The sequence below is a fragment of the Actinophytocola sp. genome (assembly GCF_036378875.1).
Classification (GTDB): Bacteria; Actinomycetota; Actinomycetes; order Mycobacteriales; family Pseudonocardiaceae; genus Actinophytocola.
This window is the reverse complement of sequence record NZ_DASUVO010000046.1, coordinates 1-56,716: the sequence shown is the minus strand read 5'-3', so window position 1 is coordinate 56,716 and position 56,716 is coordinate 1. Positions and strand designations below refer to the sequence as shown.

At 69.8% G+C, this 56,716-nt stretch carries 56 protein-coding genes and 1 pseudogene (1 of these 57 cut by a window edge); 20 read left to right on the top strand and 37 right to left on the bottom strand.

The window, feature by feature from the left end; all coding sequences use genetic code 11:
- The 5 genes from alaS to VF106_RS12735 form a co-directional block, all read right to left on the bottom strand.
- Positions 1–1,396, bottom strand: the 5' portion of a protein-coding gene (gene alaS / locus VF106_RS12755; RefSeq protein WP_330839872.1) for an alanine--tRNA ligase. Its footprint begins 1,274 nt before the window's first position; the window shows 1,396 of its 2,670 coding nt (coding positions 1–1,396); its start codon is at positions 1,394–1,396; its stop codon lies beyond the left edge, outside the window.
- A 71-nt stretch (positions 1,397–1,467) separates the two neighbouring features.
- On the bottom strand, positions 1,468–1,791 hold the full coding sequence (locus VF106_RS12750) for a hypothetical protein (protein WP_330839871.1): 324 nt from the start codon (positions 1,789–1,791) through the stop codon (positions 1,468–1,470).
- 79 nt (positions 1,792–1,870) lie between these two features.
- Positions 1,871–2,278 carry a DUF948 domain-containing protein gene (locus tag VF106_RS12745; RefSeq protein ID WP_330839870.1) on the bottom strand — a complete coding sequence of 136 codons (408 nt, stop codon included), beginning with the start codon at positions 2,276–2,278 and terminating at the stop codon, positions 1,871–1,873.
- Between the two features lie 79 nt (positions 2,279–2,357).
- On the bottom strand, positions 2,358–3,179 hold the full coding sequence (locus VF106_RS12740; protein ID WP_330839869.1) for a TIGR03619 family F420-dependent LLM class oxidoreductase: 822 nt from the start codon (positions 3,177–3,179) through the stop codon (positions 2,358–2,360).
- Positions 3,176–4,516, bottom strand: coding sequence for a replication-associated recombination protein A (locus VF106_RS12735; RefSeq protein WP_414638949.1), 1,341 nt, complete (start codon positions 4,514–4,516; stop codon positions 3,176–3,178). The genes VF106_RS12740 and VF106_RS12735 overlap by 4 nt, the downstream gene beginning before the upstream one ends.
- Before the next feature lie 239 nt (positions 4,517–4,755).
- On the opposite strand from VF106_RS12735, the gene VF106_RS12730 reads away from it, so the two are divergent.
- Complete coding sequence (locus VF106_RS12730; RefSeq protein ID WP_330839868.1) at positions 4,756–6,066, top strand: ankyrin repeat domain-containing protein; 1,311 nt, start codon at positions 4,756–4,758, stop codon at positions 6,064–6,066.
- 507 nt (positions 6,067–6,573) lie between these two features.
- Here the strand turns inward: VF106_RS12730 and VF106_RS12725 are convergent.
- Entirely contained in the window at positions 6,574–7,362 is a 789-nt protein-coding gene (locus VF106_RS12725) for an SGNH/GDSL hydrolase family protein (protein ID WP_330839867.1), read from the bottom strand.
- Between the two features lie 55 nt (positions 7,363–7,417).
- Between VF106_RS12725 and VF106_RS12720 the strand changes: the two genes are divergently transcribed.
- Positions 7,418–7,990, top strand: coding sequence for a hypothetical protein (locus VF106_RS12720; RefSeq protein ID WP_330839866.1), 573 nt, complete (start codon positions 7,418–7,420; stop codon positions 7,988–7,990).
- Between the two features lie 7 nt (positions 7,991–7,997).
- Here VF106_RS12720 and VF106_RS12715 read toward each other — a convergent pair whose 3' ends face one another.
- Positions 7,998–9,026, bottom strand: a complete 1,029-nt coding sequence (locus tag VF106_RS12715; RefSeq protein WP_330839865.1) for a methyltransferase — start codon at positions 9,024–9,026, stop codon at positions 7,998–8,000.
- Positions 9,027–9,091: 65 nt separating this feature from the next.
- Between VF106_RS12715 and VF106_RS12710 the strand changes: the two genes are divergently transcribed.
- Complete coding sequence (locus VF106_RS12710) at positions 9,092–9,904, top strand: metallophosphoesterase family protein (RefSeq protein WP_330839864.1); 813 nt, start codon at positions 9,092–9,094, stop codon at positions 9,902–9,904.
- Here VF106_RS12710 and VF106_RS12705 read toward each other — a convergent pair.
- The 4 genes from VF106_RS12705 to aspS all read right to left on the bottom strand — a co-directional run bounded on the left by VF106_RS12705 (position 9,875) and on the right by aspS (position 14,456).
- The gene (locus VF106_RS12705; RefSeq protein ID WP_330839863.1) at positions 9,875–10,336 is read right to left on the bottom strand and encodes a hypothetical protein; all 462 of its coding nucleotides are present in this window, start codon (positions 10,334–10,336) and stop codon (positions 9,875–9,877) included. The genes VF106_RS12710 and VF106_RS12705 overlap by 30 nt on opposite strands.
- Before the next feature lie 47 nt (positions 10,337–10,383).
- Complete coding sequence (locus VF106_RS12700; protein WP_330839862.1) at positions 10,384–11,589, bottom strand: hypothetical protein; 1,206 nt, start codon at positions 11,587–11,589, stop codon at positions 10,384–10,386.
- 140 nt (positions 11,590–11,729) lie between these two features.
- Entirely contained in the window at positions 11,730–12,674 is a 945-nt protein-coding gene (locus VF106_RS12695) for a DUF389 domain-containing protein (protein WP_330839861.1), read from the bottom strand.
- A 3-nt stretch (positions 12,675–12,677) separates the two neighbouring features.
- Entirely contained in the window at positions 12,678–14,456 is a 1,779-nt protein-coding gene (gene aspS / locus VF106_RS12690) for an aspartate--tRNA ligase (protein WP_330839860.1), read from the bottom strand.
- A 375-nt stretch (positions 14,457–14,831) separates the two neighbouring features.
- Here aspS and VF106_RS12685 point away from each other — a divergent pair, with 375 nt between their 5' ends.
- Entirely contained in the window at positions 14,832–15,773 is a 942-nt protein-coding gene (locus tag VF106_RS12685) for a hypothetical protein (protein ID WP_330839859.1), read from the top strand.
- Between the two features lie 34 nt (positions 15,774–15,807).
- Here VF106_RS12685 and VF106_RS12680 read toward each other — a convergent pair whose 3' ends face one another.
- The 3 genes and pseudogenes from VF106_RS12680 to VF106_RS12670 form a co-directional block, all read right to left on the bottom strand.
- The gene (locus VF106_RS12680) at positions 15,808–17,718 is read right to left on the bottom strand and encodes an intein-containing Rv2578c family radical SAM protein (protein ID WP_330839858.1); all 1,911 of its coding nucleotides are present in this window, start codon (positions 17,716–17,718) and stop codon (positions 15,808–15,810) included.
- A 250-nt stretch (positions 17,719–17,968) separates the two neighbouring features.
- A pseudogene (locus VF106_RS12675) lies at positions 17,969–18,598 on the bottom strand (MFS transporter); the annotation flags it as partial.
- Between the two features lie 73 nt (positions 18,599–18,671).
- Positions 18,672–19,397: a phosphotransferase enzyme family protein gene (locus tag VF106_RS12670; RefSeq protein WP_330839857.1), complete on the bottom strand. Its 726-nt coding sequence runs from the start codon at positions 19,395–19,397 to the stop codon at positions 18,672–18,674.
- Positions 19,398–19,434: 37 nt separating this feature from the next.
- Between VF106_RS12670 and VF106_RS12665 the strand changes: the two genes are divergently transcribed.
- The 4 genes from VF106_RS12665 (at position 19,435) to VF106_RS12650 (ending at position 21,428) form a co-directional block, all read left to right on the top strand.
- Entirely contained in the window at positions 19,435–19,803 is a 369-nt protein-coding gene (locus VF106_RS12665) for an MmcQ/YjbR family DNA-binding protein (protein WP_330839856.1), read from the top strand.
- A 172-nt stretch (positions 19,804–19,975) separates the two neighbouring features.
- A complete protein-coding gene (locus VF106_RS12660; RefSeq protein WP_330839855.1) occupies positions 19,976–20,524 on the top strand; it encodes an RNA polymerase sigma factor in 549 nt (182 codons plus the stop codon).
- Positions 20,517–20,789 carry a hypothetical protein gene (locus VF106_RS12655; protein ID WP_330839854.1) on the top strand — a complete coding sequence of 91 codons (273 nt, stop codon included), beginning with the start codon at positions 20,517–20,519 and terminating at the stop codon, positions 20,787–20,789. Before VF106_RS12660 ends, VF106_RS12655 begins: the two co-directional genes overlap by 8 nt.
- Before the next feature lie 96 nt (positions 20,790–20,885).
- On the top strand, positions 20,886–21,428 hold the full coding sequence (locus VF106_RS12650) for a hypothetical protein (protein WP_330839853.1): 543 nt from the start codon (positions 20,886–20,888) through the stop codon (positions 21,426–21,428).
- A gap of 3 nt (positions 21,429–21,431) precedes the next feature.
- On the opposite strand, the gene idi is transcribed toward VF106_RS12650, so the two are convergent.
- From idi to pqqA, 6 genes are all read right to left on the bottom strand, one after another.
- On the bottom strand, positions 21,432–22,016 hold the full coding sequence (gene idi / locus VF106_RS12645) for an isopentenyl-diphosphate Delta-isomerase (RefSeq protein WP_330839852.1): 585 nt from the start codon (positions 22,014–22,016) through the stop codon (positions 21,432–21,434).
- A 24-nt stretch (positions 22,017–22,040) separates the two neighbouring features.
- Positions 22,041–22,922, bottom strand: coding sequence for a pyrroloquinoline quinone biosynthesis protein PqqB (pqqB, locus tag VF106_RS12640; RefSeq protein WP_330839851.1), 882 nt, complete (start codon positions 22,920–22,922; stop codon positions 22,041–22,043).
- Complete coding sequence (gene pqqE, locus VF106_RS12635; protein ID WP_330839850.1) at positions 22,919–23,998, bottom strand: pyrroloquinoline quinone biosynthesis protein PqqE; 1,080 nt, start codon at positions 23,996–23,998, stop codon at positions 22,919–22,921. Before pqqE ends, pqqB begins: the two co-directional genes overlap by 4 nt.
- Complete coding sequence (gene pqqD, locus VF106_RS12630; protein ID WP_330839849.1) at positions 23,989–24,246, bottom strand: pyrroloquinoline quinone biosynthesis peptide chaperone PqqD; 258 nt, start codon at positions 24,244–24,246, stop codon at positions 23,989–23,991. The genes pqqE and pqqD overlap by 10 nt, the downstream gene beginning before the upstream one ends.
- Positions 24,230–24,916 (bottom strand): pyrroloquinoline-quinone synthase PqqC, encoded by a 687-nt coding sequence (gene pqqC, locus VF106_RS12625; RefSeq protein ID WP_330839848.1) that lies wholly within the window; start codon positions 24,914–24,916, stop codon positions 24,230–24,232. Before pqqC ends, pqqD begins: the two co-directional genes overlap by 17 nt.
- 64 nt (positions 24,917–24,980) lie before the next feature.
- Positions 24,981–25,079, bottom strand: coding sequence for a pyrroloquinoline quinone precursor peptide PqqA (gene pqqA, locus VF106_RS12620; RefSeq protein ID WP_324913914.1), 99 nt, complete (start codon positions 25,077–25,079; stop codon positions 24,981–24,983).
- Between the two features lie 269 nt (positions 25,080–25,348).
- On the opposite strand from pqqA, the gene VF106_RS12615 reads away from it, so the two are divergent.
- Positions 25,349–26,971, top strand: coding sequence for a YibE/F family protein (locus tag VF106_RS12615; protein ID WP_414638946.1), 1,623 nt, complete (start codon positions 25,349–25,351; stop codon positions 26,969–26,971).
- A gap of 30 nt (positions 26,972–27,001) precedes the next feature.
- On the opposite strand, the gene VF106_RS12610 is transcribed toward VF106_RS12615, so the two are convergent.
- The 4 genes from VF106_RS12610 to VF106_RS12595 form a co-directional block, all read right to left on the bottom strand.
- Positions 27,002–27,637, bottom strand: a complete 636-nt coding sequence (locus VF106_RS12610; RefSeq protein ID WP_330839847.1) for a hypothetical protein — start codon at positions 27,635–27,637, stop codon at positions 27,002–27,004.
- Position 27,638: 1 nt separating this feature from the next.
- Positions 27,639–28,334, bottom strand: a complete 696-nt coding sequence (locus tag VF106_RS12605) for an MBL fold metallo-hydrolase (RefSeq protein WP_330839846.1) — start codon at positions 28,332–28,334, stop codon at positions 27,639–27,641.
- 224 nt (positions 28,335–28,558) lie between these two features.
- Positions 28,559–29,320, bottom strand: coding sequence for a GGDEF domain-containing protein (locus VF106_RS12600; RefSeq protein ID WP_330839845.1), 762 nt, complete (start codon positions 29,318–29,320; stop codon positions 28,559–28,561).
- A 200-nt stretch (positions 29,321–29,520) separates the two neighbouring features.
- A complete protein-coding gene (locus VF106_RS12595) occupies positions 29,521–30,081 on the bottom strand; it encodes an LOG family protein (protein WP_330839844.1) in 561 nt (186 codons plus the stop codon).
- Between the two features lie 77 nt (positions 30,082–30,158).
- Here VF106_RS12595 and VF106_RS12590 point away from each other — a divergent pair, with 77 nt between their 5' ends.
- Positions 30,159–31,112: a nucleoside hydrolase gene (locus VF106_RS12590; RefSeq protein WP_330839843.1), complete on the top strand. Its 954-nt coding sequence runs from the start codon at positions 30,159–30,161 to the stop codon at positions 31,110–31,112.
- Here VF106_RS12590 and VF106_RS12585 read toward each other — a convergent pair.
- Entirely contained in the window at positions 31,105–33,336 is a 2,232-nt protein-coding gene (locus VF106_RS12585) for a tetratricopeptide repeat protein (protein ID WP_330839842.1), read from the bottom strand. The two genes, VF106_RS12590 and VF106_RS12585, sit on opposite strands and share 8 nt — an antisense overlap.
- A 226-nt stretch (positions 33,337–33,562) precedes the next feature.
- Between VF106_RS12585 and VF106_RS12580 the strand changes: the two genes are divergently transcribed.
- The 3 genes from VF106_RS12580 (at position 33,563) to VF106_RS12570 (ending at position 35,983) form a co-directional block, all read left to right on the top strand.
- Positions 33,563–34,411 carry a peptidylprolyl isomerase gene (locus VF106_RS12580; protein ID WP_330839841.1) on the top strand — a complete coding sequence of 283 codons (849 nt, stop codon included), beginning with the start codon at positions 33,563–33,565 and terminating at the stop codon, positions 34,409–34,411.
- A gap of 8 nt (positions 34,412–34,419) precedes the next feature.
- Complete coding sequence (locus tag VF106_RS12575) at positions 34,420–35,190, top strand: peptidylprolyl isomerase (RefSeq protein WP_330839840.1); 771 nt, start codon at positions 34,420–34,422, stop codon at positions 35,188–35,190.
- 97 nt (positions 35,191–35,287) lie between these two features.
- Positions 35,288–35,983 carry a helix-turn-helix domain-containing protein gene (locus VF106_RS12570; RefSeq protein WP_330839839.1) on the top strand — a complete coding sequence of 232 codons (696 nt, stop codon included), beginning with the start codon at positions 35,288–35,290 and terminating at the stop codon, positions 35,981–35,983.
- Here the strand turns inward: VF106_RS12570 and VF106_RS12565 are convergent, their stop codons facing one another.
- Entirely contained in the window at positions 35,984–36,442 is a 459-nt protein-coding gene (locus VF106_RS12565; protein WP_330839838.1) for a DUF4190 domain-containing protein, read from the bottom strand. It lies immediately after the preceding gene.
- An 83-nt stretch (positions 36,443–36,525) separates the two neighbouring features.
- Positions 36,526–38,841 carry a RelA/SpoT family protein gene (locus tag VF106_RS12560; RefSeq protein WP_414638948.1) on the bottom strand — a complete coding sequence of 772 codons (2,316 nt, stop codon included), beginning with the start codon at positions 38,839–38,841 and terminating at the stop codon, positions 36,526–36,528.
- Positions 38,842–38,938: 97 nt separating this feature from the next.
- Here VF106_RS12560 and VF106_RS12555 point away from each other — a divergent pair, with 97 nt between their 5' ends.
- Positions 38,939–39,703, top strand: a complete 765-nt coding sequence (locus VF106_RS12555) for a dioxygenase family protein (protein ID WP_330839837.1) — start codon at positions 38,939–38,941, stop codon at positions 39,701–39,703.
- Between the two features lie 32 nt (positions 39,704–39,735).
- On the top strand, positions 39,736–40,197 hold the full coding sequence (locus VF106_RS12550) for a hypothetical protein (protein WP_330839836.1): 462 nt from the start codon (positions 39,736–39,738) through the stop codon (positions 40,195–40,197).
- Here the strand turns inward: VF106_RS12550 and VF106_RS12545 are convergent.
- The 9 genes from VF106_RS12545 to VF106_RS12505 form a co-directional block, all read right to left on the bottom strand.
- Positions 40,194–40,715 (bottom strand): adenine phosphoribosyltransferase, encoded by a 522-nt coding sequence (locus VF106_RS12545; RefSeq protein WP_330839835.1) that lies wholly within the window; start codon positions 40,713–40,715, stop codon positions 40,194–40,196. The genes VF106_RS12550 and VF106_RS12545 overlap by 4 nt on opposite strands.
- Positions 40,712–41,959, bottom strand: coding sequence for a protein translocase subunit SecF (gene secF / locus VF106_RS12540; protein ID WP_330839834.1), 1,248 nt, complete (start codon positions 41,957–41,959; stop codon positions 40,712–40,714). Before secF ends, VF106_RS12545 begins: the two co-directional genes overlap by 4 nt.
- Positions 41,960–41,961: 2 nt before the next feature.
- Positions 41,962–43,824, bottom strand: a complete 1,863-nt coding sequence (secD, locus tag VF106_RS12535) for a protein translocase subunit SecD (protein ID WP_330839833.1) — start codon at positions 43,822–43,824, stop codon at positions 41,962–41,964.
- A 158-nt stretch (positions 43,825–43,982) separates the two neighbouring features.
- Positions 43,983–44,363, bottom strand: a complete 381-nt coding sequence (gene yajC / locus VF106_RS12530; protein ID WP_330839832.1) for a preprotein translocase subunit YajC — start codon at positions 44,361–44,363, stop codon at positions 43,983–43,985.
- Between the two features lie 21 nt (positions 44,364–44,384).
- Positions 44,385–45,455, bottom strand: coding sequence for a Holliday junction branch migration DNA helicase RuvB (gene ruvB / locus VF106_RS12525; protein WP_330839831.1), 1,071 nt, complete (start codon positions 45,453–45,455; stop codon positions 44,385–44,387).
- Positions 45,456–45,476: 21 nt separating this feature from the next.
- A complete protein-coding gene (gene ruvA / locus VF106_RS12520) occupies positions 45,477–46,073 on the bottom strand; it encodes a Holliday junction branch migration protein RuvA (RefSeq protein WP_330839830.1) in 597 nt (198 codons plus the stop codon).
- A 154-nt stretch (positions 46,074–46,227) separates the two neighbouring features.
- Positions 46,228–46,800, bottom strand: a complete 573-nt coding sequence (ruvC, locus tag VF106_RS12515; RefSeq protein ID WP_330839907.1) for a crossover junction endodeoxyribonuclease RuvC — start codon at positions 46,798–46,800, stop codon at positions 46,228–46,230.
- A 32-nt stretch (positions 46,801–46,832) separates the two neighbouring features.
- A complete protein-coding gene (locus VF106_RS12510) occupies positions 46,833–47,984 on the bottom strand; it encodes a Cmx/CmrA family chloramphenicol efflux MFS transporter (protein WP_330839829.1) in 1,152 nt (383 codons plus the stop codon).
- Between the two features lie 391 nt (positions 47,985–48,375).
- Positions 48,376–48,948 (bottom strand): TetR/AcrR family transcriptional regulator, encoded by a 573-nt coding sequence (locus VF106_RS12505; protein ID WP_330839828.1) that lies wholly within the window; start codon positions 48,946–48,948, stop codon positions 48,376–48,378.
- Positions 48,949–49,073: 125 nt separating this feature from the next.
- On the opposite strand from VF106_RS12505, the gene VF106_RS12500 reads away from it, so the two are divergent.
- Genes VF106_RS12500 through VF106_RS12480 form a run of 5 tightly spaced genes read left to right on the top strand, consistent with a single transcriptional unit; the run spans position 49,074 to position 54,698 of the window.
- Positions 49,074–50,081: a LacI family DNA-binding transcriptional regulator gene (locus VF106_RS12500; RefSeq protein ID WP_330839827.1), complete on the top strand. Its 1,008-nt coding sequence runs from the start codon at positions 49,074–49,076 to the stop codon at positions 50,079–50,081.
- Position 50,082: 1 nt separating this feature from the next.
- Positions 50,083–51,339, top strand: coding sequence for a sugar ABC transporter substrate-binding protein (locus tag VF106_RS12495; RefSeq protein WP_330839826.1), 1,257 nt, complete (start codon positions 50,083–50,085; stop codon positions 51,337–51,339).
- Between the two features lie 2 nt (positions 51,340–51,341).
- A complete protein-coding gene (locus VF106_RS12490) occupies positions 51,342–52,295 on the top strand; it encodes a carbohydrate ABC transporter permease (RefSeq protein ID WP_330839825.1) in 954 nt (317 codons plus the stop codon).
- Positions 52,288–53,127: a carbohydrate ABC transporter permease gene (locus tag VF106_RS12485; protein WP_330839824.1), complete on the top strand. Its 840-nt coding sequence runs from the start codon at positions 52,288–52,290 to the stop codon at positions 53,125–53,127. The genes VF106_RS12490 and VF106_RS12485 overlap by 8 nt, the downstream gene beginning before the upstream one ends.
- Positions 53,128–53,168: 41 nt before the next feature.
- Positions 53,169–54,698: a glucoamylase family protein gene (locus VF106_RS12480; RefSeq protein ID WP_330839823.1), complete on the top strand. Its 1,530-nt coding sequence runs from the start codon at positions 53,169–53,171 to the stop codon at positions 54,696–54,698.
- A 61-nt stretch (positions 54,699–54,759) separates the two neighbouring features.
- Here the strand turns inward: VF106_RS12480 and VF106_RS12475 are convergent, their stop codons facing one another.
- Positions 54,760–56,457 carry a metallophosphoesterase gene (locus VF106_RS12475; protein WP_330839822.1) on the bottom strand — a complete coding sequence of 566 codons (1,698 nt, stop codon included), beginning with the start codon at positions 56,455–56,457 and terminating at the stop codon, positions 54,760–54,762.
- Between the last annotated feature and the right edge of the window lie 259 nt (positions 56,458–56,716).

Here is a 56,716-nt window from a genome sequence, read left to right as displayed (position 1 = left end):
GGAAGTCGGTGGTGCCGTGGTCGTCGAGGATCGAGCGGTACGCGCCGCCGTCCGCGTGGCCGACCTTGCGGGACGCCGCATCCTGCTTCGAGCGCTCACGCTGCTCGGTCATGAGTCGGCGGAAGCCGTCCTCGTCGACCTTCAGGCCCTGCTCGGCCGCCATCTCCAGCGTCAGGTCGATCGGGAACCCGTACGTGTCGTGCAGCTGGAACGCCTTGTCACCGGACAGGACCGTGCCGCCGGTCTGCTTGGTCTCGGACGCCGCGACGTCGAAGATCTTCGAGCCGCTGGACAGCGTCTGGAGGAACGTGTCCTCCTCCTGGCGCACCACACCGTCAATACGGTCGAACTGCTCGACCAGTTCAGGGTAGGCGGGACCCATGGTGTCGCGGACGACCGCCGCGAACTCACCCAGTACCGGCTCGTTCACGCCCAGCAGGCGGACCGAGCGGACGATGCGGCGCAGCAGGCGGCGCAGCACGTAGCCGCGCGCCTCGTTGCCCGGGGTGACGCCGTCGCCGATCAACATCACACCCGACCGCGCGTGGTCCGCGATGACGCGGAACCGGACGTCGTCGACGGGGTTGGCGCCGTAACGCCGTCCCGACATCTCCTCCGCCCTGGTGATCACCGGGCGGACGAGGTCGGTCTCGTAGACGTTGTCCACGTTCTGGAGCAGGTACGCGACGCGCTCGATGCCCATACCGGTGTCGATGTTCTTGGCCGGCAGCTCACCGATCGGCGCGTGTCCCAGCTTCGGGGACAGTTCCCCGCGCTCGTCCTGCATGAAGACGAGGTTCCAGATCTCCAGGTAGCGGTCCTCGTCCACGACGGGACCGCCGTCCTTGCCGTGCTCGGGGCCGCGGTCGAAGTAGATCTCCGAGCAGGGGCCGCCGGGACCGGGCACACCCATGTCCCAGTAGTTGTCCTTGCCGTCGCGGCGCTGGATGCGCTCGTCGGGCAGGCCGGCGACCTTGCGCCACAGCGCGATCGCCTCGTCGTCGGTCTCGTAGACCGTCACCCAGATGCGGTCGGGGTCGAAACCGTAGCCGCCGTCGGACTGGCTGCCGGTGACCAGCTTCCAGGCGTGCTCGATCGCACCTTCCTTGAAGTAGTCGCCGAAGGAGAAGTTGCCCGCCATCTGGAAGAACGTGTTGTGGCGGGTCGTCTTGCCGACCTCGTCGATGTCGCCGGTCCGCACACACTTCTGCACGCTGGTCGCGCGCGGGTACGGCGGCGGCTCCTCGCCGAGGAAGAACGGTTTGAACTGCACCATCCCCGCGTTCACGAACAGCAGGTTCGGGTCGTCGAGGATCAGCGAGGCACTGGGCACCAGCGTGTGCCCCTTGCTCGTGAAGTGGTCGGTGAATCGCTTGGAGATCTCGTGTGTCTGCACGATGGGTCCTTGGAGGTGTCGAACGAGTTGGGGTCCGGCACGGCGGACAGCGCGGCGCTACCGGGCGCGGCTCAGCTGCCCGCCCTGCGAGCTCGCGCGTCGGCGGGCCGGCTCGGCCGCCCGCGTCCCTCGTCCCGGACGCCGAGGGCGCGCCGCGCTACCGGGCTGACCCCGGACCGCTGCTCGACCACCTCGGACAACTCCTCTTCTCGTTCCTCCATGCCCGCACGGACGTCGGCCCCGAAGGAGCCGATCGCGCCGGCGAGCTCACTGATCGCCTCACCCAGGTTACCGGCGATTCCGGCCGGGGTCGCCTGCTTTGCCGTCTCGCGGGCCTTCTTCGACAACGCCACACCGGCCGCGACACCCACCCCCAGCCAGAAGAGCCTCTTCACTGTGCCGCCTCCCCGGAACCAAAGGTGTTGGTCACGTTGGGTCGACCTGATACCGATACCGAGGTTGACACAGGGCTGCTCACGACTTCGCCTTTCGCCTCTCCCGACGGGCGTGCTTGCCCTCGGCCGCCTCCTTGGCCTTGCGGCGAGCCTTGAGCGCCTTGCTCACGCCGTAGGAGAACGCGGCGGCCTTCACGAGCGGGCCGCCCAGCGTCGCGGTGAACACCGAGGTCAGCGCGGAGACGTTGCCGGTGACCGCCTGGGTGTTCGCGGTGATGCCGTCCACGCGCTCCAGCTGCGTGTTCACCCGCGTGAGCGTGGTGTTGGCCTCGTTGAAGATCGGGTCGGTGTTGGTGTGCGCCTTGCGGATCGCGATGGTCGCCTCGTCGAGCGTGCGCCCGAGCTTGATCAACGGGATCGCCAACAGCAGAACGAGCAGCACGAACGCGCCGGCCGCGATCAGCGCGGCGATCTGCCCTGCTGACACGAGCCCTCCCTGGGGGTTTCATGGGGGTCTGGAATTGGCCGAAAGATTACCGTGAGCACTTGGTAGCGGCCCGTTCGGCTCAGGTCAACAAGCCGACGTGTTGATCAAGAGCCGCGAGCGTGGTGTCCCGGTCGGCCCGCTTCAGCTCGAGAAGTGCTCGTTCGACACCCGCCTCGGCCAGCTTGGCCAGCACGTCCGCGTCCGGTGGCGCGTTCATCACGGTCACCGGGAGGGTGCGGCCGAGTTCCGCCGCACGGGCCCGCAGCTCGCCGATGTCCTGGACGAGCACGTCCGGGTCGCCGGTGTGGATCGGGAACCAGCCGTCCCCGTACTCGACGATCTTGCGCCAGGCGGGGTTCTTGCCGCCACCGACCAGGACCTGTGGGCCGCTGGGCGGCTTCGGCCACGAGTACAGCGGGTCGAAGTGGACGTGCTTGCCGTGGAACTCGGCCTCGTCCTTGGTCCAGATCTCGCGCATGGCCAGCATGTGCTCGCGCAGCACGGCGACCTTCTCCTTGGGGTCGACGCCGTGCTGCCGGAGCTCGCCGTCGTGCCAGCCCGCGCCGACACCGACGACCACCCGCCCGCCCGAGATGGCGTCGAGGCTCGCGATGGCCTTGGCCGTGACGATCGGCTCACGCTGCGCGGCGAGCAGGATCGAGGTGCCGAGCGTCAGCCGTTCGGTGGCGCCCGCGATCACCGACAGGGTGACGAGCGGGTCGGTGATCCTCGGATGCGTGCGTGCCTGTTCCTCGCTGGGCGCCGACGCGAGATCCTGGACCGGCAGGTTCGTGTGCTCGCCGAGGAACAAACCCTCGAAGCCGCGCTCCTCCAACGCCCTGCCCAGGTCGACGGGGCTGACGCCGTCGTCGATGAACCCGTACCAGAAACCGATCTTCACCTGTTTCCCCTGATCGCCTTGCGTAGTTTCGGCACCCGGTCGGCGAGCGCGCGTTCCATGCCTCGCTGGGTCGGGTGGTAGTAGTCCTTGCCCACCAGCTCGTCCGGTGGGTACTGCTGTTCCAGCACGCCCTCCGGCACGTTGTGCGGGTATCGGTAGCCGGTGGCGTTGCCGAGCTTCTTCGCTCCCGCGTAGTGGCCGTCCCGCAGGTGCGCCGGCACGGGGCCGATCGCACCCTTGCGGACGTCCGCCATGGCCTCGCTGATCGCGGTGGTGACCGCGTTGGACTTGGGCGCGGTCGCGAGGTGGACGGTGGCGTGCGCGAGGTTGAGCGCGCACTCGGGTAAGCCGATCAGCTGGACGGCCTGGGCGGCGGCGGTGGCGGTCTGCAGCGCGGTCGGGTCGGCCATGCCGACGTCCTCGCTGGCGTGGATCACCAACCGGCGCGCGATGAACCTCGGGTCCTCCCCCGCCTCGATCATGCGGGCGAGGTAGTGGAGGGCGGCGTCCACGTCCGAGCCGCGGATCGACTTGATGAACGCGCTGGTCACGTCGTAGTGCTGGTCGCCCTGGCGGTCGTAGCGGACCGCGGCCTTGTCGACCGTCGACTCGACCGTTGGCAGGTCGATCCGGCCGTCGTCGGTGGCCAGTGCCGAGTCGGCGGCGGCTTCCAGAGCGGTGAGGGCTCGGCGGGCGTCCCCACCCGCGAGCCGGACGATGTGGTCCTCGGCGTCCTTCTCGAGGGTGACCGTGCCGCCCAGGCCGCGCTCGTCGGCGACCGCTCTGTTGACCAGCTCGCGGACGTCGTCGTCGGTGAGTGAACGCAGTTGCAGTACGAGTGACCGGGACAGCAGTGGGGAGACGACCGAGAAGAACGGGTTCTCGGTGGTGGCCGCGACCAGCAGCACGATCCGGTCCTCGACGGCGCCGAGCAGCGCGTCCTGCTGCGTGCGGGAGAACCGGTGCACCTCGTCGATGAACAGGACCGTGGACTCCCCGGAGTGGGTGAGGCGGCGGCGGGCCTCCTCGATGACGCCGCGGACCTCCTTCACGCCGGCGGACAGCGCGGACAGCGCGACGAAGCGCCGGCCTATCGCGCTGGAGACCAGCATCGCGAGGGTCGTCTTGCCGGTGCCGGGCGGTCCGTACAGCATCAGAGACGCCGGGGCAGCGCCTTCGACCAGCCGCCGCAGCGGGGCACCGGGACCGAGCAGATGGTCCTGGCCGACCACCTCGTCGAGCGTCGCCGGGCGCATGCGGACGGCGAGCGGCGCGTTCGCGCTCACCCGCTCCCGCGCGCCGGGGTGGTGCTGCTCCTGCGGCGGGCTGTCGAACAGTTCGAGGTCAAGCCCTTCTTCCACGAAGAGGACGCTACCCGCCGCCACCGACAGTGCTCATTGGCCTCGCTCCGCTCGGCTCTGAGCGGGCCGCTCAGGACTACGATGACCTGGCGCGGTGTGGGGCCGCGTCCGGTCCGCGGGAAGGGCTGAGCCCACCCCTCTGGTGTTGTGTCGACCGTGCCTTCTCCCCTGCCCGGTGTTCGCGGACCGCGGGCGAACGGGGTGAGGAGGTTGTCGTGAACGTTTCTCTGCCGGCCGCTGTCAGTCTCGAGCAGCTGCGCAAGCAGGCTAAGGAGCTGGCCAGGGCCGACTCGGTCCCGCTGTCCCGGGCACAGCTCGCGCTCGCGCGGCGGTACGGGTTCCCCAGCTGGCCGAAGCTGCGGGCGTACGTGGCGCGGGTCGAGGCCGGGGCGCAGCACGCGTTCGAACCGGATCCCGACTACTACGCCGAGCGTGCCGAGGGACTGCTGGCGTCGGCCCTGGACGACACGCCGTCGTCGGTCGCGGAGTTCACCCGCTGGTCGGCGCCGTTGACCGCGGCCGGCGCGCGTCTGGTCGTCGCTCGCAACCACGGCTTCGCGGACTGGGTCGCGCTGCGGCGGCACGTGGTCGGGTTGCGGACGTCCGGGGAGCCGTTCGCACGGGCGTTTCACCTGCTGCGGGCACAGGACGTGGCGGGGCTCGGCGCACTGCTCGACCAGTTTCCGTCGCTGGTCGGCGCTCGCGGCACCAACGGCAACGACCTGTTGGCGCTCGCGTCGGCCACGTGTGACGAGCGGTTGGTCGCGCTGCTGGTGGCACGTGGGGCGGACGTGCGACGCGGGAACGTGCACGGCTGGACGGCTCTGCACCAGGCCGGGTACGCGAACCTGCCGTGGATGGCGCGGGTACTGCTGGCGGCCGGTGCGCCGGTGGACGTGTCCGCGCGGGGCGACGGTGGCACCCCGCTCGTGGTGGCGCTGTTCTGGGGCAATGTGGAGGTTGCCGAGGTGCTGGCCGCCGGCGGTGTTGTACCCCGGAACCTGCGGACGGCGGCCGGCCTGGACGACGTCGCGTCACTCGAGGCGTTGTGGGGCACGCCGGACGCGGGGGCGCATCGCGGGTTCTACCGACCGCATGGCGGGTTCCCGTCCTGGCGGCCCGGCGACGACGCGACGGAGGTCCGCGACGAGGCGTTGAGCTGGGCGGCCCGGGCGGACGCGGTGGCGGCGATCTCCTGGCTGTGCGCGCGGGGTGCCGCCCTCGACGCGGACGTCTACCGGGGGACGGCGCTGACGTGGGCCGCGGCACGCGGACGGGTTCGCGCGGTACGGCGGCTGCTGGAGTTGGGGGCGGGCGTGAACGTACGCGGCACGTTCGGTGGGCCGGGGCACGGACGTGGGACCACCGCTCTGCACCACGCCGCTGAAGGAGGTCACCTGGAGGTCATCGAGGCGCTGCTGGCCGCTGGCGCGGATCCCACTGTGGAGGACGAGTTGTACGGCGGCACACCGGCGGGGTGGGCTGAGCACAATGGACAGTCCGCCGCGCACGAGACGCTGCGGTAGTCCCGATGTCGTCGAGGCGCGGCTGGTGAGCGGCGGCCGCCGAGGAAGCTCGCGAGGATGACGGCGCCGAGCACGAGAAGTGCGGCGGCGACGCCGATACCGAGCAGGAAGCCTTCCATCGCGACGCGCAGCGGTGTGCCGCCGCTGGCTGGTGTCTTGAACGGCGCGTTGGGGACGTTCAACGACATGGGCGCGTCTTTCGGGACACCGCTGCGTGGCATGAACACGCCATTCGTGGCATCAGGGGGCAGAAGGGCTTGGCGGTTTCCGGGAACAGTCCATCCGGTTGACGTGGGTCGCCCACTCGCCCCCTGCCGCCGCCGGCCCCCGGATTCAACGCTACCAGCGAGCAACGACATTTTCCGGGCGTCCGAAGTGTCCTGTGGACAGTTGACCGCATGAGTGGGCCGTTGGCTCGGGCAAGGCGGCTCGGAGGGTTGGGTCGGGTCTGCCAGCGGCCTCGACAGTGGACCGTCGACGGTGCCGATCGTCGTCGGTGTTGGTGGGTCAGGTTGGGGTGTCCATGAGGAATCGGGTCAGTTCTGGGCGTTTGGCGGTGCGGCTGGTGCCCGACGAGATGCCTCGGAGCCGTCTTCCGAGCCACGGGCCCAGGAAGCCGGTCAGCCAGCGTAGTTCTGTGCGGATCACCGTCAGGCGCGGTGGTTGTGGCAGTGCGGGGAGCGGGTGGGTCCACGAGTCGTCGGCGCCGGGGAGGGTCAGTGCGTGTGCCAACGAGTCGGCGATGCGTTGGTGGCCCATCGGGCTGGCGTGGAGACGATCTTCTGACCAGATGCGGGCGTCGGTGGTCACGTCGATCTCGAACGTCTCCACCACGCGTACTCCGTGGCGGGCGGCAGCCGCGCGGATACGGGCGTTCAGTGCCAGTACTCGTGGGAGGAGCGGGCGGGCCAGCGGGGCGATCTTCGCGACGTTCGGGAACGTGACCGTGCCCACCGTGGCGCCGGCCTTCGTCAGGGACGCGAACATCGCTTCCAGGTGGCCCGCTACCGCGTCCAGGTCGCATCTCGGGCGGAGGACGTCGTTGAGGCCGGCGACCACCGTCGCCAGGTCGGGCTTCAACTCCAGCGCGGGGGCCAGTTGTTCGGCGTGCACTTCGCCGGCCAGTTTGCCCCGGACGGCGAGGTTGGCGTAGCGCAGCTCCGGGTTCAGTTCGGCCAGCCGAGCCGCCAGGCGGTCGGCGAAACCGCGGTGCCCGGACGTGTCGTCGCCGTCGCCGACGCCCTCCGTCTGGCTGTCACCGATCGCGACGTAACGGTGGTACAGCTGCTCCGGCATCGGTCCTCCTGGCGTCTCCTCCGGCCATCGTATCGGCGGCCATTACCCTCCCCACGTGCAACGAACCACCCGTCTCCCGGCTGACGCGCAGCTGGTTCTGCCGGCGCGGACCCGAGAGGCCGTCCGGGAGCACACGTCGCCAGTCGCGATCTTCGTGGTCACCGTGGTGATCGCCGGGTTCGGGGTCGGCGCGACCGGGTCACCGGTGTGGACGGTGATCGGCGTCCTCTGCCTCGCCGGAGTGGTGCTCGAACTGTTGTTGGTGCGCGCGCAGATCGGATTCGGGCCGGTACTCGCCGCCGACCGCGAGCACGTGTGGGTGCGTGCCGGCGGGTTCCTGTCCCCCAGGTCCGTCCAGCTCGACTGGTCGGAGATCACCACCGTGACGCTGCACGTCTGGCGTGGGCGGCGCGACGCCACGGCCCGCTACCTCTCGTTCGACCTCGCCGACGACGCCGCGGCCCAGCTCGCCGCCGACCCGAAGCTGGCCAGGCGGGTACGCCGGCTGACCCGCGTGTTCGGCTCGCCGCTCGCGATCTCAGAGCAGCGCGCACACGTCCTCGACGGCACCCTCCGCAACCTGCGTGACCTCGCGCCGGACGGGGTGGGCTTCGTCAACAAGGCCTGACCTCAGCTCACTGCGCCGCCAGCTCCACGATCGCGACCGTGCCCGCGGTGTGGACGGCCACCACGGTGAGGCCGGCGGTCTCCGCGAGCAGCGTCAGCTCGTTGACGTCACGCTCCCGCCCGCCGCCGAACAGGACGAGCCCACGCAGGTCCTGCTCGGTGTCCACCGGGTCCGCGATGTTCTCGATCACGAACACCGCGCCGTCCTCGCCGGCGGCCGCCGCACAGCTGCGCAGGATCGCGCGCGCGTCCTGGTCGCCCCAGTGATGGAGCACCGAGCACAGCAGGTATCCCTCCGCCCCGGTGGGCAGCTCACCGAAGAAGTCACCGGCCACGGCATTCCCTCGCCCGGCCAACCCGGCCGCGGCCAGCATCTTCCGCGCGGACTCGGCCGGGCCCGGCAGGTCGACGACCGTGCCACGCAGCGCCGGGTACTCGGTGAGCATCGCGACCAGCAGGGTCCCGTTGCCGCCGCCGACGTCGACCACGTGCCCGAGCGCGCCCCAGTCGTAGGCCGACACGATCAGCTGCGCGACGGTCCCGACAGCGGCACCCATCTGCTCGTCGAACGACGCCGCCCGGTCCGGGTCCGCCGACACCGAGGCCCAGAATGGCACGCCGTACAGCTCCGGGTACGCGGCCGTCCCGGTCCGCACGCTGTGCAGCAGCCGCACGAACGCCAGGTCCGCGTGCCCCAGCGCGCCCTCGATGTCCCACCGCGCCCGCAGGCCGGCAGGATCGTCTGAGCACAACCCGGCACCCAACTCGGTCACGGTGTACCGGTCCGAGTCCAACGCCCGGGCCAGCACGCCGGCGGAGACGAGGTGGCGCAGCACCCGGTCGAGCGCGTCCGCGTCGGCGCCGATCGTGGCCGCCAGCTCCTTCGCGGTGGCCGGCAGGCGGTCGGCGACCCGCAGCGTCGCCGCGACCCGTATGGCCATGGGTGTCGCCAGGTCCGCCATGGCCGCCAGCGCGGCTCTCGACGGCACCGTTGCTGAAGTTGTGGGTTGGGCCTGCGGCAACTCCTCGTCTGCCATCGCGTCTCCCTTCACCACCCTCAACCTAGGACCGGTCGGGGCGGCCCGCAGATCGCGCTGTGCCCGTGGCGAACGCGCTGGCGGTGAGCAAGGCGCGTGGCGATGCTGAAGCGGTGGTCGATCGCGTCGCTGTCCTGTCCGATGTTCACGGTGTGCTGCCCGCGTTGGCGGCCGTGCTGGCCGAGCCGGACGTCCAGACCGCCGAGCTCATCGTGCTCACCGGGGACATCGCGGCCGGGCCACAGCCCGTGCGGACCCTTGATCTCCTCCTTTCGATGGGCGACCGGGTGGTGTGGGTCGGTGGCAACTGCGAGCGCGAACTCGTCGCTGCCGCCCGCGGCGGCGGAACGCCCGGGACGATCTCCGCCTGGGCGGGCCCACGGCTGCGCGCCGACCAGGTCGAGCTGCTCGACGGTCTGCCGAGGACGGTCACACTCGACGTACGTGGGCTCGGCGAGGTCCTGTTCTGTCACGCGACCCCACGCGACGACGAGGAGTTCGTCCTCGTCGACAGCTCGCTCGACCGGTGGGCCGAGGTGCTCGACGGCGCACCGGACACCATCGTGTGCGGCCACACCCACATGCCGTACGTCCGGCTCGCGGACCGGCGCACGATCGTGAACCCCGGCAGCGTCGGCATGCCGTACGGCACGACGGGCGCGCACTGGGCCCTGCTCGGCGGCGCTGACGGCCCCGCCATCCAGCTACGCCGCACCCACTACGACCGCGCGTCGGCCGCCGACGCGATCGAAGCGGAGTGCGACTACCCGGACATCGCGGAATGGACCAGGGGTTACCTGCTCGAACCCGTCTCGGACACCGAGGCGCTCGCGGTGTTCAGCCCACTCTCACGGCGCGCCGACGGGCCCCTCGGGTAAGAAGTCCGCGAGGTACGCCTCGACGGCCGGCTCGGGCGGCTGTAAACCGTGCCGCACCCAGGCGGACCGCTCATGTACCAGGGCCGGCAGTTCCCACACGCAACCGATCAACGGCTCCCGCAGCGGCGTGAACACCGTCGGCGCGTCGAAGGCCGCGCTGGCCGCGCGGCAGTGCAGGATCTCGCCGTACACCCACGCGTACAGGTTGAGCCAGATCGCGTCCATTCCCTTGTGCAGCACGGAGAACGCCACCCTGGGTGTGTCGTCCGTGCCGGCGGAGGACGGCAGCAGCTTCGGCAGGAACGACGCGGCCGCCTCGACGACGGCGTCGTCGAGGGGCGTGTCCGTGACGGTCACGAGGTAGCGCTTGATCTGCCAGTCCCCCACTGGCAGCACACCACCCGAGGCGAGGTAACGCGCGGAGAATCCCATGGCCCGTACCGTAGCTCCGCGCACCGACAGTTTTGGGTTCTCGCAGGTCAGCGGCGGAATGCCGGGTACAGGGCGAGCACCGGGTCGTCGTCGAACCAGCGCACGCGGAGCCGGTCGCAGACGGCGGCGGCGTGTTCGGCAACCGCCTCGGAACCGGCCAGCAACGCGTCGTTGGCGAGGCGGCGCCACCGGTCGGTCAGCACGTGTGTCTCCGGCGGAGTGTCCGACAGCAGCGACGAGTGCGTCTGCGCCGCCTCCGGTCTGCTGAAGAACTGCCACGTCGTCAGCCACACCCAGAACAGCTGGGCGTCCAGCAACGCCGGCAGGAGCACCCCGTCGTCGTCCAGATCTGGCCAGACCACCCGGACCTCGGCCCGCCAGCCGGCGAGCATCGCGTCCGTCATGCCGTTGGGCAGCCCGAACGGGCACCAGCACGAGGGGAACGGCACCCGAAGGAACGCGGCGTCGAAGATCGCGTTGCGGACGCAGCCGCCCTCGAGGTCGAGGAAGCGCACGCCCCGGTTGGTGATCAGGTTGTTGTCCGGGCACGAGTCCGACGGGCTGAACGCGCGGTGGTGCCCGGTTTCGAGCAGGTTCCTGCTCCGCTCCGCGCACTCCAGCACCGCCGCCGAGGTGCAGACCCCCAGCTCAGCCTCCAGCACGGCCGGCAGGTCGTTCATGGCCTTCGCGCCGTCGATCGCCAGCGGGTCCTTGAAGTCCGGGACCGTCAGCCGCCGCTGCAGCGCGTCGAAGTCGGCCTCCCGGCTCGCGGTCGTCGCGTGCAACCGGCCGAGGGACCTCGCGTAGGACAGCAGCGCACGCTCGGCGGCTCGGGCGTCGTCACCGAGCAGCTTGTCGGCGAGGGTCGGCGCGCGGCCGAGGTCCTCCAGCACGACGAGCCGGCTGCCCGGGTCGTGTGCGAACAGCTCGGGGCACATCCGATCCTCGGACGCGAGCGCGGTGAACAGCTGGTAGCTCGCCGCCTCCCGCACGAAGCTGTCGCAGTGCTCGTGGAGTGGCTGCACGTACCGCTTGAGAACGAGCGTGCGTGGCAGGGAGAACGGACTCGCCGCGACCCGAACCCGCGCGACGCTCGACCGCTCGGAGCCGCCCAGATCCTCCGCCTCCGTGAGCGTGATCCGAGCGCCGAACCTACGGCTCAGCACCGCCTCTGCCGCGACCACGGTCGCCAGTATTTCCGGATCCGCTTCACCACCGAGCGTCGGTGGGTCGGCGGCGGTTTCCACACTCATCTCCTCAGACCCTACTCCCGTCCCTGGTACCGACCGTAGTCATGTCCATCGATCAAGTAGCGACTGTTTCGGGATAAATAACGAAAACAGGTTCGTGTCGGGATCATTGCGACTGAGCGGGCCGAGGCCACGTCACCTGCTCAGCCACTGGAGAGTGGACGGCCGGCGTCGACGGTCGTCCACGTGGCACGACGCACCAGCAGCACCGCGGCGGCTGCGAGCACGATGCCGACGAGGTTGATGACGAGCTGACCGACCGAGGGAAGAACCCGGTTCCATTCCCCGAGAATCGCGGCGACACTCGCGTAACCCGCGGCCGGCACGGTGGTGACCGAGATGAACACACCGACCAAAGCTGCGGATTTCGCGGAGGTCATCGACAGCATCCCCGCCGCCCCCGCCAGCAACGCCACGATCAACGACCACGGCCCGATGTCGTAGACGAAGTCGACCTGATGTCCGTCGCCGGCGATCGCCCGCGCGTCGAACAGTCCGACCGCGCTGCCCAACGCGGTGCCACCAGCGGTGATCGCCATCGCCAGCGGGAAGCCGATCGCCAGCACCAGCGACGCCCTGCGCACCAGGTCCCAACGGCGGCGGACCAGACCGACGGCGATCGCCGCCAACGGCCCGAACTCCGGCCCGACGACCATGGCGCCCACGATCGTCACCGGCGAGTCGGTGATCACGCCGACGGCGGCGAGCAGGCACGCGATCGCGAGGAACGCCATGAACGTGGCGTTCAGCCGGGACTCGTCACCGGTGCGGGCGAGCAGTTCCTCCCACACCAAAGCGTCCGTGCCGTCGCCGGGCGCTTCCTTCTCCGCTTCGTCGGCGGCGTCGGACAGTGCGGTGTCGATCTGCTCCAGTGTGATCCCGCCGGAGTGGTCGACGCCGAGCTCACACAGCGAAGCGATGACCTCGTCGGTCGCCTCGCGGGCGATGTCGGCCTCGACCACGTCGCCCTTCGGGGCGACGGCGGCGCCGGGCAGGAGCACCACGTGCGCGACGCCCGGGTGCTCCTGAAGCCTGCTGACCACAGCCTCCGTGTGTTCCGTCGGGCAGATCGCCCTCAGGTGCAGCATGTCCTATGCCTTCTGCACCGGCTTCGAGTCGACGCCCGCCTCCTTGCGCTGCTCCGGCGTGATCGGCGCCGGCGCGCTGGTCAGCGGGTCGAACCCGCCACCGGTCTTCGGGAACGCGATGACATCCCGCAGCGACGATTCACCGGCCAGGAGCATGACGATGCGGTCCCAGCCGAACGCGATGCCGCCGTGCGGGGGCGGGCCGTACTTGAACGCCTCCAGCAGGAAGCCGAACTTCTTCTCGGCGTCCTGCCCGGAGATGCCCATGATCTCGAAGACCCGCTTCTGCACGTCCGCGCTGTGGATACGGATCGAGCCGCCGCCGATCTCGTTGCCGTTGCAGACGATGTCGTAGGCGTAGGCCAGCGCGTTGCCCGGGTCGGTGTCGAACCGGTCGATCCAGTCCGGGTTCGGCGAGGTGAACGCGTGGTGCACGGCCGTCCAACGGCCCCCGCCGACCGCGACGTCACCGGCGCTGCGGGCGGCCTCGGCCTCCTCGAACAGCGGCGCGTCCACGACCCACACGAACGACCAGGCCGACTCGTCGATCAGGCCGAGGCGGCGGCCGATCTCCACGCGGGCCGCGCCGAGCAGCGCGCGGGCCTCGACGGGGTTGTTGGCCGCGAAGAAGATGCAGTCACCGGGGTCGGCACCCGTCGCCTTCGCGAGGCCCTCCCGCTCGGCCTCGGACAGGTTCTTGGCGACCGGACCGCCGAGGGTGCCGTTTGCGTTCACGAGGACGTACGCGAGGCCCTTCGCGCCACGTTGTTTGGCCCATTCCTGCCACGCGTCCAACTGGCGACGCGGCTGGTCCGCGCCGCCAGGCATGACGACCGCGCCGACGTACGGAGCCTTGAACACGCGGAACGGCGTGTCCTTGAAGTACTCCGTCAGCTCGGTCAGCTCGAGACCGAACCGCAGGTCGGGCTTGTCGGTGCCGTAGCGGGCCATCGCGTCGGCGTAGGTCATCCGCTGGATCGGCAGCGGGATCTCGTAGCCGGCCAGGTCCCGCCACAGCGCCGCGACGATCTTCTCGCCGAGCGCGATCACGTCGTCCTGCTCGACGAAGCTCATCTCGATGTCGAGCTGGGTGAACTCGGGCTGACGGTCGGCGCGGAAGTCCTCGTCCCGGTAGCAGCGCGCGATCTGGTAGTACCGCTCCAGGCCGCCGACCATCAGGAGCTGCTTGAACAGCTGCGGCGACTGCGGCAGCGCGTACCAGGAACCGGGCTGCAGACGGGCGGGCACGAGGAAGTCGCGAGCGCCCTCGGGTGTGGACCGGGTGAGCGTGGGGGTCTCGACCTCGACGAACTGGTCGGCGTGGAGGACCTCGCGGGCGATGCGGTTGGCCTCGCTGCGCATCCGGATGGCGCGGGCCGGGCCGCTCCGGCGCAGGTCAAGGTAGCGGTGCCGCAGCCGGATGTCCTCGCCGACAGTGAGGTGCTCGTCGAGCTGGAACGGCAGCGCGGCGGCCTCGCTCAGCACCTCGAGCTCCGTGACCAGCACCTCGACGTCGCCGGTCGCGATCTCGGGGTTCTCGTTGCCATCGGGCCGCTTGGCGACCTCGCCGACGACCTTGATGCAGTACTCGGCGCGCAGCCCGTGGGCGCGCTCGGCCATCTCACCCTCGCGGAACACGACCTGCACGACGCCCGACGCGTCACGGAGATCGACGAAGATGACCCCACCGTGATCGCGCCGGCGGGCCACCCAGCCGCTCAGCGTGACAGTCTCTCCTGCGTGTGCGGCGCGAAGCGTCCCGGCCTCGTGCGTGCGGATCACGGTGTGCTCTTCCTGTAGAGGGATGCTGTGTTGTAAGAGGCTAGCCAACGGCCGTGCTGTTCCGTCCAGCAGGTTTCCGGCGTTACGATCACCCTGCGCACAAGTTCGGTCACGAGAACCGGTGGTTGCGCTACGCAAGTTGCCGCGCGCGGTGTCAGGTGTTCGCTACGCAAAACCGCACGCGGTGAAAAACTTCGCTACGCAAGCTGCGCTCAGTCGGATTTAACGCGATGGCTACCTAGCATGGACGTTCCGTCGTAGGGTGTTGGTTACCTGATGGTAGGTAATGAAGAAGACTGGGGAGAACGCGAGGAGACCACGATGGGTGGCGGCGCGACGCGCGAACCAGTTCGAGAGCTGCATCGAGCTGGGGACGTGAGACGGACGCTGCCACACCCTGTCGACAACCTCGCCGCGGACGCCTTCCCGACCGCGCTGCGCACAGCCATCCAGGCCAGCGGCTTAAGCCTCGACCGGATCCAGTACCGGCTGCGCGCACGCGGCGTGTCGGTCAGCGTGACGGCACTGAGCTACTGGCAGTCCGGCCGGCGCAGGCCCGAGCGTGCCGAGTCACTGGCCGCGCTGGGCCACCTCGAGTCGGTCCTCGGGGTCGCGCCGGGGTCGCTGATCGCGCTGTTAGGCCCGCCACGACCGCGTGGGCGGGTGCAGCGGGAGTCGTCGCGGGTGCCGATCCCGTCGCTGTTCCCGGCGAGCGAGCCGGTGTCCAAGCTGCTCAAGCAGATCGACTTCACGACGGAGACGGCGCTCACCAGGCTGTCGCAGCACGACCGGTTGGAGATCGCGGCCGACCGCGGCGAGCTGCGCATCGCCGTGCGACAGGTGCTGCGCGCCGAACGCGACGGCATGGACCGGACGGTGATGGTCTACGACCTCGAACGGCCGGGCCGCCCGTTTCCCGAGGTCGTGTCACTGCAGTCGTGCAAGATCGGCCGAGTCGCCAAGGACGAGGACGCCGGCATCATCGTCGCCGAGATCGTCCTGGACACACCACTCGTCCGCGGTGAGACCGCGATCATCGACTACGCGCTGGACTTCCCGGGACCGCCGTACTCGCGCGGCGACGACACCTACTGCCGCCGCTTCACCACCCCGGTGCGGGAGTTCGTGCTGGAACTGCAGTTCGACCCCGACGCCCTGCCCGCGTACTGCGAGCTGTACACGGTGAACCCGGAGGAACAGACCACGACGCGGCGCAAGGTCGAGGTCACGCCCAACGGCCAGGCCCACGCGGTGGGGCTCGACTTCGGGCCCGGCACGTTCTGCGTGCGTTGGGACTGGCCGCGCGACAACGTCTGACCGCTCGAGGCTCCACTGGTCTCCTGTGCTGCCGTCACAGCAGTGTCAGCTGTTCCTGCCTCACCGGCTCGTCGGTTTTGCTGCCGTCGGCCAGGCTTCCGTTCGGCCACCGTGGTTCCGCGGGATCCGCGGCGGCCTCCGGGTCCTTGTCCAGGCCGTGCCGGCGTAACAGGGGGCCCACTCGGGTGCCCAACCAACGTCGGTACCCGATGTCCGCGTCGCTGCCCTTCGCGTAGAGGCGGCGGTACTTGGGCACCAGCGTCGGATGTTCTCTGGCCAGCCATGCCGCGAACCACTCCCGCGCACCCTTACGCAGGTGCAGCGGCAGCACGGTCACACCGCTCGCGCCGGTTTCCGCGATCGCGGCCAGCAGCGCGTCCAGCTGCTCCACCGAGTCGGTGAGGTGTGGCAGGACCGGTGCGATGAACACGCCACACGGCAAGCCAGCCTCGACGATCTTGCGGACCAGTTCCAGCCGGGCCTGTGGACTCGCCGTACCCGGCTCGAGATCGCGCTGCAGTTCCCGGTCCACCAGGGCGATCGACACACCGATGCCGACCGGCACGTCGCGACTGGCCGCGGACAGCAGCGGCAGATCCCGCGACAGCAGCGTGCCCTTCGTGAGGATGTTGAACGGGGTGCCGCTGCCGGCCAGCGCTTGGATGATGCCCGGCATGAGCTGGTACCGGCCCTCCGCCCGCTGGTACGGGTCGGTGTTGGTGCCCATCGCGACGGGTTCCTGGGTCCAGCGTGGTGCGCGGAGCTGTTTGGCCAGCACCTCCGGCGCGTTGACCTTGACCACGATCTGCGTGTCGAAGTCGTGGCCGGCGTCCAGTTCCAGGTAGGTGTGGGACTGGCGGGCGAAGCAGTTGTGGCTCACCAGGCCGTTCGCGATGAAGTCCCCGGTGCCCGTGGTGATGTCGTACAGCGTGAGGTCGAGATCGAGGGGCTCGATCGTCGCCACCGCCAGCCGGGCGCCGGACCGCAGCGCGACACCGTTGAGCTCGCCCGTGCCGGCGTGCGCCGGGTCGGTCGTGTGGAGGAAGCGCAGGTGCTCCCCCAGCCCGCCGGCCAAGCGCATCCCGTACAGGCCGGTGCGGTTTCCCTGGTCTTCCAACACGTACTCGAAACCCAGGCGGCGCAACGCCACCGCGACAACCGCCAGCGCGGTCCGGTCGGTGCGGCCGACCCGCAGGCGCCCGTGCGAGAAGTCCCCGTCGACGTCGAACACGCCGGCCAGGAACCCCTTGTGCCACTCCTCGCTCGGCACGTCCGGGTACGCGATCGGCAGGCTGATCGACTCCTCGTCGGTCAGGTACTCCCTCGCCCGCGCGAGCACCCGCGGGTCGACCGGCTCGCCGTGCCCCGCGGCGACGCCGGCCAGGTAGCCGCACCGGTATTCCGCCCCGCCTTTCGGCCCGTTCGCGAACCGGCCGGTGCCCACCAGCCGGTCACCCGGCACGAGGTTCTGCCGCTGGTCCTGGCAGGCGCCGCCCGCGACGTGCCGCCAGCCCCGGTCGGTGAGGAAGCGGTGGTCGCCGCTGGCGATGACCTGCGTGCCGTCATGCAGTGTCAGCCGGTAGGCGGGCTTGGTCGTGGTCCAGTGCGCCAGCACGCGCGTGGTCACGTACCGGCGCCGGTTGTCGACGAGTTCCGTGCCGTAGATCCGGTCCCCCACCCGCAAGTCGGCCAGGGGTTTCGTGCGGCCGTCGGCCATCAGCACGGGAGTGTCACCCGCCAGGCAGTACCGGCAGCCGTGGCTGCAGCCGCGGTACGGGTTGACGGTCCACTGGAACGGCAGGCGCGACGGCCCGGGCACCTTGTTCAGCACGGACTTGGCCCGCACCTCGTGGAACACCATGTTGGCGAACTCCGGGGTGCGGACACTGCGCAGCAGCCCAGGAAGCCCGGGAAGCGCCTGCTGGCCGCCCGTTTCCTGCCCCACTCGTTGGCTGTCCCATCGCACGGGACATAGTCGAACACACGTTCGTATCTGCTGTCAATTCGATCGCATGAGCACTGTGGACAGGGCCGCTACCAGGAACAACACGACCGACACGAGACCGGCGAGATGGATACCGGAGACGAACACGCGAGCGTTGGCGGCGGTCCCCGCGAGGGCACCAGCGCGGGCAGGAGGGTCCAATACGACGAGTGGACCGCTCGACGGCGATGAACACCGCCAGCAGGATGGCCGCGACGACCAACAACCACACGCCGGCCTCGATCACGGCGAACGTCACGGCGGTGAGGACGGCGGTGCCCAGCGCGGCCCCCAACCAGTCGACCCGCCGGTCGCCGTCGTGCGGGGTGGTCCGCACGAGCCGTGCCGTGATTACGACGGTGACCAGCACGATCGGCACGTTGAGAAAGAACACGGCACGCCAGCCAAGCCACTCGACCAACAGTCCCCCAAGCAGTGGCCCGGCTGGCAGGGCGGCGCTGCCGACGCCTGCCCAGACACCGATCGCCCGGGCCTGGTCGGGGAACGTGTCGCTGATGATCGCGAGAGTGCCGGGCAGGAGCAGCGCGGCGCCCACACCCTGGGCGAACCGTGCGCCGACCAGCGAGCCGACGTCGGGCGCGAGACCACATGCCAGCGAGGCGAGCCCGAATACAGCCAAACCGGTGATGACCACCCGTTTGTGGCCGTGAACATCACCGACCGTGCCGCCCACGAGCAGCAGTCCGGCGAGCGCGAGGGCGTAGCCGTCCACCACCCACCGCAGGCCGTCGGGGCCGATGTCGAGCGTTCTCCCGATGTCCGGCAACGCCACGTTGACCACGGTGACGTCGAGAAGCACCAGGAAGTAGCCGGCACACATCACGATGAGCAGGGGCGAACGGATCATGTACCCCATCGTCGGCCCGGGCGCGTGGGACCGCTCGACGTCGTCATCATCCGAGCGAGGTGCGCCACACGTCCAGGTGTCGCTCGACGTAGTCAGCGGCGGGACCCCAGTGGTCGGCGTGCCCTTCCGCGTAGAGGCGGGTCCACGGTTCCTCGGTGGCGGTGCGCAGGAGGTCGTACATGCCGCGGGTGTGGCCGACGATCAGCTCGGGCAGTTCGGCGCGCTGGCGATCGTCGAGACCGTAACCGTCGGCAAGGGCACGCAACCTGGGGCCGTCGGTGTCCGGGTCGCCATCCTTGGACATCGGCACGAAGCCGTGCGCGGCATAGGCGAGATCCCAGAGCCGTGAGCCCGGCCCCGCGCCGTCCCAGTCGATGAAGACCCAGCGGTCCTCGGCACGGACGAGGTTCCATGGCGCCAGGTCGTGATGGCAGACGAGGTCCTCGCGATCAGGTGGGATCACGACGTCCCACCGCGCGTCCGGCGGCGGGACGAAGTCGGCGAGCGCGTCGTGCAGTTCGCGGACGAGGCGGCCGACGCGGCGCAGCTCACGGTTGTCGGCGGGGAGGTCGTCGATGGTGCCGGGGACGTATTCGAGGACCTGCCGTCCCTGGTCGTCCCGACCGAGGTGGCGAGGTGCGCCGGGGAAGCCATCGAGGTGCGCGAGGAGCGCCTCGACCGCGGGCGTGGCCGGGGTGACGGGCTTGCGCACGGTGTCGCCGATCCGCACGACCGCGGCCGCGACGTTCCCACCTGTGAGTACATGTTCCACGACTGAGATTGTCGGTGGGTCGCGCTACCGTTTTTCCATGTCCAGCACCCGGCTCCGCGAGCGGGTCGCCGCGATCGTCGCCGAGTTGCCCGAGGCGACGTCCACCGGCGACCAGCACCTCACCCTTGCCGTGCGCAAGAAGACGTTCGGCTACTTCCTCGACGACCACCACGGGGACGGGATCGTCGGGATCGCCTTCAAGGCCGGGCCCGGGGAGCAGGACGCGCTGGTGCGGTCGGACGACACGCGGTTCTACGTGCCGGCCTACCTTGGCGCGCGGGGCTGGGCGGCCATGCGGTTGGACGTCGGCCGGGTCAACTGGGCCGAGGTACGGGAACTGCTCACGGAGGCATACCGGCTGCAGGCACCGAAGCGGCTCGTCGCGCAGCTCGACGGCGCCATGTGAACCAGACGCACCGATGGTGAATCCTTTCCCGACGACCGCATCTCTTGTCCTTGTCCCGGCAACAGGGCCGGCGACGGACCGGAGGTTGTCATGATCGTTGTCGGCATCATCATCGCGGCCGTGCTCATCAGCGCGTGCACCATCACCGTGCTGCGCAGGCGGGGTCGGTCGCGTGGCTGAGCCAACCTGGCCGAGCAGTCAGCTGGTCATCGCGGCGCAGGGCGGTGACGTCGAGTCGATCGCCGCGCTGGTGTCCGGTTCGCACCCGCACGTGCGGCGATTCGCACGCACGCTGTGCGCCTCGCCCGAGGACGCCGAGGACGCCGCGCAGGAAGCGTTGATCATCCTGTTTCGTAGGATCGGCACACTGCGGGCCGCCGGCGCGCTCGCGTCGTGGCTGTTTCGCATCATCCGCAACGAGTGCGTGCGACGGGCACGCCTGAGGTGGCAGCACCACGAGCCGATCCCGGACATCATCACGACGTCGGTGGAGGACGAGGTCTTCCAACGTCTGGAGGCGGGCAGAGTCGCGAGTGCGATCGCCGCCCTGCCCGCCGACCAGCGCAGCGTGTTGATCATGCGCGACGTCCACGGGTACAGCGGGCGAATGGTCGCCGACGCGCTCGGTCTCAGCGTCGCCGCGATGAAGTCGCGGCTGCACCGTGCCCGCACGGCGGTTCGCCACACGCTGACGAGCGACGCCGGGGGCGACCGTGGCTGATGATCGACGGTTCACCAGCGCGTCGCTGCCCCGTCATCTGGCACGCGGCGCGGTGGGGTTCGCCGCGTTGGTCGGTTCGGTCGCCCTCATCCCGGCGTTCGGGCTGATCAGTGTGTTACTCGCACCGGTAGGGCTGCTCGCGCTCCGAGGGTGTCCGACCTGCTGGGCGATCGGGCTGGCGCAGACGATCTCGCTGGGCCAGTTGCGGCGTTCCTGTGTGGACGGCCGGTGCGAGCTGACCGTTCGGCGACGGTCGGAAAGTTAGTACCCGACAAAAAACCGATCTTGTTCGGGAACCAGTGGCGGCGACGCGGCGTCGGTGTGGTGCAGGACTACGAGAGCGCATCACAAACGGAGAAAAATGAAGAAGCTGATTGTTCCGCTGTTTGCTGCCCTGCTGGTCTTCCTGGTCGGCTGCGGTGCCACCGATGGCGGCGGGACCGACACGGCGGGCGGCGGCACCGGCGCGACGGACGACGCCGCGCCGCCGCAACAGGAAGCAGAACCGACCTCGCGAGACGTCAAGTTCGGGGAAACGGCCAAGGCGTCCCGCAACGACAGCGAATGGGCGATCACCGTCAGCGCGCCGGAGGACCACCCCGATTTCGTCGAGCCGCCGTACGAAGGCAAGTACGTCTCGATCCAGGTCGAAGTGACGCTCCTCGACGGCGTCGGCGGCGCCGTCGCCGCCCCGGACTTCACCCTGACCGACGCGGCGGGCAACGACTACACGTTCGCCGCACCGAACGGCATCGACACGAACGACCAGCTTTTCGCCACGCTCCTTGTCGCCGGTGACTCGGAAAAGGGATTCGTCGTGTTCGACGTTCCGGTCGACCCGGGGAACATCGTGGTGAAGCTCATTCCGGTCACGGAAACGAAGGACTTCGCGACCTGGAGTTGACGGCTACACCATCACGCCCCGGGCCGCTGCGGGAAGTCCGGCCTCGTCCGCCACCGGCCATGCCAGCGGGTCCGAGCCCAGCGCCACGAGCTGAGCCAGCTGCTCACGGCACCACGGCGACACGGCGAGCTCACCACCCGACACCAGGCTCACGAACAGTGGCCACGACATCCAGCCGTACTCGTCGACCTCGAGCGGCGCCGGCACCGGCACCGCGTCGGTCACCGCGCGGAAGACCGGGCACAGCTCGTTCTCGACGATGCCGTTGCCCATCACGGCCCGGTAGCGGAATTTCGGCAGCAGCAGGTCGACCTGTACGGCCGGCAGGCCGAGTTCGTCACGGAGCCTGCGCACCACCGCGTCCACGAAGGGCTCGGCCGGCGCGGGGTGGCCGCAGCAGCTGTTGGTCACCACGCCCGGCCACGTCTTCTTGGCCCGCGCTCGCCTCGTCACCAGCAGTTCGCCGCGCGCGTTGAACACGTAGCACGAGAACGCGAGATGCAGTGGTGTGTCGGCGTGGTGCACGGTCGCCTTGTCGGATACGCCTATGCCCCGGCCCTGCTCGTCGAGCAAGACGACCTGTTCCATCACACAACCGATCGTACGCCGTGGTCAGACCATGAACTCGGTTCCGTCGGGTGGTACCTCGACACCTTCGTCACGCACCGTCGCGAACTCGGGCGACGAGGAGTCCAGGACCGGGTTGGTGTTGTTGAGATGCGTGTAGCACCACCGGATCCCGCTGTGCCGCCGGATCCGCGCCAGGCTGCCGTCCGGACCGTCGATCGGCACGTGCCCCATCGCCCGCTGCGCCGACGTGCTCGTGCCGGTGCCGGTCATCTCGGCCCGGGAGAAGAACGTGCCGTCGAGCAGCACCACGTCCGCGCCCGCCACGAACTCGTCGAACCCCGCAGGCCACTCCCGTAGGCACGGCGCGTACACCAGCGCTCCCCCGGTCGCCGGGTCGGTGATCCGGTGCGCGACGACCCACGGCCCCGGGACCGCGGAGTCGGCCGCGTACTTGGGTTTCTTGTCGCTCACCGCGAACGAGGTGACCGAAAGACCTGGGATGTCCACTTCGGACTCCCAGGTCCACGCGCCGTAGCGGGCGACCGTGCCACGGACCGGGAACTGGTCGGCCAGCGCGGACAGCACCGCGGCCGGCGCGAAGACCCGCAACCCGCCGCCCTCGCGGAGCAGCATCAACCCGAGCGTGTGGTCCAGTTCGGCGTCGGTCAGCAACGCGCCCTTCAGCGGTGTGTCCCTCGGGCCGGGGCCGGCGTCGAGAGCAGGTGTGGCGAGCACCTGCGCGCGGATGTCGGGGGACGCGTTGACGAGGTACCAGTCGGCGCCGTCCGCGCTGACCGCGAGGCAGTCCTGCGTACGGGCCGGCACGGCGGGATCCCCGGCGCGACAGGCGGAACACAGCCGGCACGCGCAGTTCCACTGCGGGAACCCACCACCGGCCGCAGTACCCAGCAGCAGGACCCTCATCGGGCCACCGCGGGGCCACGCATCACGAACTCCGGTCTCGCCGCGGGCGCCTCGAGCAGCAGGTCGACCACGCCGCGGTCCGGCGATCGTGAGCACACGGGATCCGTGGCGGCCGCGTCGCCGAGGAGCTGGAACGCCTGGCACCGGCAGCCGCCGAAGTCCACCGCCTTCCGGTCGCAGGTACGGCACGGCTCGCGCATCCAGTCCTCGCCGCGATAGGAGTTGAACGACTCCGAGTCGTACCAGATCTCCTTCAACGGCCGGGAAAGCACGTTCTCGATCGGCAGTGTGGTGATCACCGAAGCTGCCGGGCACGGCAGCACGTCGCCGTTCGGCGCCACAGTCAGCTGCCGCGCGCCCCAGCCGTACATGCACGGCTTCGGGTACGGCTCGTAGTAGTCCGCCACCACGTACACGATCTCCATGACGCCACGCAGGCGCTCGGTCTCGGCACGCACGACCGGTTCCGCCGCCGCCAGCTGCGCCGGCGTGGGCATCAGCGCCTCGCGGTTGCGCAGCGCCCAGCCGTAGTACTGGGTGTTCGCGAGCTCGAGCCGGTCGGCACCCATCTGTTCGGCCAGTGCGATCAACGCGCCGACGTCGTGGTTCGCCTTGTGCAGCACCACGTTCACGGTCAGGGGCAGGTCGCGTTCCTTGACGAGCGCCGCGGCGGTGAGCTTGTGGGCGTGTGCCCGTGTGCCGGCGATCCTGTCCGCACGGGCGGCGTCGGCGCCCTGGACGGACAGCTGAACGTGGGCGAGCCCTCGGTCGACGAGGTCGTCGAGCCGTGCCGCGGTGAGGCCGAGCCCGCTGGTGACGAGGTTGACGTAGCAGCCGAGGTCCGCGGCGCGGGACACCAGCACCGGCAGGTCCGGCCGGGCGAGCGGCTCGCCGCCGGACATGTGCACCTGCAGCACCCCGATGTCGCGGGCCGCGTCGAGCACTCCGAGCCACTGGTCGGTCGTCAGCTCCGCGGCCCTGGCGACCAGTTCGACCGGGTTCGAGCAGTACGGGCAGTGCAGCGGGCAGCGGTGGGTCAGCTCGGCCAGCATGCCGAGCGGTGGCGCTACTTCCATTCGACGACCCTCCTGCTTTCCAGGCGTGCCAACACGTCCGTCACATCCTGTGCCCGCACGCCCTGGTATCGCCGTGCCAGTACCGCGGCGATCTCCTCCACTGTGGACTCGCCGTCACACAGCGAAAGCACGGCGGCGGCGGTCGAGTTGGGCACCAGCACGCCCTCCGGGAACAGGAGCACGTGGGTGTCCCGTGTCTTGTCGAAGGTGAGCCGGACACCCTTGCGGAGCTTAGGTTTGCCGGGCATCGATCGCGTCCAGCATGGACCAGAGGACGTCGCACTTGAACGACAGCGCGGCGATCGCGGCGTCCTGCTGCTCGCGCGTGACGCTGTAGCGGACCACGATGTCCAACGTGGACTTGCCCTCGCCGGACACGGCCTCGATCCGGTTGGTGAAGTACGCGAGGTCGTCGCGGGAGATCCAGTCGTACTTCGCCAGCATGTCGGCGACCCGGCGCTGCATGAGGTGCCCGGAGAACATCTCGGTGAGCCCGGACGCGATGGCCTCCAGCCACGGCCTGGTGCGGGCGAAGTTCACGTACGCGTCCACGGCGAACCGCACGCCGGGCACGACGTGCCGCTCGTCCAGCACCTCCTCGCGGGTGAGACCGACCGCCTCGCACAGCCGCAGCCACCGTTCGCGGCCGCTCTCGGTGTCGTCGTCGGCGCGTCCGTCGTGGTAGACGACGCGGTCGAGCCACGCCCGCCGGATCTCGGGCACCGGGCAGTTGCTGATGATCGCCGCGTCCTTCCTCGGCAGCACGCACTGGTAGTACCAGCGGTTGGCGGCCCACCGCCGCAGCTCGTCCCGGGTGAGCTCCCCGGCGTGCATGCGCTGGTGGAACGGGTGGGTGCCCCAGTAGCGGTGGGACAGACCACGAAGCTCGGCGACGAGCTCGTCGGCGGTGCGGGTCACGGGATGAAACCCTCCTCGATGGTGCCGCCGGCGCGGGACCACCCACGCCGGCGGAGTTGCGTGGTCAGTCCTCCATACGCATGGCGTAGGCGGTGACCTCCATCGGAGTCTCGTACTCGACGAAGTCCGGAGTGGTCCAGACCTCCAGCTCCACGGCGTCCATGTGACCTCCCTGAGTGTGCGGTCAATCCGACGCCTCCCAGCGTAACTGGAATGTGACGTCTGCCAATACCGCAAGGTAAGCGTTTTCCGGAATTTTCGGGCCGGGTTCGACCATGCGGGACGATGCCGGCGGACGCGGTTCGCCGCCTTGTTCGCGAGGTGTGGGTGAGGGTCACCGGGCGGCGGCGTAGGTCGATCGCGACCTGTGATGACCTGCTCACACGGCACTTCGGGTTCGGCAATCGGCTCGTCGCCTGACAGACTGCGCGGGTGTACGAAGGCGAGACCGAGCCGATTCCCCGGGTCACCGACGGGGGCCGGCACGCCAAACACCAGGACGAACCGGATGAACGGAACGACCTGGGTGATCGAGCTGCCCAGGAGAGCGGCCGGGATCACATGGACCACCACGTCGGGCACGGCCACGGGCACACGCCCGCCACACCGGCCTCCCGGCGGGTACGGACCATCATCGCGGTTCTGCTGATCCCGTTCGCGCTCGCGGCGGTCGTCGGGGCCGTGCTCCTGTACCCGTACGGCGGCACCCCGGAGACCCGGGCGGGTGCGGGCACCCCCGTCAAGGGGGTCGTCACGGCCGCGGAGACGGGACCGTGCAACGGCCAGGTCCAGGTCGGCGACCAGGGCGGCAGCCAGTGTCTGCTCGTCACGGTCCGCATGACGGACGGCGCCGCGCCGAACCAGGAGATCCGGACGGCCATCCCGCTGGAGCCCTCCACCCCGAGGTTCGCGGTGGCCGACGAGGTCGTGCTCGCCTACGGCGGCGGCAACCCGACGGACGGGCAGTCCTACCAGCTCGTGGACTTCCAGCGGGACATGCCGCTCGCGCTGCTGGCCGCGTTGTTCGCGGTCGCCGTCCTCATCCTCGGCCGCTGGCAGGGGCTCAAGGCGATCGCCGCGCTCGTGATCAGTTTCGGCGTGCTGGCGCTGTTCGTCCTGCCCGCGATCCTCGCCGGGGAGAGCCCGCTGCTGGTGGCCGTTGTCGGCGCCGGCGTGATCATGTTCGTGGTCCTGTACCTCACGCACGGGCTGTCCGCCCGCACGTCCACCGCCGTGCTCGGCACGATGGTGAGCCTCACGCTGATCGGTTTGCTCGGCGCGCTGTGGGCGGCGTTCGCGCAGCTCACCGGCCTCGACGAGGACACCGCGACGCTGGTCGGGCTGCTGAACCGCTCGATCGACACCCGAGGGCTGCTGCTTGCCGGCGTCGTGATCGGCGCGCTCGGCGTGCTGGACGACGTGACGGTGACGCAGACCAGCGCGGTGTGGGAGCTGCGGGCGGCCAACCCGTCGCTGACCCGCCGGCAGCTGTACGCGGCCGGCTTGCGGATCGGGCGCGACCACGTGGCGTCGGCGGTGAACACGCTGGTCATGGCGTACGCGGGCGCGGCTCTGCCGTTGTTGCTGTACTCGTCGATCTCCGGGGTGGGGATCGGGAACATCCTGACGTCACAGTCGATCGCGCAGGAGATCGTGCGGACACTGGTGGGAAGCATCGGGATCGTGGCCGCCGTGCCGGTGACGACAGCGCTCGCGGCCGCGGTGGCGTCTCAGGAGACGCCGCTGGTCGAGGTGCAGTCCGGGAAACGGCCGCCTCGTTCCGAGGACCGCACGACGGGCCGGCGACCGGCGCGGAAGCCCGCGAGCGAACGGGAGCCGACGGGCGGCCGGGGCCAGGCGGCCAACCGGGACCGGACCGAGACACGAGAACGGACCCGGACCGCCGACCGGATCGAGAGACGGGAACCGGCCTGGCCCGCCGACCGCGACCCGGTCGAGACGCGAGAACGAGCCCGCCCGACCGCCGACCGTGGCCGGGCCGAACGAGAGCGGCCGGCCCCAGCTCGCCGAAGCAGCCGACCCGAGCCGGACTAGCGCGGACCGATGTGCTGAGGGTCGGGTCCGTCAGTCGAGGCTCGCCACGAAGCGGGTCACCGCTTCCGGCTTCAGGCGTTGCGCCAGTTTGCCCGTCGGGGCGAGGGAAGCGAGGCGGTACAGCGGGCGGTCGCCTGCCACGTCGCCCTTCGCCTCGGCACGGAGCTGGGCCACCAGGAGCTGGGAGAAGATAACCCCTGCCGTGTTCTCGCTGCCCGCGAGGACGTCGGCCAGCCTGCGCAGTACGAGGATGCCCAGTTCCCGGCCGCCGGCGCCCGAGTAGACCGCCAGCGCCATGTTGATCGACTTGCGGCCGGTGGTCAGCAGCAGTCCCACGGTTCTGGCACCGCGGATGTCGGTGACCATCAGCTCGATCCGGTCCACCGAGCGCAGGTCGATCTCCTTGCGGCCCAGCGCCTTCGCGACGACCCGGCTGCCCTCCAGCCACAGTCTGCGACGACTGGACACCCACGACAGCGTCGTCAGCAGCACGATCACCACGCCCGCGGTGACCAGCGCCGGGGTCTGCCCCGCGAACAACGCCACGATGCCGCCGAGCGCGGCGCCCAGCACGACCGCGCCCGTCAACGCCACACAGCCCCGCCGCCGGGCGCTGGCCAGCTCCATGAGATCGAGCGGGATGCGCTCCGCGTTGCTCTCCGCCACGTCACATGCCCCTGGCCGGACCGGGCGCGGCCGGGTCCAGTTCCAGCAGGTACGGGTTGGTCGCCCGCTCGCGGCCGATGGTGGTGCTGTTGCCGTGGCCGGGAAGCACGACCGTCTCGTCGGGGAGCGGGAGGACCTTGGTACGCAGCGTCTCGGTCATCGTGCGCATGTCCCCGCCGGGCAGGTCGGTGCGGCCGATGGAGCCGGCGAACAACGTGTCGCCGGCGAACATCACCCGGCCGCCCTCCTCCAGCGCGGTGTGGAAGACGACCGAACCGCGGGTGTGCCCCGGTGTGTGGTCGACCGTCATCGTCATACCGGCCAGGTCCAGCGACGTGCCGTCCGCCAGCTCGCGGACCTCCTTCGGCTCACGCATCTCCAGCCGCCCGCCGAAGAAGGACAGGCCCTGCTGGCTGATCCCCTTCATGGGATCGGACAGCATGCCCCGGTCCTCCGGGTGGATCCACGCGGGGATGTCGTTGCCGTCGCAGACCGGGGTCACCGAGAAGACGTGGTCGAAGTGGCCGTGCGTGAGCAACGCGGCGACCGGCGACAGCCGGTACTTGCGCAGCGCCTCGGTGATCGGCTCGACCGCGTCCTGCCCAGGATCGACGATCACGCACGGCTCACCCTCACCGGCCGCGATCAAGTAACAGTTGGCCGCGAAGGCCCCGCTGGGAAACCCGACAACGAGCACCCAAGGAACCTACCGTGTTGGATTGCCTCGCTGCCGCTCGGCGTTCACGGGCCTGTACCCGGCGTCTTCCCTCCTGCGCGCGCAGATCCCCTGGGCTCGCTTCGCTCGCACAGGGAATCTCCGTGCTCGTCAGTCCAGACCCCGGCGGCCCGCTCAGAGTTGGATTGCCTCGCTGCCGCTCGGCGTTCACGGGCCTGTACCCGGCGCTTCCCCTCAGCGCTTGATCAGACTGACCGCAGGCGGCGGAACGGGGACCACGTGGCCGTGCGGCGACCTGGCCTGGCGCCTGCCGCCTGGTTGCTCGTCACGTCCATGTTCGCCACGCAGATGCGGTCCCGGCCGTGCCGCTTGGCCGCGCGCAGTGACACGTCCGCGTCCAGCATCAGGTCCTCGAGGTCCAGCTCGACCAGGTCGCCCAGGCTGTACGTGGCGACGCCGATGGAGGCCGTCTGGCCCTCGATGGTCGCCGACAGCTCACGGGTCACCTTGGCCGTCACGGACATGCTCACGATGCCGGCGCGGATGCGCTCCGCCACCGCGACCGCGTCGTCCAACCCGGACGACGGCAGCAGCACGAGGAACTCGTCGCCTGCCGAGCCGCCGTAGCGGCAGGCCAGGTCGCCGTCGCGGCTGCAGTCACGGATGACGTCGGCGACCGCACGCAGCACCGCGTCCCCGGCGAGGTGCCCGTAGCTGTCGTTGACGTCCTTGAAGCGGTCCAGGTCGATCATGATCAGTGCGATCGAGTCGCCTCGGCCTCGGGCCTTCGCGACGATGTCGGCGGCGGCCTCGTCCCAGTGCCAGCGCTCGATCAGCCCCGTCGGCGAGTCGGCCACGAGCTGGCCGCACGAGTCGCAACGGTTGGCCGGCGCAACGGCCCGCAGCGGTGCATCCCCCGATGCCCTCGGCGCCACGATGTCCAGATCGTGCTCATGCTGGTCGGCGTCCACCGGTCGCGCCCCCGGCCCCGCCTTTGCGGTGTGCATGCCTTCTCCCCTGTCGGTTCACCCGTGGATGAGGTGTCCGGCCGGTCATCCCCTGATCAAGATCAACACTCCTCACCGGCCGTATACGACCCACTATGGGGAGTCACACCGTGAGTTAACAGTGTTGAGGTGTTGACGGTTTCAGGAAACACCGAATGGGCGAGTCGGGATCAGCGGTCGGTGATCACGAACCGGGCGGCCTACGCCCACTTCGTCCTGGGCGGCCGGTAGTCGGTGAACCGATCGAGTGCCTCCGCGACATCGGCGGTCACGATCAGCATCTCCCGAAAGTCGTCCGCGAGGAAACCCTCGGCCGCGATGTTCTCGAGAAATCGCAGCATCGGCTGGTAGAAACCGCCGACATCGAGAAGTGCGATCGGCTTGGCGTGCAGGCCGAGCTGGGCCCAGGTCCACACCTCGAACAGCTCCTCGAGCGTGCCGGCTCCCCCGGGCAGCACCAGGTACGCGTCGGCGAGCGCCGACATCCCGGCCTTGCGTTCGTGCAGGTCCGCGACCACTGTCAGCGACGTGAGACCGTCGTGGGCGACCTCGCGGTCGACGAGTTTCTGTGGGATCACGCCGTGCGCCGCGCCTCCTCCGGCGAGCACCGCGTCGGCCAGCACACCCATCGTGCCGACACTCGCGCCCCCGTAGACGAGCTCGACGCCACGCTCGGCGAACAACGTGCCGACTTCATGAGCCGCGTCCCGGTAGAAGGTTCCCTTACCTGGCGATGATCCGCAGAAAACACACACGCGCATACCGTGACCTTACGGCGACCCGATCTTGGCCCCCCGGTCTGGCTTTCCGGTCGGGTTGTCTGGTTGAGTGCCACAGCGTGCGCATCATTCTCGACACCGATCCGGGGGTTGACGACGCCTTCGCGATCATGTACCTCGCGGCCCAGGAGGACGCGGAGATCGTCGCTGTGGGTAGTGTTCACGGCAACGTTCCTGCCCCGTTGGCGGCACAGAACGCGTTGCGTCTCCTCGAACTCGTGGACATCTCGGCGCCGGTGGCGATCGGCGCCGCCCTTCCTCTCGCCCAGCCGTTGCAGACCGCCGAGTTCGTGCACGGGGCCGACGGCCTCGGCGGCATGGCCGGGCCCGCGCCGCGAGGGAAGCCGGTGGCCGAGTCCGCCGCGGAGCAACTGGTGCGGCTCGCCCGCGCCGAACCGGGCCAGCTCACGCTGCTCGCGCTCGGACCACTGACGAACATCGCCCTGGCGGTACTGCTCGAACCCGACTTACCGAAGCTGCTCCGCTCGGTCGTGGTCATGGGCGGTGCCGTGACCGTGCCGGGGAACATCACCCCGTACGCGGAAGCGAATTTCTTCCACGACCCGGAGGCCGCCGACCTGGTGCTCGGCGCAGGCTTCCCGGACCTCACGCTGGTCGGGCTGGACGTGACGGAACAGACGCAGGTCGGCGAGGAATGGCTGTCGGCGGTCGGCGAACTGCGCGGACGGCGGGCCGAGTTCGCCAACGGGTTGCTCGACCACTACGCGGGCTTCTACTCGAGGATGTTCGGCCGGCGGTCGTGCACCCTGCATGACCCCCTCGCCGCGGCGGTCATGCTCGACCCGAAACTGGCCGGCTGCCGGGAGATGCCGCTCGTGATCGAGCGAACCGGCACACACACGCGGGGCCAGGTCCTCGCGGACCGGCGCGTGCTGGCCAACGACACACACATCGTCGCCGCCGGCGCGGACCGGACCCCGGTGAAGGTGGCGGAAACCGTTGACGTGCCACGGTTTCTCGAGCAGATGCTCGACGCGGTGAAGGTCAGGTAGCCGGCAGCAACTCCTCCAGGTCAGCCGCGCGGGGGTCGCCCAGCTCGTCGAAGATGGCCACCGCCGCGCGGATGCACTCCGTCGCCTCCTCGTGTCGACCGATGTCCTTCAGCAGCAAGCCTTTCTTGTGGAGGGTCTCGCCCTCGCCCCAGCGGTCGCCGACCTCGCGGCGGACCTCGAGGGCCCGCTGGAAGATGTCGAGCGCCTCGGCCGGCCGCTTGAGCTCGGAGTAGGTGTCGCCGAGCTTCACCAGCGTGTAGCCCTCGCCGTAGCGGTCCTCGATGTCCTGGAACAGGTCGAGGGCCTCCTCCAGCGTCGGCACCGCGCGGTCGAACTCGTGCAACGCGCTCTGTGCGGCGCCCAGGTTGGCCAGCGCGATGCCCTCGCCGTGCCGGTCGCCGATCTCGCGGAAGATCTCCAGCGCGTGGGCGAAGTGCTGTGCCGCCACGTCGAACTGCGCCTGGTGGAAGCCGACGAAGCCGATGCCGGTGTTGGTCCAGCCCTGACCGACCCGGTCGCCGACCTCCATCCGGATGGCGAGCGCCTTCTCGAAGTTCTGCTTCGCCTCGTCGACCCTGCGCAGCTCGGCGAGGGCGATCGCGAGGTTGTTGAGCACCCACGCCTCGCCGTACGGGTCCTTCGCCGCCCGGCCGCCCTCGACACCGACCTCGTGCGAGGCCACCCAGAGGCTCCAGCGCTTGCGCAGGTGCAGGTAGTTGAACGAGCCAGCGGGCAGCTTCCAGCAGGCCCCGTAGTCGCCGATGTCGTAGGCGATGCGGGTGGCCATCACGATGTTGGACATCTCGATCTCGCACCACTCGAGCGCGGAGTCGTAGTCGAAGTCCGCGACGTCGATGGCGTACTGGGACTTGTCCAGCGCCGGGTCGTGGCGCTGCGGCGCGAGCGTGTGGTTGGCGGCGTAGACGTTGTGCAGGTACCAGTCGACGACGCGTCGCAGCGCGAGCGTGCGCTCGGCCTCGCCCTCCTCGGCGGCCGCCTGTTCCGCCGCGTACACCCGTAACAGGTCGTGCATGCGGTAGCGGTCGTTGCCCAGCCCCTCGACGAGGTGGACGGCCGTGAGGCGGTCGAGGATCCGGCGGGCCTGCGTGATCCGCTGGTCGGCGAGCGCGGCCGCGGCGCCGGTGCGGAAGTGCGAGCCGGTGTGCAGGCCGATGAGCCGGAACATCCGCGCGGCGTCAGCGGATAAGTCCCGGTAGGACCAGGAGAAGACCGTCTTCACCGCGACCGAGTCGTCGGTGGACAGCCCGTCGAGCCGCTCGTCCTCGGTCGCCAGTTCCTCGACCAGCAGGCTCACCGAGTGGTGCGGGTGGGTCGCCACCCGCTCCGCCGCGATCCGCAGCGCCAGCGGGAGGTGGCCGCAGCGGCCGGCGAGCGCGCGGATCGCCTCGGGTTCCGCGGCCGCCCGCTCCGCGCCGATCACCTTGCGGAGCAGGGTGACCGACTCCTCCTCCGCCATCGGGCCGAGCGTGACCCGGCTGTCGCCACGCAGCTCGAGGCCGGTGATGCGCTTGCGGCTCGTCACGACCACGCCGCACCCGGACGACGCAGGCATGAGCGGCGCGAGCTGGTGGGAGTCTGCCGCGTTGTCGAGCACCACGAGCACGCGCCGGTCCGCGAGCACGGACCGGTACAGCTTCGCGCGGGCCTCCAACCCGGCCGGGATGACGTCGATCTGCACGCCCAGTGCGGTCAGGAACTCCTCGAGCACCTCGTCGACGATCCTCGGCCGGCCGTCCGGCGAGTAGCCGCGCAGGTCGACGTAGAGCTGGCCGTCGGAGTAGTGGTCCACCACGGCGTGCGCGACCCGCAGCGCGAGCGCGGTCTTGCCGGCGCCCGGCGGACCGTCGATCGCGATCGTCTGCGGCGTGCCCGGCTCGCCGGGGCTCGCGAGGATCTGCCGAAGGTCGTACATCTCCGCCTCGCGCCCGACGAACGTGGCCGCGGCGGCCGGCAGCTGCGCGAGCCGCACCGGCCCGCCCGTCGCCGCGGCCAGCGCGATCAGCTGTCCCTCGGCCTCCAGGACCTGGTCGCACTTGCGCGCCAGCTCCGCGGACGGCGGCGCGCCGTGCTTGATCTTCGAGAGCCAGCTCGGGGTGTACCCGATCAGGTCGGAGAGACGGCGCCAGGACAGCCCGCGTTTGCGAAGGAGACGCTCCAACTCCTCGGCGAACGGCGACGTCCCGTCGTCACGCCTGTCTTGCATAGAGCCCACCTTGTCGTCCGAATCTAACTCGGTCGCTGCCCTCACGTGTCACCAAGTGGCCACCGCCAGTATCCAGCTTCTCACTCCTACCCCACCACGGTCACACCCCTACCGACCGTTTTGTGCGGCGAAGTTGAGTTTTTCCCAGACCTCCACACGGGTCTTACCTGCACTACCCATAGACTGCCGCCCTGGTTGAGGTTCTTCAGATAAGGGAGGGTGCTCGGTGCCGACCAACGAGCAGCGCCGGCAGGCGGCCAAGCGGAAGCTGGAACGTCAGCTGGCGCGCCGCGCGGAACGCGCGAAGCGGCGCCGGATCTGGGGCGTCAGCATCACCGTCGGTGTGGTGATCGCGGCCGTCGGCCTCGTGTACTGGCTCGTGAACCTCGGCCCGGAGGACAGCCAGGCGTCGCCGAACGAGAGCAACGAGGAGACGTCGGCCAACACGACCGACGGCCCGTGCGCGTACGCCGAGAACCCGAGCGAGCAGCCGCCCAAGCCCGTCGGCACGCCGGACGACCCGGCGGAGACGCCGAACACCGGCACGGTCAAGGTGACGCTCAAGACGGACCAGGGCGACATCCCGGTGGAGCTCGACCGTTCCAAGGCGCCCTGCACCGTCCAGAGCCTCCTGCACCTGACCCAGGAGAAGTTCTACGACAACACCACCTGCCACCGTCTGACGGCCTCTGAGGGCCTGAAGGTGCTGCAGTGCGGTGACCCGCTTGGCACCGGCACCGGTGGCCCCGGCTACACCGTCAAGGACGAGCTGGACGCCGCGAAGGCCCTGGCCCCGGGCGCCGCCGCGGGCCAGGACGGCTCAACCACCGTGATCTACCCGCGTGGGGTCGTCGCGATGGCCAACGGCGGCCCGAACACCACGGGCAGCCAGTTCTTCCTGGTGTACGGCGACTCGACGCTGGCCCCGAACTACACGGTCGTCGGCACGGTCGACGCGGCCGGTCTGACCGTGCTCGACAAGATCGCCGCCGGTGGCATCGGAGCCGGCGGTCAGAGCCCGGAGGACGGCCCGCCAGCGTCCCCGGTCACGATCACCTCGGCAGTGGCGGAGTGAGGACGACGATGAGGACGACACTGCGCACCGCGGGGATCGTGGCAGCGCTCGCGCTGACGCTGGCCGGATGTGTGGCCAGGGAGAGCGCGTCGGAACAGCCGCGCGGCAGTGACTTCACACCGTCCTCGGAGACCGCCACCGAAACGGAGGCCGAAACCGAGACCGAGACCGAGACCGCCACCGACGGCACGTGCGAGTTCCAGGCCGACCCGAGCCAGCAGCCGGTCGTCGGCCTGCCGCCGGAGGACAGTCAGGCGACCGGAACCACCCTGACGCTCACCACGTCGGCCGGTCCGCTCGCCATCCAGCTGGACACCGGGCGCGCGCCGTGCACGGTGTCCAGCCAGGTGTTCCTTGCCGGTGAGGGCTACTTCGACAACACCGTCTGCCACCGGCTGACGACCTCGGCGAGCCTCAAGGTGCTGCAGTGCGGCGACCCAGAGGGCACCGGCGGCGGCGGTCCCGGCTACGTCGTGCCGGACGAGCTGCCCACCGACCTGCCGGAAGGGCCGACGACCTCCGGCACGGAGACGGTGATCTACCAGCGCGGCATCGTCGCGATGGCCAACGCGGGCCCAAACACCACCGGCAGCCAGTTCTTCCTGGTGTTCGGTGACTCCACCCTGCCGCCGAACTACACGGTCTGGGGCAAGCTCGACGAGGCCAGCCTCGCCACGCTGGACGCGATCGCGGCCGGTGGCGTCGCCGCCGGGGGCCAGAGCCCGGAGGACGGCCCGCCGGCCACCGAGGTGACGATCCAGTCCGCGCAAGCGGCGTGATTTCTCCTTCGGGCGTGTCCACCCCTCAGGGTGGGCACGCCCGAAGTCATGTCGTGGTCATCCGACCCTGTCGGTGTCCGCTGGCATAGTGGCGGGCATGGCCGACTACGTCGAACGGCGTACCGCGCACGAGATCTTCGCGTGTACCTGGTCGTGTTCTCTTCCGGCGGGTGCGCCGCCTGCCTACGTCGTGCCGGACGCGTGTGCTGACGTGATGTGGCAGCGGGAGTCCGGGCGGTTGTTCGTGGCCGGACCCGACACGCGGGCGGACCAGACGTCGGTGGCTCCCGGTCTGCTGGTCGGTGTGCGGTTCCGGCCGGGGCGGGCGCCGGGCGGTCTTGGGGTGCCCGCGTCGGCTGTGCGGGACCAGCGGGTCGATCTGGACCTCGTGTGGCCGGCCGAGCGAGTTCGGCGGCTGGCGGACGAGCTGGCGGCCACGCCGACGGTGCTCGCGGCCGAGCAGGTGCTGGCCCGGTCGGTGGCCTCGGTCGGCAGCGAGTGGGATCCGGCTGTGCCGCGGCTCGTGGAGCTGGTCGGCCGTGGCGAGCGGGTCGCGGCGGTCGCCGACGGGCTGGGGTGGACCGAGCGGCAGCTGCACCGGAGGTCCCTCGCCGCGTTCGGCTACGGACCCAAGGTGCTGCAGCGGGTGCTGCGGTTCGACCGGGCGATGCGGATGGCACGGCGCGGCGAGGACCTCGCCTCCGTCGCCTACGCGGCCGGGTACGCGGACCAGGCGCACCTGGCCCGCGAGGTCAAGGCGTTGGCCGGCATGCCGATGACGGCGCTGCTCTAGTCAGAAATACGCGGCCAGGCCGACCAGCCCCAGGAGGAGGAACCCGACGCCGACCCACCCGAGCACGATGCCGGCGATGGCCATGCCGTCGCCGGACTGGCCGTTCTTCTTGATCTGGTCCCGCGCCACGTAGCCGAAGATCAGCGCCAGGATGCTGCCGACCCAGTACAGCCACAGGATGCCCAGGACCATCGAGGCGATGGCCATGCCGTTCGTCGATGGCTGTGCCCCGTACATCGGGTAGCCGTAGGGCTGCTGGTACGGGCCGGGCTGCTGGAACTGCTGGGGCGCCGGCGGGTAGTACGGCTGTGGCGGCGTCGGCGCGGGCGGGTACTGGGGCTGCGAGACACCCAGCTCCTGCGGGTTGTAGGGCATCCCGACGATCGGCGGCTCGACGAACGGCTGCTGCTGCACGGCCCACGGGTCGTGTGGCCCGTTCGGCGGCTCAGGTGTGGTCATGTGTCCTCCCCAGTTGGTTGGGCATGCGCGCGCCCCATCTCACCGCGAATCGGTGGGGAGCGGTCCCGCGTTTCAGGAAAACGTCAGGAAGCGGAGATCAACCGGTACACGTCGTAGACGCCTTCGACGCTGCGCACGACCTTCAGCACATGGCCGAGGTGCTTGGGGTCGCCCATCTCGAAGGTGAACCGGCTCACCGCGACCCGGTCCCGCGAGGTGGTCACCGACGCCGACAGGATGTTCACCTTCTCGTCGGCGAGCACCTTCGTGACGTCGGACAGGAGCCGGTGCCGGTCGAGCGCCTCGACCTGGATGGACACCAGGAACACCGAGGACTCCGACGGCGCCCACTCCACGTCCACCAGTCGCTCCGGCGACGCCAGCAGGTCCTTGGCGTTGGTGCAGTCGGTCCGGTGCACGCTGACCCCGCCACCGCGGGTCACGAAGCCCAGGATGTCGTCGCCGGGCACCGGGGTGCAGCAGCGGGCCAGCTTCACCCACACGTCGGAGGCGTCCTTGACGATCACGCCCGCGTCGCCCGACGCCCGGCGCCGGGTGATCGTCGACGGGGTGGCGCGCTCGGCGAGCTCGTCCTCGGCGTGCTCGACACCGCCGAGCAGCGCGACGAGCCGGGACACCACGTGCCGCGCGGAGGTGTGGCCCTCGCCGATCGCGGCGTAGAGGGCGCTCACCTCGGCGAAGCGCAGCTCGCGGGCCACCGACGCCATGGCGTCCGCCGACACGAGCCGCTGCATGGGCAGCCCGACCCGGCGCACCTCCTTGGTGATGGACTCCTTGCCCGCCTCGATCGCCTCTTCCTTGCGTTCCTTGGCGAACCACTGCTTGATCTTGGCGCGGGCGCGGGGGGACGCGGCGAACTGGAGCCAGTCGCGGGAGGGTCCGGCGCCCTCGGCCTTGGACGTGAAGATCTCGACCTGGTCGCCGTTCTCGAGCTTGCGCTCGAGCGCGACCAGCCGGCCGTTGACGCGGGCGCCGATGCACCGGTGCCCGACCTCGGTGTGCACGGCGTAGGCGAAGTCGACCGGGGTGGAGCCCGTCGGCAGCGTCTGCACGTCACCCTTGGGGGTGAAGACGAAGATCTCGCGGGCGGCCAGGTCGTAACGCAGCGCGTCGAGGAACTCGCCGGGGTCGGCGGCCTCCCGCTGCCAGTCGAGGAGCTGGCGCATCCACGCCATCTCGTCGACCTCGACGGCCTGCCCGTCGTGGGTGCCCTTGGTCTCCTTGTAGCGCCAGTGCGCCGCGATGCCGTACTCGGCGGTGCGGTGCATCTCGTGCGTGCGGATCTGGACTTCCAGCGGCTTGCCGTCGGGGCCGATCACGGTGGTGTGCAGCGACTGGTAGACGCCGAACCTCGGCTGCGCGACGTAGTCCTTGAAGCGGCCGGGCATGGGCTGCCAGAGCGCGTGCACGACACCCATGGCGGCGTAGCAGTCGCGGACGTCGTCGACGAGGATGCGGACGCCGACGAGGTCGTGGATGTCGTCGAAGTCCCGGCCCCGGACGATCATCTTCTGGTTGATCGAGTAGTAGTGCTTGGGGCGGCCCTCGACCTTGGCGTTGATGCGGGACTGCTCGAGGTGGCTGGTCAGCTCGCTGGTGACCTTCTGCAGGTACGTGTCGCGGGACGGGGCGCGCGTGGCGACGAGGCGGACGATCTCGTCGTACTTCTTCGGCTGCAGGATCGCGAACGCGAGGTCCTCCAGTTCCCACTTGACCGTGGCCATGCCGAGCCGGTGCGCGAGCGGGGCGAGGACCTCGAGGGTCTCGCGGGCCTTCTTGGCCTGCTTCTCGGGCGGCAGGAAGCGCATGGTGCGCATGTTGTGCAGCCGGTCGGCCAGCTTGATGACCAGCACGCGCGGGTCGCGGGCCATGGCGATGACCATCTTGCGGATGGTCTCGGCCTCGGCCGCGCTGCCGAGCTGCACCTTGTCCAGCTTGGTGACCCCGTCGACGAGGCGGGAGACCTCCTCGCCGAAGTCGCTCTCGAGGTCGGCGAGGGCGTACTCCGTGTCCTCGACGGTGTCGTGCAGGAGCGCGGCGACGAGCGTGATGGTGTCCATGCCCAGCTCGCCGAGGATGGTCGCGACGGCGAGCGGGTGGGTGATGTACGGGTCGCCGGACTTGCGCCGCTGTCCGCGGTGGGCCTCCTCGGCGACGTCGTAGGCGCGCTGCAGCAGGCCCAGGTCGGCCTTGGGGTGCAGCTCGCGGTGGACGGCCGCCAGTGGCTCCAGTACCTGCTTGACCGGGGCGGACCGCTGGGCGGTGATGCGACGGGCGAGACGAGCGCGCACGCGCCGCGTGGCCGACGGCGCTCGCACGGCAGGCGGCGGGGCGCTGTCGGACGCCGCTCCGGTCTCTACGTTCTGGCTCAAGGGCAGCTCCTCTTGGGACTGAGAATAACCGTGATCGAGCGGGAGATCCGGCGGCGGGTGATGTTAGTATCTAGTTGAATCTTCAACATCACGGGAGCACGTCATGTCCATGCCGGTGTTGTACCTCAGTCACGGCGCCCCGCCGCTCGCCGACGACGCGGTGTGGACGCGTCAGCTCGCCGAGTGGTCCACCACGCTGAAGAAGCCGAGCGCGATCCTCATCGTGTCGGCGCACTGGGAGAACGCGCCGCTCACGGTGGGTGCGACGACCACGGTGCCGCTGGTGTACGACTTCTGGGGCTTCCCGGAGAAGTACTACGAGGTGACCTACCCGGCGCCGGGCGCGCCTGTGCTCGCCGCCGCCGTCCGGTCCCTGCTGGGCACCGTGCACGAGGACCCGACCCGCGGCCTCGACCATGGCGCGTACGTGCCGCTGAAGGAGATGTACCCGGACGCCGACGTGCCGGTGCTGCAGATGTCCATGCCGTCACTTGACCCGGCGGAGCTGTTCGCGGTCGGCCAGCGCCTCGCTCCCCTACGCGACGACGGCGTCCTGATCATCGGCAGCGGCTTCTTCACCCACAACCTGTCCGCGATGCGGATGGTCGACGGCCCCCACTCCGCGGCACCGTCCTGGTCGGCCGAGTTCGACCACTGGGGCGCGGAGGCCCTCGCGGCCCGCGACTTCGACGCGCTGCTGGACTTCGAGCACAAGTCCCCGTCCGCCCGCACGGCCCACCCACGCACGGAGCACTTCGCCCCACTGTTCGTGTCGATGGGCGCGAGCGTCGGCACGACCGACAACCCGACCTCGGTCATCGACGGCTACTGGTACGGCCTGGCAAAACGCTCAGTCCAGTTCGACTGACGGGCGATCGGCATGGGTGGCATGCTGCGCCTGTGACAGACCAAGATCGACCGTCGACGCCTGTCTCACCGGTGACCCTGAGCCAGTACCAGATCGTGGCGGCCCGCCGGCAGACGTTCGACACCCTCATGTGGCAGGTGCCCGCGCTGTCCTTGACGGCTCAGTCGTTCCTGTTGTCGATCGCGTACGGCGAGCAGTCCTCACGACTCGCCGCGGCCGTGGCGGGTGCGTTGTCGGCGGTCGTGGCCGTGATGTCCATCCAGCTTCTGCTGCGGCACCGCCAGAACGAGCTCACCGACTCGATCACCCTCAACCTGATCGAGCGCGCCCACGGCTGGCAGGAGATGTTCGCCCCGGGAGAGCAGCGCGCGTCCGCGGCAGGACTGCACCGCAGGCGGTTGATCCGCCTGCGGTCATTCCGCATCTGGACAGGCGGCCTCGGCATCTTCGGGCTCGCCGGCACACTTGCTTTCGTGGTGGCGCTCGTCCGCTAGATCGTCTGAAGGGCGTGGATCTTGCGGTCGCCCAGGCGGTCCCGGCCGCCGAGGGCGGCCAGGTCCAGCACCACCATCACCACCGAGACCGAGGCCTGCGCCCGTTCCACGAGCTGGCACACGCCCGCCACGGTGCCGCCGGTGGCCAGGACGTCGTCCACCACCGCGACGCGGGCGCCCGGGGGCAGCACGCCACCCGGAAGCTCCAACGTGGCGTTGCCGTACTCCAACGCGTAGTCGACGCGGTCCGCGACCACCGGGAGCTTGCCCGGCTTGCGGATCGGCACCAGCGCACGGTCGCTCATCACGGCCAGGGCGCCACCCAGGATGAATCCCCTCGCCTCGACCGCCGCGATGACGTCCACGTCCGCGGGGAGTCGGGCGGCCATCGCCTCGATGACCGCCCGAAACGCCCATGGCGACGCGAACAGCGGGTTCAGGTCCCGGAACAACACGCCTGGCGACGGGAAGTCCGGGACCGTGCGAACCAGCGACAACGCCTTGTCGACGTCGGTCATCGACGACGCTTTCCGGACGGGCGGCCCGGGTGCTTGCCGGTGGGCCGACCGCCGCGGCGTGCTGCCTCGGAGGACTTCGGGTTGCGGGCCGGGATGCTGTTGGCCGCCGCCATCGCGCGCTCCTGCCGCAGCTCGGTCTCGAGCGACTCGTCGTCCGTCGCGGGCAGGTCGTCCGTGGCGAGGGCCGGGGCCGCCGACGCCTCACGGTCGGCCGACTTGCGGGCGAGGTTCTCCCGGCGGGCGAACACGCGGGCCGCCTGCTGCTGGAACTTCGGTTCCCGCATCTTCAGGTCCACGAGGATCGGCGTGGCCAGGGAGATCGACGACAGCGCGCCGGCGATGATGCCGGTCAGCTGCACCAGCGCCAGGTCCTGCAGGGTGCCGACGCCGAGCAGACCGACACCGACGACCAGCAGGCCGATCACCGGCAGCACGGCGATCAACGACGTGTTGATCGACCGCATCAGCGTCTGGTTCAGCGCCAGGTTCGCCGCCTCGGCGTACGTCCTGCGGGTCAGCCCGAGCAGTCCTCGGGTGTTCTCCTTGATCTTGTCGAACACCACCACCGTGTCGTACAGCGAGAAGCCGAGGATCGTCAGCAGACCGATCACGGTCGCCGGCGTGACCTCGAAGCCGACGATCGAGTACACGCCCGCGGTCACCACGATGTCGTGGACGAGCGCCGCCAGCGCGGCGACCGCCATCCACTTCTCGAAGTAGAACCAGAGGAAGATGGTCACCAGCACGAAGAACACGCCGAGCGCGATCAGCGCCTGCTGCGAGATCTCGCCACCCCACGACGCGCTCACCGCGCTGTCGCTGATCGACCGCTCGCTCGGCTGACCGTCGGCGTTCAGCGGCTGGAACCGCTCGAACAGGGCCGCCTTCAACTGCTCGACCTGGTCGGTGTTCAGCGTCTCCGACCGGATCTGGATGGTCGACGCGTCACCGGTGCCGACCGTCTGCACGGCCGCCGGCTCCTTGTTGAGCGCCTCGTCGAAGACCTGCTCGACCTGAGAGGTCGAGATGTTGCCGTCCGCGCCCTGGGCCGGCAGCGAGATCCTGGTGCCACCGGTGAAGTCGATCCCGAGGTTGAACCAGCGGAACACGATCGAGCCGACGCACACGAGGATCAGCAGCGCGAAGAAGATGTACCACCGCTTGCGCTTGCCGACCACGTCGAACGCGCCGGTACCCGTGTAGAGCCGGCGGAACACGCCGTCCTTGGTCTCGTTGGCAGCCACCGTCACACCTCCTTCGCCACGGTACGGCCAGCGGCCCGCCGCTCGCTCGCCTGGCGCTGCACCGCGCCAAGACCCGACATGCTCGGCCTGGACAGGAACTTCGACCGCGACGCGAGCGCGACCAGCGGGTGCGTCACGAGGAACACCACGACCAGGTCGAGCACGGTCGACATGCCCAGGGTGAACGCGAAGCCGCGAACCTGCCCGACCGCGAGCGCGTACAGCACACCTGCCGCGATGAACATGACCGCGTCCGCCGACAGGATCGTCCTCCTGGCCCGGACCCACGCCCGTGGCACGGCGGACCGGAATGTCCTGCCTTCCCGTATCTCGTCTTTCAGTCGTTCGAAGAAGATCACGAACGAGTCGGCGGTGATACCGATGGCGACGATGAAGCCGGCGACACCCGCGAGGTCGAGGGTGAACCCGATCCACCGGCCGAGCAGCACCAGCACCGCGAACACGATCGCGCCGGAGAAGACCAGCGACAGCATCGTGAGGAAGCCGAGCATCCGGTAGTAGAACAGGCAGTACACGAACACCAGCAGCAGGCCGAGCGCACCGGCGATCAGGCCGGCCCGCAGCGAGGCGAGGCCGAGCGTCGCGGACACCGTCTCCGCCTCGGACGAGTCGAACGACAGCGGCAGCGAGCCGTACTTCAGTACGTCGGAGAGGTCCTTGGCCTCGTCGGCCTTGAACCCGCCCTGGCCACCGCCGGTGATCTGAGTCTGACCGGTGATGGCACCCTGGATCTCCGGCGCGGACACCACCTTGGTGTCGAGCACGAACGCGGCCATCTCACCGACGTGGGCCTCGGTGTAGCTCGCCCAGATCTTGCCGCCCTCGCTGTCGAAGTCGAGGGTGACGACGTAGCCGACGCCCTGCGGGTCAGGGGCCGAGCCGGCGTCGGAGATCTGCGTGCCGTCGAGGAATGTCGGGCCGAGGACGTACTTGGCCAGGTTCTCCTGGTCGCAGGTCACCAGCGGCTTGGTCTTGTCGTCGTTGCCGACCAGCGGGTCCGGCTTCGAGCAGTCAAGCGCGGCCATCGCCATCTCGGTGACGTTCTGGTCGGCCTGGACGGTGCCGTCCGCGCTCGGCGCGAGCGTGGCGGCCTGCCGGCACGCGCGACCGAGCTGGATCAAGTCCGCTGTGGTGACTTCGCTTTCCTTGCCCGCCTTGACGTCGGCGGTGTAGGTGTCGACGTCCGTCTTGTACTTGGGGCACGCGACCATCGGGTCCGCGAGGATGGCCGGATCGAGGTTGCCGTCGCTGTCGGTGGTCGGCGGCGCGGTCGACGTGGTCGGCGGCGCCGACGGGTCGGTGCTCTCGGGCTGGCCCGCGAGTGCCGGGGCAGGACGGCCCTGCGGCGCCGTCGTGCCGGCGCCGGCGGACGGTGGCGTCGAGGGCTCGGTCGACGGGGCGCTCGGGTCCGTCGAAGGGTCGGTCGAGGGCTCGGTGGACTCCTCCGTCGGCGCCGTCTGAGCCGCCCTGGGCTGGCCGATCACCGCGCGGAACCGGAGCTGGGCGGTCTGGCCCAGGCTCTTGGCCTGCTCGCCCTCCTCGCCCGGCACCGTGATGATGATGTTGTTGCCGTCCAACACGGTCTCGGTGCCGCTGACGCCGATCCCGTTGACGCGGTCCTCGATGATCTGCCGGGCCTGGTCGAGGGACTCCTTCGACGGCGCCGAGCCGTCCGGCGTGCGTGCGGTGAGCGTGACCCGGGTGCCGCCCTGGAGGTCGATACCGAGCTTCGGGGTCGGCTTGTGATCACCCGTCCCGAATACCAGGCCGTAGAGCAGAACCACGATGAACAGGAAGAACGCTAGATAGCGCCCTGGGCGGATCTGCCCGGCGGTTGAGGCCACGGTCGGTCGATCTCCTCGATACTTACAGGGTCGGTGTCGTTGGCGTGTAGTCACACGACTGCGCCCGCACCCGTTACTCGTCTGGGTGAGGGCGCAGCGTACCTAACGCGGCGTGAGCCCCGTGTCACACGGTCGTCACGTCGCGCTCACACGGCGAGCTACTTCTTCTTGCCGGACTCGAGCTCGGCGTCCTCGGTGTCCTTGGCGTCCGCGACGACGGGCTCCTCGACGACGTCCTCGACCTCGACGACGTCGGTGTCCTCGTCGACGGCCTCGTCGACGGGGCCGACCTTCTCGCGCACCGCGGCCCGCAGCCACTCGGTCTCGACGCCGTCCGCGATCTCGATCGTGATCGTCGCGCTGTCAGAGGAGTCGGTCACCGTGCCGTAGAGCCCGGAGGTGGTCATCACCCGGTCGCCGACGTCCAGCGAATTCTGGAGCGCCTGCTGCTGCTCCTGAGCCCTGCGCTGGCGCCGGGTCATGAAGTACATCATGACGCCCAGCAGCCCGAACATCAGGAGCAGGGGAATGAGGTCCATGTTCTTCCGTCCGTGAGTTAACTAGTCCGCGGTGTGCGCGGCATCACTGTTGGTGTCGCTGTCGAACAGGGTAGGCGGCACGGGACCGGGCGCGTTAGCCGGGGGCATAAGCCCCAAATGGGACCATGCCGCGGCCGTGGCTACCCGGCCTCGAGGCGTCCTAGCGAGCATCCCGGCCCGCACCAGGTACGGCTCGCACACCTCCTCTACCGTACTTGCTTCCTCGCCAACCGCCACAGCCAGCGTCGAGACACCGACGGGGCCGCCGCCGAAGGACCGCACCAGGGCGCCGAGCACGGCCCGGTCCAGGCGGTCGAGCCCCAGCTCGTCGACGTCGTACACCTCGAGTGCCGCGTTGGCGATGTCCCGGGTCACCACGCCGTCGGCACGCACCTCGGCGAAGTCCCGCACCCGGCGTAACAGCCGGTTGGCGATGCGGGGAGTGCCGCGCGAGCGGCCCGCGATCTCCTCGGCGCCGTCACCACGCAGCTCGACCCCGAGAATCCCCGCCGACCGGCGCACCACCTTCTCCAGCTCTTCGGCCGAGTAGAACTCCATGTGCGCGGTGAAGCCGAACCGGTCCCGCAGCGGCCCGGTGAGCGAGCCCGACCTGGTGGTGGCGCCGACCAGCGTGAACGGCGCGATCTCCAGGGGGATGCTGGTTGCGCCGGGCCCTTTGCCGACCACCACGTCGACGCGGAAGTCCTCCATCGCGAGGTACAGCATCTCCTCGGCCGGGCGTGCGATCCGGTGGATCTCGTCGATGAACAGCACGTCGCCCTCGACGAGGTTGGACAGCATGGCCGCGAGGTCGCCTGCACGCTCGAGCGCCGGGCCAGAGGTCAGGCGCAGGGCGCTGCCCAGCTCAGCGGCGATGATCATGGCGAGGCTGGTCTTGCCGAGCCCGGGTGGCCCGGCCAGCAGGACGTGGTCCGGCGGCACGCCGCGTTGGGTCGCGCCCTTGAGGACCAGTTCGAGCTGCTCGCGGACCCGGTGCTGCCCGATGAACTCGGCGAGCCGCTTCGGGCGCAGCGTCGCCTCGTCGTCCCCCGGAAGTACTTCCGGGGTGGCCACGGACTCCTCTTCCGTCACGGCTTCATCGTGCACGACCGTCTACCGCTTACGGCCCAGGGTGGCGAGCGCCCTGCGCAGCACGATCGACGTGTCGGATGTGCCGTTCTCCGCGAGCACCCCGTCGACGGCCTGTTCCGCCTGCTTGGCAGGGAAACCGAGGCCGGTCAGCGCCTCGACCACACTCCCCCGCACGGCTCCGCTGCCGGTCGCGACGGACTCGGCGGTGACCGCGGCGAGGGAACCGACCTTGTCCCGCAGCTCGATGACCATCCGCTCGGCGCCCTTGCGGCCGATGCCGGGCACCTGGGTGAGCGTGGCGATGCTGCCCTCCGCGAGCGCGGCCCGCAGCTTGTCAGGGTCGAGCACCGCGAGCGTCGCCATGGCGATCCGCGGGCCGATGCCGGAGACGGTCTGCAACAGCCCGAACAGCTCACGGGCCTGCGGGTCGGCGAACCCGAACAGGGTCAGCGAGTCCTCGCGGACGACGAGCGTGGTCTCGAGGATCGCCTCCTCGCCGGTCCGCAGCGTGGCGAGGGTCGCCGGGGTCGCGGTGATCAGCAGGCCGACCCCGCCGACCTCGACCACCACGTGGTCGAGCCCGATCGAGAGCACCTTTCCGCGTACACGCGAGATCATGACTGTTCCGCCTCCCCGGAATTCAATGTGTTGGTCGCGTCGGGGAAGGAAGGTTCTGTCCGGTCACGAACTTGTGGCTGGTTTGCGTCACGTTCCCCTGAGGCGCGGTTGCGAAGCCCTCGGCCTGCTTTCGATGAGGTTGGCACAAGGGGTGTCACGTCGTCGGCTTCCTTTTCGCGGCTTCTTTGAGCCGTGCCTTGTGGTTGCGGGCGAGCTCGGCGGCACGCGCCTCCGCCTCGGCGAGCCGGTTGCGCATGGGCGCCCGCCAGACGTGGCAGATCGCGATGGCGAGCGCGTCCGCGGCGTCGGCCGGTTTCGGCGCCTCGGTGAGCCCGAGCAGCTTGGTGACCATACCGGTGACCTGCGCCTTGTCCGCACGGCCCGACCCGGTGACCGCCGCCTTCACCTCGGACGGCGTGTGGAACATGACCGGCAGGCCACGACGGGCCGCGGCGAGTGCCACGACACCGCCGGCCTGTGCGGTGCCCATCGCCGTCCGCACGTTGTACTGGCTGAACACCCGCTCGACCGCCACCACCTCGGGGCGGTGCCGGTCGAGCCAGTCGTCGACGGCGTCGGCGACGGCGAGCAGCCGGATCGAAAGGTCCGCGTCGACCGGCGTGCGGACCACCCCCACCTCGACACACGTCAGCTTCCGCCCGACCGCCCCATCCACGACGGCGATCCCGCACCTGGTCAGGCCGGGGTCGACGCCCAGCACCCGCATCGTCTTGCCTCCTGAGAACATCCGTTCGAACTCTAGGGGGTGACGGCCACCTTCCGCCGCACCGACACGGTGACGACGCCCAACGCGACGACGCCGAGGGCCGCGCCCAGCCATGCGACGACGGGGTAGCCGGCGCCCGCGTCCAGTGCCGTGCCGCCGAGCCAGGGGCCGGCCGTGATGCCGACGTTGAACGCCGAGATGTTGGTGGCGGCGGCGAGGGTGGGCGCGCCGCCCGCTTCGGCGAACACGCGGGCGTTGAGTGCCGGGTTGGTCGCGAACCCGAACGCGCCGAGCAGGGTGATCGCCACGATCGCCGGCGGCGGCTGGTCAGCGAACAGTGCCAGGGTCACGGACGCGGCGACCAGACCGCCGGCGCCTGCGTAGAGGGTGCGGAAGGGGTGAGCGTCGGCCGTGCGTCCACCGATCGTGATGCCGGCCAGCGAGCCGAGGCCGTAGAGGGCGAGCAGCACCGGCACAACGCCGCTCGACACCCCGGTCGTGTCGGTGAGGAACGGCGCGAGGTAGCTGAACGTGACGATCAGGGCGGCGGTGGTCAGCGCGGTGCCGGCGTAGGCGAGCCACAGACGCGGGTTGGCCATCGTGCGGACCTCGGCCCGCAGGTCCGGTGCGGTCGCGTCCGCGGTGTCCCTGATCGTGGCGGCGACGGCGGCCATCGTGAGCGCGGACATGATCGCGACCGCCCAGAACGCGGCCCGCCAGCCGAGATGCTGGCCGATGGCGGTGCCGGCGGGCAGTCCGAGGATGGTGGCGACGGTGAGGCCGCCGGCAACCACGCTCATGGCCCGGCCGCGCCGTTCCGGTCCCGCCATGCCGACCGCGGCGACGGAGGCGACCGCCCAGAAACCGGCGTACACGAACGCGCCGGCGACCCGCGTGCCGAGCAGAACGGCGTAACTACTGGTCACCGCACCCACGACATGCGTGGCGGCGAACACCGCGAGGAATGTGAGCAGCGCCGCGCGGCGGGGCCACCGCAGCGTCACGACCGCGAGCACCGGCGCGCCGACGAGCATGCCGACCGCGAACGCCGAGATCAGGAGCCCGGCCTGCGGGATGCTGACCCCCAGATCACCGGCGATCTCGGGCAGCAGCCCGGCGAGCATCAGCTCCGACGTGCCCTGGGCGAAGATCGCCAACCCGAGCACATACACAGCGAAGGGCATGTCTTCCTCCTGTTTTGGATACATCGGTTCAAAACAAGGGCACGCCGAAGCGGCCACGAAAACGCAACTCACAGGGGCCGAACGCGCGACTCGCGGCGACTGGAAGCGACACTCGCGGGGCCCGGGCACGCGGCTCGCGAGCCCGGATTGTTGAACTCGCGGGTCTGAGCCGTTGAACTCGCGGGTCCGGACCGTTGGACTCGCGGGTCTGGGGCGTTGGACACGCGGGGCTTTGGTGTGGGGCTTGTGGTTGTCCACAGCCTGCGGTTTGCGCTGGCCGGTTTGTCGGTGGTGTGCCGTAGCGTGGAACCCGGGGGCCGGAGGCCGCGGGGGGTCAGGTCGCGAGGGACAGGCGGCCGGGGGGCAGGCGGCTGGGGATCGAGGCCTCGGGTCAGATGGCGGTTAGGGCTGTTTCTGCTACCGCGGCCAGTGTGTTGCGGTCCGCTCCGCCGCGGGCCATTACTCGCATTCCGCTGATCGTGGCCATCACGAAGTGGGCCAGCGCTTCTGGGTTGGCGGTTTTCGGTAGTTCTCGATCGCTGCGGGCGGCGGCGAGGGCCGCGCGGAGGGCTTCGTGGCGGCGGGTCTGGTCGCGGGTCAGTGCCGCGCCGATCACCTCGTCCCGGGGCGCCAGTTCGACCAGCGAGTTCACCACCAGGCAGCCCACCGGGTCGTCCGCCGGCGGGTCGACCGTCTCCCACAGCAGCTCGCGCAGTTTGTCGTGGATCGGCGCCGAGCGTTCGAGGGCGGTCACCGCGGCGTCGGTGCGTGCGGTCATGTAGCGGGTCAGTGCCCGTTCGAACAACGCGTGCTTGCTATGGAACGTGTTGTAGATGCTGCTCCGCCCGAGCCCGGTCGCCGCGCACAGGTCCTGCGTGGACGTGGCCTCGTAGCCGGACCGCCAGAACGCACGCATGGCCGCGTCCATCGCGCGGTCCTCGTCGAACTCTCTCGGTCGTGCCATGCCGGTGACGCTACCAGAGTTTTGGACAGGTCGATCTATAACCGCATGTAAGCGCATTCACTTGACATGGGTGTTAGAACTGCACGTAGAACGAATGTAAGCGCTTCCAACGACGGAAGGCTGTCATGTCGGGTCGGGAACGGCGTCCGGTCACCATCTACGAGGTGGCGGAACGGGCGGGAGTCTCCATCGCCACGGTCTCCCGGGCGCTGCGTGACTCCGAGCTGGTCGCGGCCCCCACCCGGCGGCGGGTCCAGCAGGTGGCCGAGGAACTGCGCTTCCGCCCCAGCCGCGCCGGCCGCGCGCTCGCCGAGGGGCAGCACGCCGCCAACGGCATCGTCTTTCCCGACCTGTCCGGCCCGTACTACGCGGAGGTCGTACTCGGCTACGAGGAAGTGGTCGCCAAACTGGGCCGCAGCGTGCTGATCCTCGCCACGAACGGCCGACCCAACGCGGCCGAGGCCGTGCTGGAGCTGGCCGGCCGCGTCGACGGCATGGTGATCATGGGTCGGACGGTCGCCGACGAGGTGGTCGCGCGGATCGCCGACACCGGGCTGCCGCTCGTGCTCCTGGCCCGCCCACCGGTCGGGCTGGTCGACACGATCATGACCGACAACGAGCACAGCGCCAGGGACCTCGCCGCGCACCTGCTCGGCCACGGCCACCGCACGTTCGCGTTCCTCGGCGACCCCGACGAGTCGCCCGACGTGGCCGGCCGGTACGCGGGGTTCCGCCAGGCCCTCACCGACGCCGGCGTCGACCCGCCTGATCCGACACGCTGTGCCTTCGACGTCCGGGCCGGCTACGCGGCCGCACGGGAACTGCTCTCCCGCACACGGCCGAACGCCGTGGTGTGCGCCAACGACGAGGTCGCGCTCGGCGCCCTGCAGGCCGCGGAGGACCTCGGTCTGTCCGTCCCCGGTGACGTGGCACTGACCGGCTGGGACGACATCATGGCCGCCCGCTACACCCGGCTGACCACGGTGCACCAACCGATGCGTGCGCTCGGCGCGACCGCGGCCCGCCGGCTCGACGAGCGGATCCACGGCGTGGCAACGAAAACGCGCCCCGACGTACTGCCGACACGGCTGATCGTCCGTACCAGCTGCGGCCCCCACGACCGGGAGGTATGACATGAACAGGCGATTACTCGCCACCGTTGCCGTCGCCGCGCTCGCCCTGTCGGCATGTGGGCGCGACGCCGAGGACAGCGGCCCGCAGCAGGGTGAGGCTGTCGCGGGCGGCAACGCGTCCGGCGAGATAACCGTCTGGGCCATGGGCACCGAGGGCGAGAAGCTGTCCACGCTCGCCGACGCGTTCATGGCGGAGAACCCGGAAGCGGAGGTCAAGGTCACCCCGGTCCCGTGGGACGGCGCGCACAACAAGCTGGCCGCCGCGATCGCCGGCCAGGAGACGCCGGACGTGACCATGCTGGGCACGACGTGGATCGGCGAGTTCGCGAAGACCGGCGCGCTGGACGTCGTGCCGCCGGAACTCGTCGACGCCAAGGCCTTCTTCCCCGGCGCGTGGGAGACCGGGATCGTGGACGGCACCTCCTACAGCGTGCCGTGGTATGTCGAGACGCGGCTGCTGTACGTCAACTCCTCCGTCGCCGAGAAGGCCGGGATCACGTCGCCGCCCAAGACCTGGGCCGAGCTGACGCAGGCGGCCAAGGACATGCAGGCCAAGGGCGGCGCCAAGTGGGGGATCTACCTGCAGCCAGGCCAGACCGGCGCGTGGCAGACCGTGATGCCGTTCGTGTGGCAGAACGGCGGCGACATCTACGACGGAGAGAAGTTCGTCCTGGACTCGCCCGACGCCGTCCAGGCGCTCGAGTACTACAAGTCCTTCTACGACAGTGGACTGTCCTCACGGGACCGTCTCCGCGAGGGCGAGACGGAACCGAAGCTCCTGTCCGGCGAGATCGCGGCGTTCGTGTCCGGCCCGTGGAACATCGGGCTGCTGGACGAGCTGGGCGGTGAAGGCAAGTACGAGCTGTGGCCGATGCCGAGCGGGTCGGGCGACTTCACGTCGTTCATCGGCGGGAGCAACATGTCCGTGTTCAAGAACTCGAAGAACCGGGACGCGGCGTGGAAGTTCGTCGCGTACCTGATGCGGCCCGACGTGCAGGTGAAGTGGTACCAGACGGTGGCCGACCTGCCCGCGGTGCAGGAGGCCTGGGACAACGAGACTCTGGCCGGTGACCAGCAGCTGAAGGTGTTCGGCGACCAGCTCGACAAGGCGAAGGCGCCTCCGTCCATCCCGACGTGGGAGCAGATCGCGGCGGGCGTGGACACGGAGCTGGAGAAGATCGCGAAGGGCACGACGTCGGCCGCGGACGCGGCGAAAGCCATGCAGTCACAGGCGAGTTCGATCGGCACGGGAGGCTGAGCGTGTCGGCGCCGCCCGAGACGGCGACGAACACGGCGGCCGTTCCGGCGACTGGCGGGGACGCCGGAACGGCCCGCCGCCCTCGGTCCCGTTCGCTGGCCGGTTGGGGCTTCGCGCTGCCGTTCGCCCTGCTGTTCCTCGTGTTCACCGCCGGCCCGGTCGTGGCGTCGCTCCTGATGAGCGTCACCGACCTGCGGGGTACCGACCTGCTCGACCCGTTCAATGTGGACATCGTCGGGCTCGACAACTATCTGAGGCTCGCCGGCGACGAGAAGTTCCTGACCGCGGCCGGCAACACGGCGATCTTCGTGGTGGTGGGCGTGCCGCTCACGATGGCGCTGTCGCTGCTCGTCGCGATGGGGCTGAACTCCGGTCTGGTGCGGTTCCAGACGCTGTTCCGCGTCGGCTACTACCTCCCGGTCGTCACGAGCATCGTGGCGATCTCGGTGGTCTGGCGGTTCGTCCTGCAGCCGGACAGCGGCCTGCTCAACGAGTTCCTCGGCCTGTTCGGCGTCGACGGGCCGAACTGGCTCAACAACCAGACGTTCGCGCTGCCGACGCTGATCGTGATGGGCGCCTGGCGCAACCTCGGCTTCGGCATGGTGATCTTCCTGGCCGGGTTGCAGGCCATCCCGAAGGACCTGTACGAGGCGGCCACCATCGACGGCGCGCGGCGGTTCGCCCGGTTCCGCTACCTGACCGTGCCGATGCTGCGGCCGACCATGCTGTTCGTCGCAGTGATCACCACGATCGGGTACGTCCAGTTCTTCGAGGAGCCGTTCGTGATGACGCAGGGCGGGCCGCTCGACTCCACGCTTTCCCTGGCCTACCACACCTACAACCAGTTCGGGTTCGGCAACTACGGCTCCGCGTCGGCCATGGGCTACGTGCTGTTCGTGGTGGTCGTGCTGCTGTCGATCGCCTGGTTCAAGCTGCTGAGGAACAACGTTGACTGAGCACCTACGCTCCCGTGACCGGGTCGCCAGGGCGGCCCTGTACCTGGTGCTGTCCAGTGGTCTGGTGCTCGTCGTGGGGCCGTTCGTGTGGATGCTGCTGTCCTCGTTCAAGCCGGAGGGCGAGATCCGCGCCATCCCGCCGACGTGGTTTCCGCACGACCCGACACTCGCCAACTACGGGAACCTGTTCGACCGCCTGGACTTCCCGACGTTCTTCACGAACTCGGTTGTCGTCGCCGTGCTCACGACGGCGGGCAACCTGCTGTTCTGCTCCGCCGCCGGGTACGCGCTGGCGAAGGTGCCGTTCGCGGGCAAGCGGGTCCTGTTCGGCATCGTGCTCGGCACGCTGATGGTGCCGAGCATCGTGACGATCGTGCCGCTGTTCGTGCTCTCGTCGAACCTGGGACTGGTCAACACGCTGGCCGGGCTCATCCTGCCGTACCTCGCGCAGGCGTTCGGCGTGTTCCTGATGCGTCAGTTCATCCTGTCCATTCCGGACGAGCTGCTGGAGGCTGCCCGCATCGACGCGGCGAGCGAGTGGCGGATCTTCTGGCAGGTCGTGCTGCCGCTGTGCCGGCCGGCGCTCGCCACGCTCGGCATCCTCACGTTCCTGGCTTCCTGGAACAACTTCCTGTGGCCGCTGGTGGCCGCGACCGAGGAGGAGACCTACACGCTGCCGGTCGCGCTCGCGCTGTACGCGATCGGGCAGAACCGCACCGAGTACGACCTGCTGCTGCCCGGTGCGGTCGTGATCGTGCTGCCGGTGCTCATCGTTTTCGTGCTGCTGCAACGTCATTTCGTCCGCGGGATCGCGACGACCGGACTGAAGTAGGAGGCGCCATGAGCGTAGCTTGCGGAGCGAATCGTCAACACATGTCCCGATTACGACTCACGGTGGTCGCGTTGCTCGCGGCCGCGCTGCTCGTCCCCGCCGCCCCGGCGGCCGCTTCCCCGCGGCTACAACTGGTCCACGACACCTGGCGGTCGTTCACCGCCATGACCGTGCCGGCGACCGGGTTGCCGGCCGACAACATCGACGGCTCGCTCGACCCCGCGACCCGTGCGCGGTACACGTCGCCGACGAACATCGGGTCGTACCTGTGGTCGGCGGTCGTGGCCGAGGACCTCGGCGTCATCTCCCGCAGGGAACTGGTGTCCCGCACCAGGACCACACTGTCCTCAATGGAGCGCCTGCAACGGCACCCGGCCTCGGGCCAGTTCTACAACTGGTACGACCCGGCGACGCTCGAACTGCTGCGCGTGTGGCCGGTGGACGGGTCGGTCGTGCATCCGTTCGCGTCCAGTGTGGACAACGCGTGGATGGCGGCGGCGCTGATGGTGGTGCGCACGGCGGTGCCCGAGTTGCGCGCGCAGGCGGAGTCGTTGCTGGCGCCTATGGACTTCGCGTTCTACTACGACGTCGCGGCACGAGGTCCCGACGTGCCGGCAGGGTTGATGCGGGGCGGATTCTGGGACAGCCCGCACCCGGATCCGCAGCAGTGCACGCTGCCCGGCAACTACACCGGTGTAGGACCTGAGGTGTTCTACACGTGCCACACCTACGGCGCGTTCGCGTCCGAGACGCGGATGATCTCGTATGTGGCCATCTCGCTGGGCCAGGTGCCGCCGGCGCACTACTTCGCGCCGTGGCGGACGTTCCCGGACAACTGCGACTGGGGTTGGCAGGAGCAGAAGCCCGCCGGCCAGTTCGTCGACTACCTCGGGGTGCCGGTGTTCGAGGGCAACTACACCTACCGCGGCTGGAAGTTCGTGCCGACCTGGGGCGGTGACATGTTCGAGGAGCTCATGCCGGACATGTTCGTCCCGGAGGTCGAGTGGGGCCGGAACTCGTGGGCACGACAGCACTCGGTGTACGTGCGCGGCCAGATCGAGCACGGAATTTCGGACGCGAAGTACGGATATTGGGGTTTCTCGCCCGCTTCGAACCCGGACGGCGGCTATCGGGAGTACGGTGTCGATCTCATGGGGTTGGACACCTCGGTGGGCTACACCAGCGACCAGGAGAAGACGATGGTGGATGTCGGCTTCGAGGGCTGCCGCGACCCGCAGCCGTTGCCGTCCTCCTACGGCGACGGCGTGGTGACCCCGCACGCCGTGGTGCTCGCCCTGCCGTACCAACCGAAGGCGGCGACCACCGAGCTGACGAAGCTGCGCAGGGACTTCGACAGCTACGGCCCGGGCGGCTTCTACGACTCGATCGCCGTCCGCAGCGGCAAGGTCGCGAAACGGTACCTGGCCCTCGACCAGGGCATGATCATGGGCGCGCTGGGGAACCTCCTGGCCGACGACGTCCTGCGGGACGCGTTCACCCGAGGTGGCGCGACAGCGCACCTGCGCCCGGTCATGGCGATGGAGGAGTTCAACCTCCCCCGTCACCAGTGACCCCTGACGCCGGGGCGGGTGCGGGTCACCCCCTCCCCCATCCGCCCCGGCCCGGTGCCCTTCAGGGCATTCGCGGTACTTCGATGGGCTGCTCGATCAGTTCTGGTTTCAACGGCTGCGCCGGGGTGAACCATGGCTCGGTTGGGCCGCCCATCGGGTTGGCGCGCCACTCGCGGCAGATGCGGTCCAGTTTGACCGGGTAGATCGTCAGCGAGCCGTCCGAGCCGATGCGGAGGCGGAGGAAGCCCTTGTGGTCCTCGATGCTCTGGCCCGCCATGACCTCGTTGAGGTTGATGCCGAACCGGCTCGCGACCAGCAGGTACAGCGCGACAACCTCGGCGTCGACGAAGCCGATCAGCACCGGGGTGCCGATCGCCCCGATCAGGAAGACCAGCCAGTCGCCCAGTGCGCCATCGGGCACCACGTCCTGGTACAGCCAGCGGATCACCAGCGCCCAGCCGACGCTCAACGCAAGGTGCGCCATGGCATGCAGCACCCCGGCGACGAGATGTCGCTGGTCGGTTCTGGGTAGCTCGAGCCGCGCGAACGCCACGCCGGCCAGCACGAGGACGGCGGTGGCGAATACCGCGGGCGACCACGACGCCAGCAACCCGAAGACCCCGGACCGCACGGCCGACTCGCCGAGCCCGTACAGGATCGCCATCGTCGCCACGAGTTGTGTCAGGCCGGTGAGTCCCCAGAACCCGGGATTGCGCCACGGCAACCGGAAGATCCCCGCGGCGAGCCGGTCGGTGTGTTCCGGGTAGCGGGACGCGAGGCCGAACCGTGTCGGGTGGGCCGCCTCACGCACCCGAGACTTCGGCGGCGGAAGCGTGAGCTCGGCCGGCAGCTTGTGGGTCGCCGCGAGGTACGCGCCACCGAGACCCGAGGTGATCTTCTGACCGCTGCCGGCGCGTTCGGTGTAGCGGGCGTAGTGGTGCTTGTCGCCGGACAGCATCACGCGGACGGTCGCCCCGCGCTGGCGGATGATCTCCCGTTGGAAGAACTCGATGGTGTCGTACCCCTTGGTCCGGCCACCGGAGCCGGCCGGCACCCACGCGGGTGTCGAGGTGCACAGGATGACCGCGTCCCCGCCGCGCAGGTCCTCGGCGGCGGCGCGGAAGTACTCCAGTTGCGGCGCGTCGACGTAGTCGTCGAACTGGGTGTCGATGGCGTACAACCACCAGCGGTGCGGCAGCTTCACGGCGAAGTAGCTGCGGGTCTGCTGGGTCTGCCAGCCGCCGAAGGGCCGTTGCTGGGCGAAGACCCGCAGGAACGAGGTGAGCCCGTCGTACCAGTCGTGGTTGCCGGGCAGGGCGAAGAGCGTTGGCGCGGCGTTCGGGGCAGCGGGCAGAGCGGCGCGGTAGACGCCCTTCGAGCGGTCCTCGTACGCGACGGTCGACGCGGCCGGGTAGACCTCGTCGCCACCCATGATCAGCAGGTGGCCCCGCGGGGTGGGCGTACCGAGGTCGAGCTCCGGCGCGGCGAGCAACGACGCGACGGAGTAGGTGGCGTCGAACCCGTCACCGGTGTCGGCGACGAAGTCGAGCCACAGCTCGTCGTGGTCCGAGTGGTCGTGGACGGTGGCCGGAAGGCTGCCCTGGAGCTCACGCTTGTCCGCGTAGGACCCGAAGATCTCCGCGACGAGTGACTGTGCCCCGGTGGTGATCAGCACCTTGGGAGCCAGCCAGCGAACCGCCTTCTGCGGCCGGAACCCGAGTTGCAGCTCGGTCATGTCCTGGGGTCGCGGTCGTGGCACCCAACCAGGGTGGAGCATGATCACCGGGTTTGTCTACGACCCGGTAAAAGTCAGCGAGGCCCGTAACCCTGCGGCGGATACGGCGGCCGCGGGTACCTGGGCGGCGGACCCGCGGGTAGTTCAGTCGGAAACGCGTTTTTCCAAGAGGGACAACGGAACGCCCGCCGAGTCGGCCCGGTTGCCGACGACCACGTAGCCCGATCGCCGGTAGAGCCGTAGGTTTCCCTCGCTCGCGGCGCCGGTGACGAGCCACAGGGTA

Excerpts from the sequence above, each read along its gene's own strand:
- VF106_RS12565 (WP_330839838.1), bottom strand. The coding sequence starts at position 36,442 with ATGACCACACCTGAGCCGCCGAACGGGCCACACGACCCGTGGGCCGTG.
- VF106_RS12695 (WP_330839861.1), bottom strand. The coding sequence starts at position 12,674 with ATGCTGCACCTGAGGGCGATCTGCCCGACGGAACACACGGAGGCTGTG.
- VF106_RS12480 (WP_330839823.1), top strand. The coding sequence starts at position 53,169 with ATGTCCCGATTACGACTCACGGTGGTCGCGTTGCTCGCGGCCGCGCTG.
- VF106_RS12595 (WP_330839844.1), bottom strand. The coding sequence starts at position 30,081 with ATGCGCGTGTGTGTTTTCTGCGGATCATCGCCAGGTAAGGGAACCTTC.
- yajC (WP_330839832.1), bottom strand. The coding sequence starts at position 44,363 with ATGGACCTCATTCCCCTGCTCCTGATGTTCGGGCTGCTGGGCGTCATG.
- VF106_RS12555 (WP_330839837.1), top strand. The coding sequence starts at position 38,939 with ATGTCCATGCCGGTGTTGTACCTCAGTCACGGCGCCCCGCCGCTCGCC.
- VF106_RS12505 (WP_330839828.1), bottom strand. The coding sequence starts at position 48,948 with ATGGCACGACCGAGAGAGTTCGACGAGGACCGCGCGATGGACGCGGCC.
- VF106_RS12600 (WP_330839845.1), bottom strand. The coding sequence starts at position 29,320 with ATGCACACCGCAAAGGCGGGGCCGGGGGCGCGACCGGTGGACGCCGAC.
- ruvA (WP_330839830.1), bottom strand. The coding sequence starts at position 46,073 with ATGATCTCGCGTGTACGCGGAAAGGTGCTCTCGATCGGGCTCGACCAC.
- VF106_RS12715 (WP_330839865.1), bottom strand. The coding sequence starts at position 9,026 with ATGGCAGACGAGGAGTTGCCGCAGGCCCAACCCACAACTTCAGCAACG.
- pqqE (WP_330839850.1), bottom strand. The coding sequence starts at position 23,998 with ATGGAAGTAGCGCCACCGCTCGGCATGCTGGCCGAGCTGACCCACCGC.
- VF106_RS12725 (WP_330839867.1), bottom strand. The coding sequence starts at position 7,362 with ATGCCGGAGCAGCTGTACCACCGTTACGTCGCGATCGGTGACAGCCAG.
- VF106_RS12500 (WP_330839827.1), top strand. The coding sequence starts at position 49,074 with ATGTCGGGTCGGGAACGGCGTCCGGTCACCATCTACGAGGTGGCGGAA.
- VF106_RS12700 (WP_330839862.1), bottom strand. The coding sequence starts at position 11,589 with ATGAGTGTGGAAACCGCCGCCGACCCACCGACGCTCGGTGGTGAAGCG.
- VF106_RS12510 (WP_330839829.1), bottom strand. The coding sequence starts at position 47,984 with ATGCCCTTCGCTGTGTATGTGCTCGGGTTGGCGATCTTCGCCCAGGGC.
- pqqA (WP_324913914.1), bottom strand. The coding sequence starts at position 25,079 with ATGGACGCCGTGGAGCTGGAGGTCTGGACCACTCCGGACTTCGTCGAG.
- VF106_RS12705 (WP_330839863.1), bottom strand. The coding sequence starts at position 10,336 with ATGGGATTCTCCGCGCGTTACCTCGCCTCGGGTGGTGTGCTGCCAGTG.
- VF106_RS12650 (WP_330839853.1), top strand. The coding sequence starts at position 20,886 with ATGAAGAAGCTGATTGTTCCGCTGTTTGCTGCCCTGCTGGTCTTCCTG.
- idi (WP_330839852.1), bottom strand. The coding sequence starts at position 22,016 with ATGGAACAGGTCGTCTTGCTCGACGAGCAGGGCCGGGGCATAGGCGTA.
- VF106_RS12495 (WP_330839826.1), top strand. The coding sequence starts at position 50,083 with ATGAACAGGCGATTACTCGCCACCGTTGCCGTCGCCGCGCTCGCCCTG.
- VF106_RS12545 (WP_330839835.1), bottom strand. The coding sequence starts at position 40,715 with ATGACCGACGTCGACAAGGCGTTGTCGCTGGTTCGCACGGTCCCGGAC.
- VF106_RS12575 (WP_330839840.1), top strand. The coding sequence starts at position 34,420 with ATGAGGACGACACTGCGCACCGCGGGGATCGTGGCAGCGCTCGCGCTG.
- pqqD (WP_330839849.1), bottom strand. The coding sequence starts at position 24,246 with ATGCCCGGCAAACCTAAGCTCCGCAAGGGTGTCCGGCTCACCTTCGAC.
- pqqB (WP_330839851.1), bottom strand. The coding sequence starts at position 22,922 with ATGAGGGTCCTGCTGCTGGGTACTGCGGCCGGTGGTGGGTTCCCGCAG.
- VF106_RS12570 (WP_330839839.1), top strand. The coding sequence starts at position 35,288 with ATGGCCGACTACGTCGAACGGCGTACCGCGCACGAGATCTTCGCGTGT.
- VF106_RS12665 (WP_330839856.1), top strand. The coding sequence starts at position 19,435 with ATGTCCAGCACCCGGCTCCGCGAGCGGGTCGCCGCGATCGTCGCCGAG.
- ruvC (WP_330839907.1), bottom strand. The coding sequence starts at position 46,800 with ATGCGGGTGCTGGGCGTCGACCCCGGCCTGACCAGGTGCGGGATCGCC.
- VF106_RS12585 (WP_330839842.1), bottom strand. The coding sequence starts at position 33,336 with ATGCAAGACAGGCGTGACGACGGGACGTCGCCGTTCGCCGAGGAGTTG.